Source organism: Alkalihalophilus pseudofirmus OF4 (assembly GCF_000005825.2).
Taxonomy (GTDB): Bacteria; Bacillota; Bacilli; order Bacillales; family Bacillaceae_D; genus Alkalihalophilus; species Alkalihalophilus pseudofirmus.
Genome location: NC_013791.2, coordinates 173,015 through 230,685, shown reverse-complemented (window position 1 = coordinate 230,685; position 57,671 = coordinate 173,015). Strand labels below are relative to the sequence as shown.

The 57,671-nt window shown below is 40.5% G+C and carries 51 protein-coding genes and 1 riboswitch (1 of these 52 cut by a window edge); of the genes, 9 read left to right on the top strand and 42 right to left on the bottom strand.

What is annotated here, in order from left to right; genetic code table 11:
• The 12 genes from BPOF4_RS01210 to BPOF4_RS01155 all read right to left on the bottom strand — a co-directional run.
• Window positions 1-353, bottom strand: the 5' end (the start) of a protein-coding gene (locus BPOF4_RS01210; RefSeq protein WP_012957236.1) for a S8 family peptidase. Its footprint begins 772 nt before the window's first position; the window shows 353 of its 1,125 coding nt (coding positions 1-353); the start codon lies at window positions 351-353; the stop codon falls past the left edge of the window.
• 248 nt (window positions 354-601) lie between these two features.
• Window positions 602-946, bottom strand: coding sequence for an ATP-binding protein (locus BPOF4_RS21890; protein WP_012957235.1), 345 nt, complete (start codon window positions 944-946; stop codon window positions 602-604).
• A 41-nt stretch (window positions 947-987) separates the two neighbouring features.
• Complete coding sequence (locus BPOF4_RS21885; RefSeq protein WP_012957234.1) at window positions 988-2,691, bottom strand: PAS domain S-box protein; 1,704 nt, start codon at window positions 2,689-2,691, stop codon at window positions 988-990.
• 148 nt (window positions 2,692-2,839) lie between these two features.
• Complete coding sequence (locus BPOF4_RS01195; protein WP_012957233.1) at window positions 2,840-4,195, bottom strand: aspartate aminotransferase family protein; 1,356 nt, start codon at window positions 4,193-4,195, stop codon at window positions 2,840-2,842.
• A gap of 32 nt (window positions 4,196-4,227) precedes the next feature.
• A complete protein-coding gene (locus BPOF4_RS01190; protein WP_012957232.1) occupies window positions 4,228-5,691 on the bottom strand; it encodes a CoA-acylating methylmalonate-semialdehyde dehydrogenase in 1,464 nt (487 codons plus the stop codon).
• A 179-nt stretch (window positions 5,692-5,870) separates the two neighbouring features.
• Entirely contained in the window at window positions 5,871-7,478 is a 1,608-nt protein-coding gene (locus BPOF4_RS01185) for a PucR family transcriptional regulator (protein WP_012957231.1), read from the bottom strand.
• A gap of 183 nt (window positions 7,479-7,661) precedes the next feature.
• Complete coding sequence (locus BPOF4_RS01180; protein WP_012957230.1) at window positions 7,662-7,898, bottom strand: hypothetical protein; 237 nt, start codon at window positions 7,896-7,898, stop codon at window positions 7,662-7,664.
• 14 nt (window positions 7,899-7,912) lie between these two features.
• Window positions 7,913-9,382: an NCS1 family transporter gene (locus BPOF4_RS01175; protein ID WP_012957229.1), complete on the bottom strand. Its 1,470-nt coding sequence runs from the start codon at window positions 9,380-9,382 to the stop codon at window positions 7,913-7,915.
• A 195-nt stretch (window positions 9,383-9,577) separates the two neighbouring features.
• Complete coding sequence (gene hydA, locus BPOF4_RS01170) at window positions 9,578-10,996, bottom strand: dihydropyrimidinase (protein ID WP_012957228.1); 1,419 nt, start codon at window positions 10,994-10,996, stop codon at window positions 9,578-9,580.
• A gap of 78 nt (window positions 10,997-11,074) precedes the next feature.
• A complete protein-coding gene (gene preA, locus BPOF4_RS01165) occupies window positions 11,075-12,361 on the bottom strand; it encodes an NAD-dependent dihydropyrimidine dehydrogenase subunit PreA (RefSeq protein ID WP_012957227.1) in 1,287 nt (428 codons plus the stop codon).
• A gap of 24 nt (window positions 12,362-12,385) precedes the next feature.
• Window positions 12,386-13,741, bottom strand: coding sequence for an NAD(P)-dependent oxidoreductase (locus tag BPOF4_RS01160; RefSeq protein WP_041822536.1), 1,356 nt, complete (start codon window positions 13,739-13,741; stop codon window positions 12,386-12,388).
• A 108-nt stretch (window positions 13,742-13,849) separates the two neighbouring features.
• Window positions 13,850-14,740, bottom strand: coding sequence for a nitrilase-related carbon-nitrogen hydrolase (locus BPOF4_RS01155; protein WP_012957225.1), 891 nt, complete (start codon window positions 14,738-14,740; stop codon window positions 13,850-13,852).
• Window positions 14,741-15,297: 557 nt separating this feature from the next.
• On the opposite strand from BPOF4_RS01155, the gene BPOF4_RS01150 reads away from it, so the two are divergent.
• Window positions 15,298-16,902, top strand: coding sequence for a glutathione ABC transporter substrate-binding protein (locus BPOF4_RS01150; protein ID WP_012957224.1), 1,605 nt, complete (start codon window positions 15,298-15,300; stop codon window positions 16,900-16,902).
• 259 nt (window positions 16,903-17,161) lie between these two features.
• On the opposite strand, the gene BPOF4_RS01145 is transcribed toward BPOF4_RS01150, so the two are convergent.
• The 8 genes from BPOF4_RS01145 to BPOF4_RS01110 all read right to left on the bottom strand — a co-directional run bounded on the left by BPOF4_RS01145 (window position 17,162) and on the right by BPOF4_RS01110 (window position 24,736).
• Window positions 17,162-17,992: a MetQ/NlpA family ABC transporter substrate-binding protein gene (locus BPOF4_RS01145; RefSeq protein ID WP_012957223.1), complete on the bottom strand. Its 831-nt coding sequence runs from the start codon at window positions 17,990-17,992 to the stop codon at window positions 17,162-17,164.
• 27 nt (window positions 17,993-18,019) lie between these two features.
• Window positions 18,020-18,685, bottom strand: a complete 666-nt coding sequence (locus BPOF4_RS01140; RefSeq protein WP_012957222.1) for a methionine ABC transporter permease — start codon at window positions 18,683-18,685, stop codon at window positions 18,020-18,022.
• Window positions 18,675-19,688 carry a methionine ABC transporter ATP-binding protein gene (locus BPOF4_RS01135; RefSeq protein WP_012957221.1) on the bottom strand — a complete coding sequence of 338 codons (1,014 nt, stop codon included), beginning with the start codon at window positions 19,686-19,688 and terminating at the stop codon, window positions 18,675-18,677. The genes BPOF4_RS01140 and BPOF4_RS01135 overlap by 11 nt, the downstream gene beginning before the upstream one ends.
• 142 nt (window positions 19,689-19,830) lie before the next feature.
• Window positions 19,831-19,939: riboswitch (SAM riboswitch) on the bottom strand.
• A gap of 73 nt (window positions 19,940-20,012) precedes the next feature.
• Window positions 20,013-20,753 carry an amino acid ABC transporter ATP-binding protein gene (locus BPOF4_RS01130; protein ID WP_012957220.1) on the bottom strand — a complete coding sequence of 247 codons (741 nt, stop codon included), beginning with the start codon at window positions 20,751-20,753 and terminating at the stop codon, window positions 20,013-20,015.
• Between the two features lie 13 nt (window positions 20,754-20,766).
• Window positions 20,767-21,468 (bottom strand): amino acid ABC transporter permease, encoded by a 702-nt coding sequence (locus BPOF4_RS01125; RefSeq protein WP_012957219.1) that lies wholly within the window; start codon window positions 21,466-21,468, stop codon window positions 20,767-20,769.
• A 72-nt stretch (window positions 21,469-21,540) separates the two neighbouring features.
• The gene (locus BPOF4_RS01120; RefSeq protein WP_012957218.1) at window positions 21,541-22,428 is read right to left on the bottom strand and encodes a transporter substrate-binding domain-containing protein; all 888 of its coding nucleotides are present in this window, start codon (window positions 22,426-22,428) and stop codon (window positions 21,541-21,543) included.
• Window positions 22,429-22,563: 135 nt separating this feature from the next.
• A complete protein-coding gene (locus tag BPOF4_RS01115) occupies window positions 22,564-23,265 on the bottom strand; it encodes a DsbA family oxidoreductase (protein ID WP_012957217.1) in 702 nt (233 codons plus the stop codon).
• A gap of 76 nt (window positions 23,266-23,341) precedes the next feature.
• On the bottom strand, window positions 23,342-24,736 hold the full coding sequence (locus BPOF4_RS01110; protein WP_238446476.1) for a purine-cytosine permease family protein: 1,395 nt from the start codon (window positions 24,734-24,736) through the stop codon (window positions 23,342-23,344).
• A 97-nt stretch (window positions 24,737-24,833) separates the two neighbouring features.
• Between BPOF4_RS01110 and BPOF4_RS01105 the strand changes: the two genes are divergently transcribed.
• Complete coding sequence (locus BPOF4_RS01105) at window positions 24,834-25,466, top strand: CBS domain-containing protein (RefSeq protein ID WP_012957215.1); 633 nt, start codon at window positions 24,834-24,836, stop codon at window positions 25,464-25,466.
• Window positions 25,467-25,507: 41 nt separating this feature from the next.
• Here BPOF4_RS01105 and BPOF4_RS01100 read toward each other — a convergent pair whose 3' ends face one another.
• Complete coding sequence (locus tag BPOF4_RS01100) at window positions 25,508-25,687, bottom strand: hypothetical protein (RefSeq protein ID WP_012957214.1); 180 nt, start codon at window positions 25,685-25,687, stop codon at window positions 25,508-25,510.
• Window positions 25,688-25,835: 148 nt separating this feature from the next.
• Here BPOF4_RS01100 and BPOF4_RS01095 point away from each other — a divergent pair, with 148 nt between their 5' ends.
• Window positions 25,836-27,032 (top strand): M20 family metallopeptidase, encoded by a 1,197-nt coding sequence (locus BPOF4_RS01095; RefSeq protein WP_012957213.1) that lies wholly within the window; start codon window positions 25,836-25,838, stop codon window positions 27,030-27,032.
• A 50-nt stretch (window positions 27,033-27,082) separates the two neighbouring features.
• Here BPOF4_RS01095 and BPOF4_RS01090 read toward each other — a convergent pair whose 3' ends face one another.
• The 8 genes from BPOF4_RS01090 to BPOF4_RS22575 form a co-directional block, all read right to left on the bottom strand.
• Entirely contained in the window at window positions 27,083-27,910 is an 828-nt protein-coding gene (locus BPOF4_RS01090; protein ID WP_012957212.1) for a sugar phosphate isomerase/epimerase family protein, read from the bottom strand.
• A 19-nt stretch (window positions 27,911-27,929) separates the two neighbouring features.
• Complete coding sequence (locus BPOF4_RS01085; RefSeq protein ID WP_012957211.1) at window positions 27,930-28,955, bottom strand: DUF6005 family protein; 1,026 nt, start codon at window positions 28,953-28,955, stop codon at window positions 27,930-27,932.
• Complete coding sequence (asbD, locus tag BPOF4_RS01080; RefSeq protein ID WP_012957210.1) at window positions 28,952-29,227, bottom strand: petrobactin biosynthesis protein AsbD; 276 nt, start codon at window positions 29,225-29,227, stop codon at window positions 28,952-28,954. The genes BPOF4_RS01085 and asbD overlap by 4 nt, the downstream gene beginning before the upstream one ends.
• Window positions 29,224-30,462, bottom strand: coding sequence for an AMP-binding protein (locus BPOF4_RS01075; protein ID WP_012957209.1), 1,239 nt, complete (start codon window positions 30,460-30,462; stop codon window positions 29,224-29,226). The genes asbD and BPOF4_RS01075 overlap by 4 nt, the downstream gene beginning before the upstream one ends.
• Window positions 30,449-32,212 carry an IucA/IucC family protein gene (locus BPOF4_RS01070; RefSeq protein WP_012957208.1) on the bottom strand — a complete coding sequence of 588 codons (1,764 nt, stop codon included), beginning with the start codon at window positions 32,210-32,212 and terminating at the stop codon, window positions 30,449-30,451. The genes BPOF4_RS01075 and BPOF4_RS01070 overlap by 14 nt, the downstream gene beginning before the upstream one ends.
• A complete protein-coding gene (locus BPOF4_RS01065; RefSeq protein ID WP_012957207.1) occupies window positions 32,184-33,995 on the bottom strand; it encodes an IucA/IucC family protein in 1,812 nt (603 codons plus the stop codon). Before BPOF4_RS01065 ends, BPOF4_RS01070 begins: the two co-directional genes overlap by 29 nt.
• Window positions 33,996-34,109: 114 nt before the next feature.
• Entirely contained in the window at window positions 34,110-35,105 is a 996-nt protein-coding gene (locus tag BPOF4_RS01060; RefSeq protein WP_012957206.1) for an ABC transporter substrate-binding protein, read from the bottom strand.
• 152 nt (window positions 35,106-35,257) lie between these two features.
• Window positions 35,258-36,019, bottom strand: coding sequence for a helix-turn-helix domain-containing protein (locus BPOF4_RS22575; protein ID WP_012957205.1), 762 nt, complete (start codon window positions 36,017-36,019; stop codon window positions 35,258-35,260).
• Between the two features lie 120 nt (window positions 36,020-36,139).
• Between BPOF4_RS22575 and BPOF4_RS01050 the strand changes: the two genes are divergently transcribed.
• Complete coding sequence (locus BPOF4_RS01050; protein WP_012957204.1) at window positions 36,140-37,177, top strand: FecCD family ABC transporter permease; 1,038 nt, start codon at window positions 36,140-36,142, stop codon at window positions 37,175-37,177.
• Window positions 37,177-38,208 (top strand): FecCD family ABC transporter permease, encoded by a 1,032-nt coding sequence (locus tag BPOF4_RS01045; protein ID WP_012957203.1) that lies wholly within the window; start codon window positions 37,177-37,179, stop codon window positions 38,206-38,208. The genes BPOF4_RS01050 and BPOF4_RS01045 overlap by 1 nt, the downstream gene beginning before the upstream one ends.
• A 57-nt stretch (window positions 38,209-38,265) precedes the next feature.
• Here the strand turns inward: BPOF4_RS01045 and BPOF4_RS01040 are convergent, their stop codons facing one another.
• The 3 genes from BPOF4_RS01040 to BPOF4_RS01025 form a co-directional block, all read right to left on the bottom strand.
• Window positions 38,266-38,598, bottom strand: coding sequence for an antibiotic biosynthesis monooxygenase family protein (locus tag BPOF4_RS01040; protein ID WP_012957202.1), 333 nt, complete (start codon window positions 38,596-38,598; stop codon window positions 38,266-38,268).
• Between the two features lie 360 nt (window positions 38,599-38,958).
• Window positions 38,959-39,585, bottom strand: coding sequence for a peroxiredoxin (locus BPOF4_RS01035; RefSeq protein WP_238446475.1), 627 nt, complete (start codon window positions 39,583-39,585; stop codon window positions 38,959-38,961).
• 93 nt (window positions 39,586-39,678) lie between these two features.
• On the bottom strand, window positions 39,679-40,983 hold the full coding sequence (locus BPOF4_RS01025; RefSeq protein WP_012957199.1) for a uracil/xanthine transporter: 1,305 nt from the start codon (window positions 40,981-40,983) through the stop codon (window positions 39,679-39,681).
• Between the two features lie 209 nt (window positions 40,984-41,192).
• On the opposite strand from BPOF4_RS01025, the gene BPOF4_RS01020 reads away from it, so the two are divergent.
• The gene (locus BPOF4_RS01020; protein WP_012957198.1) at window positions 41,193-41,696 is read left to right on the top strand and encodes a ferritin; all 504 of its coding nucleotides are present in this window, start codon (window positions 41,193-41,195) and stop codon (window positions 41,694-41,696) included.
• 53 nt (window positions 41,697-41,749) lie between these two features.
• Here the strand turns inward: BPOF4_RS01020 and BPOF4_RS01015 are convergent, their stop codons facing one another.
• A complete protein-coding gene (locus BPOF4_RS01015; RefSeq protein WP_012957197.1) occupies window positions 41,750-42,370 on the bottom strand; it encodes a peptidylprolyl isomerase in 621 nt (206 codons plus the stop codon).
• A 123-nt stretch (window positions 42,371-42,493) separates the two neighbouring features.
• On the opposite strand from BPOF4_RS01015, the gene BPOF4_RS22570 reads away from it, so the two are divergent.
• On the top strand, window positions 42,494-42,973 hold the full coding sequence (locus BPOF4_RS22570) for a hypothetical protein (protein WP_049779862.1): 480 nt from the start codon (window positions 42,494-42,496) through the stop codon (window positions 42,971-42,973).
• On the top strand, window positions 42,858-43,355 hold the full coding sequence (locus BPOF4_RS22565; protein WP_238446503.1) for an STAS domain-containing protein: 498 nt from the start codon (window positions 42,858-42,860) through the stop codon (window positions 43,353-43,355). The genes BPOF4_RS22570 and BPOF4_RS22565 overlap by 116 nt, the downstream gene beginning before the upstream one ends.
• A gap of 40 nt (window positions 43,356-43,395) precedes the next feature.
• Here BPOF4_RS22565 and BPOF4_RS21465 read toward each other — a convergent pair.
• The 5 genes from BPOF4_RS21465 to BPOF4_RS00980 all read right to left on the bottom strand — a co-directional run bounded on the left by BPOF4_RS21465 (window position 43,396) and on the right by BPOF4_RS00980 (window position 49,189).
• A protein-coding gene (locus tag BPOF4_RS21465) for an IS3 family transposase (RefSeq protein WP_235806211.1) occupies window positions 43,396-44,726 on the bottom strand; the annotation gives its coding sequence in 2 pieces (ribosomal slippage) (window positions 43,396-44,345 and window positions 44,345-44,726; 1,332 coding nt in all).
• Window positions 44,727-44,872: 146 nt separating this feature from the next.
• A complete protein-coding gene (locus tag BPOF4_RS00995; protein WP_012957194.1) occupies window positions 44,873-45,988 on the bottom strand; it encodes an NAD(P)/FAD-dependent oxidoreductase in 1,116 nt (371 codons plus the stop codon).
• Between the two features lie 125 nt (window positions 45,989-46,113).
• A complete protein-coding gene (locus tag BPOF4_RS00990; protein ID WP_012957193.1) occupies window positions 46,114-47,283 on the bottom strand; it encodes a sensor domain-containing diguanylate cyclase in 1,170 nt (389 codons plus the stop codon).
• A 138-nt stretch (window positions 47,284-47,421) separates the two neighbouring features.
• A complete protein-coding gene (locus tag BPOF4_RS00985; protein WP_012957192.1) occupies window positions 47,422-47,919 on the bottom strand; it encodes a L,D-transpeptidase family protein in 498 nt (165 codons plus the stop codon).
• Between the two features lie 70 nt (window positions 47,920-47,989).
• Window positions 47,990-49,189: a DHH family phosphoesterase gene (locus BPOF4_RS00980; RefSeq protein WP_012957191.1), complete on the bottom strand. Its 1,200-nt coding sequence runs from the start codon at window positions 49,187-49,189 to the stop codon at window positions 47,990-47,992.
• A gap of 318 nt (window positions 49,190-49,507) precedes the next feature.
• Here BPOF4_RS00980 and katG point away from each other — a divergent pair, with 318 nt between their 5' ends.
• A complete protein-coding gene (gene katG, locus BPOF4_RS00975; protein ID WP_012957190.1) occupies window positions 49,508-51,691 on the top strand; it encodes a catalase/peroxidase HPI in 2,184 nt (727 codons plus the stop codon).
• Between the two features lie 150 nt (window positions 51,692-51,841).
• On the opposite strand, the gene glmS is transcribed toward katG, so the two are convergent.
• From glmS to cdaA, 4 genes are all read right to left on the bottom strand, one after another.
• Entirely contained in the window at window positions 51,842-53,644 is a 1,803-nt protein-coding gene (gene glmS / locus BPOF4_RS00970; RefSeq protein WP_012957189.1) for a glutamine--fructose-6-phosphate transaminase (isomerizing), read from the bottom strand.
• 444 nt (window positions 53,645-54,088) lie between these two features.
• Window positions 54,089-55,438, bottom strand: a complete 1,350-nt coding sequence (glmM, locus tag BPOF4_RS00965) for a phosphoglucosamine mutase (RefSeq protein WP_012957188.1) — start codon at window positions 55,436-55,438, stop codon at window positions 54,089-54,091.
• Between the two features lie 26 nt (window positions 55,439-55,464).
• Window positions 55,465-56,709, bottom strand: a complete 1,245-nt coding sequence (locus BPOF4_RS00960; protein WP_012957187.1) for a CdaR family protein — start codon at window positions 56,707-56,709, stop codon at window positions 55,465-55,467.
• Complete coding sequence (cdaA, locus tag BPOF4_RS00955) at window positions 56,702-57,526, bottom strand: diadenylate cyclase CdaA (RefSeq protein ID WP_012957186.1); 825 nt, start codon at window positions 57,524-57,526, stop codon at window positions 56,702-56,704. Before cdaA ends, BPOF4_RS00960 begins: the two co-directional genes overlap by 8 nt.
• Window positions 57,527-57,671 lie beyond the last annotated feature (145 nt).

The following is a 57,671-nucleotide window of genomic DNA, read 5'->3' as shown; positions in this document are numbered from 1 at the left end:
TGAACAACATCCGAGTAAATATAAGGGATTCCCCAAGGAACTGTCTGTGCAATTTCAACTTCTTCGTTTTCCTCAATAAAATCAATATGAGGATTATTTTTCAATCCACTTACCGCTGCTTCTGGAAGCTCTGCATAGATAACTGGAAACTCTGTATATTCATGATGAATTTCTCCACCTGCATTTTGGATAAGTCCTTTTGCCTTGTCTGAGTTGAAACCAATTAAGTACTCTTGCTTCGCACCATTTGCACTAGCCGTACCTACTAGCATGATTAGAAACAAAATAGTTAAACTGCTGACCAATGCCGATTGCTTAACCTTCAACGCTGAGCGTATTTTTTGAAGATTCATAGGCGATCACCTCCTATGAATAATCTATCAAAATTCAAAAAAGTATGTATTTTCTGTGACAAGTTATTACAACCTATTTACTAGAATAATAGGAGGATTCTCGTCTATTATTCCACATTTAATAAATATAGTAATATAAATAGTTTTATATGAAAGGTTCAAAAAATAAACTGAGAATATAGAAAATGTGGAATTCCCCCCATAAAAAAAGGCATTTGAGGAACTTCTCAAATACCTTAATTGTATATTTAGTTATAGCGCGGCAAAATAATATCAATCAAAGTCCCTCTGTTGTATCCGCTGCGAATCCTAAAATCACCCTTATGTTCATGGATAATCTTTTGACTGATTGTTAACCCAAGCCCGATCCCCTTTTCTTTTGTTGTATAAAAAGGCGTTCCTAAATGAGCTAGGCGATCTTTTGGAATGCCTGGACCGTTATCAATAAATCTAAATCTAACCCTTTCCTCTCCATAGCAGCTTTCAACTTTAATTCGTATCTTGCCCTTTTGGGGCTTGATGGCTTCTATAGCGTTACGCAATAAATTGATGAATACTTGTTTTAACTGATTTTCTACTGCATAGATGGACATCTGCTCTGTCTCTACATAGATGACGTCGATTTCAATATTATTTAAATGGGCCTCAGGACCATAAACTCATTGATAATCTCTTCAATTCTATTTAATTCAGAAAAAATAATCTCCCAGTAATGATTATCTTTTTTCTCGACATTTTGTTCTTGATATAATTGAAGAAAACCTTTTATCGATGTTAATGGATTTCGGATCTCGTGAGCCACTCCTGCTGCAAGCTGTCCAACTACAGATAGCTTGTCTAACCTGCGAATCATTTTTTCATTTTCTTTCCGCTCGGTAATGTCACGGCTTTCTATTAAGATGTCTGATTGTTCTCCTTCATCAAACATCCTTAAAATGGATTCGATCCAAATGATGCTTCCATCCTTACGATACATACGGTACTCCATTCGTTGCTGTTCTTTTGTTTCCAAAACCCTTTGAAAGGTTTCATAAGTATGATCCCTGTCATTAGGATGGATTCTCAAGGTTGCTGTATCTCCTATCAGCTCACTTTCTTTATAGCCAAGCAGCCTTTCATGAGATGGCGAGATATACTTTCCAACCCCATTGCGGTCTATAATCGAAATAAGATCATAGGAATTATCAGCAATTAAGCGATAGCGTTTTTCACTTTCACGCAATGCTTCCTCCTGCCTTTTCTTTTCTGTTACATCATTTAACAGCACAAGATTCACCTTGTTATCTCTTATGCTTATTGACGTAACCATTGCCTCGATAATTTTATATTGTTGATCTAACGTTTTAATAGTGTATTCACTTTTACCTTGAACCGGTTCCTGGTGTACATCTGTAGAGCGTTTTTTTATTTCAGCATGATGCTCCATGTTAGCAAACGAATAGATGGATTTGCCTATTAATTTGGATTCATCATCCGTCCCCATTAAGGTAAGGGCCGCATGATTCACATATTGAACCGTCCCCTCTTGATGAACAAAAATCGGCAAAGGACAAAGGTCGACTAGCTTTCGATATCTCTCTTCGCTTTCCCGCAGCAGGGATTCAATCTTTTTTTGTTCAGACATATCACGAAAGACACTTAATGAACCAACAATTTCCCCGTCTACATCTGTCACGTAGGAATACGTAATGGAGACATCAAATAATTCTCCGCCTCTTCTTAATCTTTGAGTAGTAATATGGGAATAGCTCGAGCCCCTCAAAGACATTTCGTTAATTCTAGAGGATTCTTCAATTAAAGAGACAGGAAGAATATTAATTTCAAATACTTTTTTCCCTAACACTTCTTCACTTTTCCAGCCAAACATGTCCGTAAAAGCAATGTTTACAAATGTGATTGTTCCGTTAACATCACGAACTAATACCGCATCTTCCGTATTTGATAAGTAAGTGAGCAAGGAAGCATTATAGGAGCCGATTAAATTCTGCTTATTTTTCCCAACAATTAAAACGACCCATTCTTTTATCTCTTCTACATAAACAGGGCTGCAGCTTACCGTTAAAATCCCTTTATCTTCAAGAGAAAACGAAAAAGACACTTTTTTCAGAGTTTTAAATGCATTTTTACACGTGCGCTCAAACTCATTTTCCTTACATACAAAGCCATTCTTACCATGCATGAAAAATTCGGCTACCCATTTTTCTGCTGGCTGGTTGTATGCGGTTAGCAGGATCTCTTTATCTGTATTTCTGCAAATAAACACACTATCACTCGTTTGGTAAAACCACGAGAGAAAGAGTTCATCTTTTACTAGATCTTTTGGCTCCGGCACGATCATCACAACCATTCTCCATGAATCTGTCTATATTTTTATTATATAAGATAAATGTGCTGCCTGAACACAACAAATTATGGATATTAATACCAAATAAAGAAACGAGAGGTCTATCGAGTGACCTCTCGTTTCTTTTGTCCTTTTATTTAGGTTAATTTAATCCGTTTAATGCATCTTTAACCGTTTCAATAATAAAACGGATATCTTCTGTTTCGATGGATAATGGAGGCGAGAGCGTGAGAACATTATTGAATCCTGCTACAGTTGCTCCATTCTTCCCTACGATGAGGCCTTTATCTTTGCAGGTTCCAATCACCTGGTTGACTAATTGTACATCAAGAGGTTCTTTAGTACTCTTGTCTTTTACTAATTCAATACCAATTAGCAACCCTTTGCCTCTGACATCACCGACATATGGGTTAGTTTGCAGTAACGTTTGAAGATCCGCTCTCATCTGATTACCGAGCTCAGCTGAACGATCGAATAATTTTTCTTTATCCATAATCTCTAAATTCTTTAGAGCGAGTGCACATGACGCAGGACTGCCGCCAAACGTGTTTACGTGCCTTAGGTATTCGTACTCTTCTGTGCCTTTAAATGCTTCATAAATTTCTCGCTTCACCGCTGTTGCTGACAGCGGTAAATAGGCACTTGTGATTCCTTTAGCCATTGTAACAATATCCGGCTGCACCCCGTAATGCTGGAACCCAAACGGCTTTCCTGTGCGTCCGAAACCGCAGATGACTTCATCTGAGATAAGAAGGGCTCCGTGAGCTTCACAAGCCTCCTTCACACCTTTCATATAATTTTCAGGGGGAACTAATACTCCTCCGCCCGTGATAATTGGTTCCATAATAACAGCCGCTACGGTTTCACTTAATTCCCACGTCATTGCCTGCTCTATATCACTTACAGACGTTAAAGAACGCGGCTCAGCTGTTTCATTTTCAGGCCTTCTGTACATGTCAGGAGGAGGAACATGTATGAAACCAGGCGCTAACGGTTCATACTTATACTTGCGCTGTGCCTGGCCTGTTGCAGCTAGTGCCCCCATCGAGTTGCCGTGATAGGCGCGGTATCTAGAGATAAATTTATATCTCGAGCCTTCACCGCGCTGCTGATGATACTGTCTAGCAATTTTAAAAGCTACTTCATTTGCTTCTGAACCACTATTGGAAAAGAAAATGACATAATCATCGCCAAGCATTTCATTTAACTTTTCACCTAGTTTAATAGCGGGTTCATGACTCTGAGTTAATGGAAAATAAGCGAGTTCTTTTAATTGCTCATAAGCAGCTTCAGCAAGCTCTGTACGCCCGTAGCCGACATTTACACACCATAAACCAGCCATCCCATCTAGATACTGATTGCCATCACTATCTGTCACCCATGCTCCATTTGCTTTTTTCACTACCATCGTAGCGTTAGGGTTATAAGGCTTCATGGAATGCCAAAGGTACTTCTCATCAGCTGCTTTCATATCCAACTTTTGGTTCGTCTTCTCCAAGTGACCTCCCCCTTCCTATTTTAGTTCATCAATTAAAAGTCAAAACGTGACGTGATCATCTTCTTACGTGTGAAGAAGTTCACTCCATCTTTTCCGTTTACATGCAAATCACCATAGAATGAATCTTTCCAGCCTGAGAATGGGAAGAAGGCCATCGTTGCTGGTACCCCTACATTAATTCCGAGCATACCTGCATCTGCCTCTTCACGGAACTTTCTTACTGATGCCGCATCTTTGGAATAAAGAGTTGCCCCGTTTCCATAGCGGGATTTGCGGATATATTCAAGTCCTCCATCAAGATCTTCTGCACGAAGGAGACTTAAAACCGGTGCAAAAATTTCTTCTTTTGCAATTGTCATATCCGGCGTGACGTGATCAAAGATCGTCGGCCCTAAAAATGTTCCTTCTTTTATTTCATCCATTTCCTTACGTCCATCGCGGATTAAAGAGGCGCCTTCTTCTACCCCTTTATGGATATAGCCAAGCACTTTCTCACGATGAGAATCACGAATAACTGGTGTTAAAAGTACATCCTCTTCAAGGCCGCTTCCAATCGTCAACTCATCTGCTTTTTTCTTTAACAGGCTCACAAATTTATCATTATCGCCGACTACGACAACCGCACTACAAGCCATACAGCGTTGCCCTGCGCTTCCAAATGTCGAGCTGATAATATGCTGAGCTGCTTTTTCCATATCTGCATCAGGCATCACGATATGATGGTTTTTCGCTCCAGATAGAGCTTGAACACGTTTTCCTTCGGCTGCGGCACGCTGATAGACATACTTAGCAACCGGCTGTGACCCTACAAAAGAAATGGCTTTTACATCTTCATGATCTAGTAAACCATTTACGACATCATGAGCCCCGTGTACCACATTTAATACCCCTTTTGGCGCCCCAGCTTCTGTAAAAAGCTCTACTAATCTATTTGCGAGTAATGGCGTTCTCTCAGACGGCTTTAATACGAAAGTGTTACCACAAGCAATAGCCAGCGGGAACATCCATAATGGCACCATCATAGGGAAGTTAAATGGCGTGATACCTCCTACTACTCCTAGCGGGTAACGAAACATTTCTGAATCAATTTCTTCAGCGATTCCTGAGAGGGTTTCACCCATTATTAATGTTGGCGCCCCAGAGGCAAACTCTACACATTCGATCCCGCGCTGAACTTCTCCGTATGCCTCTTTAAATGCTTTCCCATTTTCTTGTACAATCAGCTTTGCAAGCTCTTCATGCTGATCAGTTAAAAGCGTATGGTATTTGAATAAGATTCTCGCTCTCTTTGGAACAGGAACGTTTTTCCATTTTTTGAATGCTTCATTAGCTGCCTTTACTGCTTGATCCACATCTTCTTTTGTCGAGATGGGTACAGAAGCAAGAATTTCACCTGTCGCTGGATTTGGCACCTCAAGAGTGTCTTTCCCATTTGATGCAACCCATTCACCATTAATATAGTTTTTAAGCTCAGTTGATTTTTTTAGTACAGCCATGCCTGTCTCCCCCTCAATCGTTTTAATTTTCACACTATTCGATCCATGCTTCTATTATCTGTTATAAGGCGCGAGGTTGCATTAGACATTGTGTCAAATAAGCACCATAAATTTTTCCACATAATGATCATCAGCCAAATAAAAAATACACCCCATTTAAGGAGTGCAAATAAAAGTGATTAAACTGTCCGCTTTTGCAGCTGTTCTTCAACATTTAAATAATCTTTTGCAAGAAGCATAAATTCAAGTGCCAGCCTTTTCTCCGCTTCCATAAAGTCAGATCCAAGAAGCTTTTCGAGCTTTTCAATCCGATGATATAACGTTTGGCGTACAATAAATAATCGTTTAGCTGTCTCTTGCTTAGACCCGCTGCATGTTAAATAGGCTTTTAGCGTTTCAAGCAATTGTCCATTATATCGCTTATCATATTCAATGACCGGCGCTAAGTAATCACTAACGATTTCATCAAGGTTTGCATGCTGGTGAATGACCGATAAGATACGGTATAAATGAAGGTCATCATAAAACATGCTCATCTCTTTATGATGTGCTCTATTAGTAAGCAGCAGCGCTTCCCTTGCTGTTTTGTAGCTAACATTTACATCCTCAAGCTGATAAATGTATTTTCCCACCCCAAATCTGTAGGAAGAAACACTTTTCCCACCTGTGCCTTCTTGTGCTCTAACTCGCTCAAACGCTTCTTTGGCTCGTTCTTTCCAATCATCACCAGCCCTTTTATTCCCTAAAATCAATACTAGGTCCTGCCTGACATCAATCGTAAATAAATGAAAGCCATACTGCTCAAAAACGGTACGGATCCATAATTTTAAATAGGTGCAATCGGTATCTGCACCATGCCTTGCCGGCTGGTATTTACACACACACACCACTGCCCCGTTAAGCTTTAAGCCTGGTTCAAGGGAAGCGAGATGTTCATCAATGACGGCCTCTCTATGTGAGCCTTCCAGCCAATCTAACATCCACTGTGACTCCTCGGCATTTTTTCTTTCTTCCACATACATCGTTCTAAGGAGCTGTTGAGCTAGGGCTGTTACGGTTCTGTCTAAAATTAAAAAATCATATTCCGTTAAATCACGGTCTTTTGAAATAATCATTACTTCTGCATATTGATTTCCTAGTAACATGACCGGTTGTTTTGCTACTTTGGACTGTTTATCCATAGCAGCCTCTTCTGCTAATTTATACAGCTGTTTCCTCCTTCCTTTAGGAGGTTCAGGATAGAATTTAAGGTCTTTCTCATTAAACCTTGCTACGACTTGTACATCTAAGTACATTTGACAAAATGTTAAAATCTCATCATATTCGCTTATTTCTAAGAGCTTCTTATTTAATTGCTGAGAGTAATGTTCAAGATCTGATATGACTTGGTATTGTTTATTGATAAGCGTTGAATGGATATCTTGTGTAATTTCTACGAAAGGAACTTCTTGATTAAATACAATGATAGGAAATTGGTGAGTATTTGCTATTTCAATAACATCTGGAGGGATCGTGGATGTATTTGTGCCGATTTCAATACATAGACCTGCAGCTTCGCAATCAATCAATTGTTTAACAAATTGCACAAATAAAGAGGGATCATCTTTAAAGCCGAGTCCTGTTGTTAAAATTAATTCATGACCTCTTAAAAGGTTTTTAATTTGTACGACTTCTACTACGTGGACCCACTTGACTAAACGATCAAGCCCTAAAGCCCCCGCCACCACTTCAATATGGTCAAAATGCTTCCGTTTCACAATCTCTTCAATTGATATATACGATTTCATTATCTAAATATCACCTCTTCTAAAGAGTAGAGAAATCAGTAAACATTACGTTATTAATCTAGGTTGTACTTACTTCTATAACTCGTCCACTATCTCCTGCCTCACTCTAAAAATGATATGTAAGAAAACCTCCCTAAATAAAAAAGCTGTACTAAGACGAGTGATCTCAGTACAGCTTGCTATTTAACCGGTTTTTTGAGCTTGCTTTAATAGGAGAACAGAAAAGTATTTTCTCGCATCCGCTGTCTTAATATGAAGACGTTCATATTGCTGCTGACCGCGGCTCATACTTTGGGCAGGCAGTTCAAACTCTACAAAAGCGCCGCTTAGATTTTCTGTAACTCCTTTAATTACATAGCCTTGCTGGATCAAATAATCGATTTCATCCCTCTCGGCCAAGTATTCTTGGTAGTCAGACATAAATGGTCCCCTCTCTATGCATTTTGTGCTGTTTTGGCTGTTTGTTCTTTCTCATCATCATCCTCTATAATCCAATCTCTTCCAACCGTGATCCCTAAATACTTCTCATCACTCGGATCGTTCAGCTCGGCCTGCTGATATTTTTCAAACCACCAGTACTTCGCAAGAACATAATACACGGCAGCTCCGACAACAAAACCAACAGCAAAAGAATACGTTTGAATGAAGTATGCTGCACCTCCGCCAAGAACCCAGGCAATTAGTCCAGCAAGATTCAGACCCTTCCAGTAGTGATATTGACCATCCTCTTTATAAAGATCAACTACATTTACACGGCGCTTACGAATGAAATAATAATCTGCTACTAATATTCCAACGATCGCCGATAAGATGCCTCCTACTATAAGGAGCGCCGGAATAATAATCCCAAATAAACTCCATGGCTGTACAAGCACGCCGATTAAACCGGCTACTACTACTCCTGTCCAGAATGGAAGCTTAGGGCCTCCGACATTTGAGAAAATCGTTGCTGCAGGAACAAGGTTTGCAGATATATTCGTAGACCATTGAGCAAAGACAATCATTAAGAGAAGGACACCAAGAACGATACCGCTTGCCGCTTCTTGAAGAGCGATTACCGGATCATAATTGGATACGGCGATGAAGGACACCGCACCAATCACTACCATAAACGTCTGGACAATTGGCAGTGTGATTAAGCTGCCCACAATTTGTCCTTTGTTGCGTTTAAACCAATTTCTCTCAAGTTTTGGCGCTTTAATAAATCTTGAAATAGATGGCATATCTGCCGCAAGCGTCCCCCAAAAGCCCATGTTACTCATGATAACAATGGCAAAAGCTGTAACAGCTGCTCCGCCTGTTACCGGACTTTCAATCCAGCTCCACACGTCACGCCCTGCAGCCAAAGCCTGGTCTGATAAGGTAGTGTACATCCATGCAGATATAATAATAATGATCGGTGCTGCAAGATCTGCAAAACGTTCTACTGCTTTAATTCCAAGGGCTGTATTGATGACCTGAATCGTAGCAAAGAATAAGAAACAAACAAACCAGTTATCAAAGCCGGTTAAAACAAACAAGATTCCATTCATGGCCGTTGCACCAAAGTAGGTGTTAATCCCAAACCAACATGAGGCCACAAATCCTCGTATAAGAGATGGAATATGAGTGCCTATCGTCCCAAAGGGTGCCCTCATGTAGACCGGAAATGATAATCCATGTTCCACACCGATATCACCGGTTAGTGTCATACATAGTCCAATAGCAATTGATCCTATGATGGTGGCTAAAATAACCATTCCAAGAGGCAAAGATTGAACACCTTCTCCACCAATTGCAAATGCTGCTAAGACAACCGCCATACCTACCCAGATAATAGCGAAACCTAATGTACTGATCTTTCGGTCGCCATGCGTTATCGGAAGCAGGTCAGGAGACTTTAAATAACTTGAGTTTTTCTTCATCACGTGATCCCCCTCTTATGTGCTAGTAACCTAGCAATCATACTTTTGTTAAACCGCGCCATTATCAGATAGGTTGATTTTATGATAAATGGACGATCATTTTAGAAAGGTTCATGCGTGACTGGCTTCCCTCTCCCAGCTTCTCTATAGCTTCTCTATATAGAATGCTTCTGGCGGCAGCTCGCTTTTCATTTGTTATTTAGATATCACTTCATCTGCATTAGCGGTCAGTGTTTGACCGTATTTAGCTCTCTTCACATATTTTCCGGTACCAGGAGATCCGACAAATTGCTTATCTCGAATAACAAACTCCCCTCTAGATAAGACAGAAACAGCTTCCCCTGTTACTTTCATTCCTTCAAAGGCATTATAATCGACCGCCATATGATGGGTATCAGCCGAAATTGTCCGCTCAACCGTTGGGTCAAACAAGACAAGATCCGCGTCCGCACCGATCGCAATCGTCCCCTTTTGTGGATAGAGACCAAATAACTTAGCAATACGAGTAGAAGTGATATCAACAAATTGATTTAACGAGATCCGCCCTTTTGTTACCCCCTCCGAATAGAGGATGCTTACACGGTCTTCAATAATCGGACCGCCATTCGGTATTTTTGTAAAATCACCTCTTCCTAGTTCCTTTTGTCCTTTAAAGTCAAACGAACATTGATCTGAGCCGAGCGTTTGTAAGTCCCCGTTTTTCAGAGCATTCCACAACACATCTTGGTGGTGCTTCTCTCTTAGTGGCGGTGACCACACATACTTCGCCCCTTCAAAATTAGGCTTCTCTAATGCCGTTTGATCGAGAACTAAATATTGTGGACATGTTTCGCCCCACACATCAAAGCCTTTACGTCTAGCTTCCGCGATTTTCTCGACAGCGTCGCTGCATGATACATGCACAACATACAGCTGCGAATCAGCAAGACCCGTTAATTGAGCAGCTCTGCCTGTTGCTTCTCCTTCTACTTCCGGTGGTCTGGTCAGCGCATGATAAATAGGATCTGTCTGCCCTTTTTCAATCGCTTGTTTCGTTAAATAATCAATTACATCCCCATTCTCAGCATGCACCATGACTAAACCGCCCAGCTCTTTTGCCGTAACAAGCGTTCTGAAAAGTGTTTCATCATCAGCTTGGAAGACATTTTTATAAGCCATGAAGACTTTGAATGAAGTGATTCCCTCATCAGAAATCACTCTCGGGATCTCTTGTAATACGTCATCATTTATTTCACCAATCATTAAATGGAAACCGTAATCAATCACTGCTTTGTCCTTGGATTTTGCGTGCCATTCATCAATGGAGGACTGCATTGGCTCTCCCTTTTTCGTCAAGCAAAAATCGATGACTGTCGTCGTTCCGCCGTAAGCTGCAGCAATTGTGCCAGATTCAAAGTCATCCTTTGAAACAGTGCCGCCAAACGGCATTTCTAAATGCGTGTGCGGATCAATTCCGCCCGGAAACACATAACATCCTTTAGCATCTACTGTTTCAGCCCCATTTGCCGAAAGATTTGAACCGATCGCTGCAATCTTCCCGTCTTCAATGAGAAGGTCGGCTTCATACGTTTCAGATGCCGTTACAACCGTGCCGTTTTTAATCAACTTCTTCATTCGTTAGTCCTCCTTTGACCTTCTTCACTTTTATTCGTTCACGTCTCTTGTGTGTGTCAACTCCACATGATTAGCCTGTTATTTTACGGTTGGGATACTGCAGTTACCCGCTGCCCCGATTGCTGCTTGACGTTCATTCCATGTCATGGCAGGCAGCTCAGTTTTCAGCTCAACCATATCAATGGCTCCATCAACTGGACACACGATCGAACATAGGTTGCAGCCTACGCAATCATCCTCGCGAACTTTTAAGATGTCGTTTCCTCGGTCATCCTTTAACATATCAATACATTGGTGAGAGGTATCCTCACAGGCAATGTGGCATTTATTACAATTGATACAAACATCATTATTAATTTGTGCAACGACTTTATAATTCAGATCAAGGTTGCCCCAATCCGAGTAATTGGTCACCGATTTTCCGACAATATCCATAACTGATTCAATACCTTTTTCATCAAGGTAATTATTCAGTCCATCTAACATATCCTCTACAATTCTAAAGCCGTGGTGCATCGCAGCTGTACATACTTGAACACCCGTTGCCCCCATCAGCATAAATTCCACTGCATTTTCCCAGTTGGAGACACCGCCCATCCCTGAGATCGGTACATTAACATGCGGGTTACGCGCACATTCAGCAACCATGTTCAGCGCAATCGGTTTTACTGCCGGACCGCAATAGCCGCCGTGCGCTCCCTTGCCGGCAACATGGGGAACTGTATTCCATGAATCAATATCAACTCCCGCCAAACTATTAATCGTATTAATCATACTAACCGCATCTGCCCCGCCTTGAACAGCTGCTTCTGCCGTTACAGTGATATCTGTAATATTTGGTGTGAGCTTAACAATAACAGGAGTTTGGGCAACTTCTTTTGCCCAATACGTCTGCTTTTCAACGAGTTCAGGAACCTGCCCCGATGCAGCACCCATCCCCCGCTCAGCCATCCCGTGCGGACAGCCGAAATTCAACTCAAGTCCATCTACTCCAACATCTTCTACTCGTTTGACAATCTCATGCCACGCCTCTTGCCTCGGCTCTACCATGAGTGAGGCAATAATCACATGATCCGGGAAACGTTTCTTTGTTTCATAGATTTCTTTTAAGTTTACTTCTAGCGGACGGTCTGTAATTAACTCGATATTGTTAAAGCCAGCAACCTTTTGCCCATTAAAACTTACGGCTGCAAAGCGTGAGGATACATTTAATATAGGGTCGCCAAGTGTCTTCCATACAGCTCCGCCCCACCCTGCTTCAAAGGCACGCTGCACTTGATAGCCTGAGTTTGTTGGCGGCGCGGATGCCAGCCAAAAAGGATTCGGGGATTTAATTCCTGCAAAGTCAATTCGTAAGTCAGCCATTCAACTACCTCCTCGTAATTTGGGTTAAGCCGATTCTTCCTGCATGTTTTTAGATAGTTTTTGATGCAGCGCATATGCTGTCTGTTTTCCTTGTTCTGCCGCTGTTACAACCATTGCTTCTCCTTGACCTTTACCGAAGATCACATCACCACATGCAAAGACCTTTTCGTTGGATGTCGTAAAGTCTTCCATATTTACCTTTACAACTCCGCCGTCATGCTCTAATCCAAACTGCTCGATTAGGTCAATATAGCGAGTCTGGCCGATTGCCTTAATCACCGCATCAACTTCTAACGTAAACTCAGACCCTTCTACAGGTACTGGTCTTCTTCGACCATCTTCACTCGGTTCACCCAGTTCCATTTTGATGCACTCGATCGCTTTCACTTTACCGTTCTCATCACCGATAATACGCTTAGGAGCAGTTAACCAGCGGAATTCGACTCCATCTTGCTTTGCAAATTCATATTCAAAATCATAAGCCGTCATTTCTGCCAGTGTTCTGCGGTAGAGGATTTTAACGTTTTCTGCGCCAAGACGAACAGAACATGTCGCACCATCCACCGCTGTGTTTCCAGCACCGATGACCACTACTTTTTTACCGATGTACTCTTCTGTCAGTTGGCCTGATTTCGTTGCTTTAACAAAGTCAATCGCATCATGAACACCATCTAGCTCTTCACCCTCTATTCCTAAATCCGGCACCTTAGACATTCCAATTGCAAGGACAACCGCATCATAATTGGCTACCAGCTCTGATACAGGAACATCTTCTCCAATTCGCGTATTCGTTTTAATCTTTACATCAAGACTCTTTACTTGATCTACTTCCCAGAATGACACGCGCTGTGGCAAGCGGAAAGAAACGATGCCATAGGTATTCAGCCCGCCCGCTTCTTTTTCAGCTTCATAAATCGTGACATCATACCCGATAAGAGCTAGTTCACGAGCAGCTGATAAGCCGGCAGGACCCCCTCCAACAATCGCAACCGTTTTTCCGTTCTTCTTTCCGGCTTTAAAGAGAACTTGTTCATTTTTCATTGCCCAATCAGTTGCATACCTTTGCAAATCGCCAATCATAATCGGCTTAGTAGAATGGTTTAGGACACAGGCCCCTTCACAGAGCTCTTCTGTTGGACATACACGTGAACAGCTTGCACCGACTGGGTTTGCCGTCATAATCGTTTTAGCAGATCCCAACATATTCCCAGAGGAGATTTTCTTAATGAATTTAGGAATATCTATACTTGTCGGACAAGCGGTAATACAGGGTGCGTCATAGCAAAATAAACAGCGGTTTGCTTCTTCAACTGCTTCTCTATTTGTTAGTCCAGGATGAGCCTCTTGAAACTGCTTTTCTAAGTCTTCTACCGTTAACATTAAACGTTGCTCACTCAATGAAAGACCTCCTTTAATATCTAAACTAGTTAAGATGGAAAGCGTTCTGCATGAGCTACGATCATATGCAGAACGCTTTTATGTTATTTTTTAAGGGAGAAGAGCCGTCATATCATCATATGTCTCTGGTCTGCGGTCTCTGTAAAACTGCCATGTATCGCGTACTTCTCGAATCATTTTCTTGTCCATTTCACCAATAATGACCTCATCTTGATCACGACTTGCAACAGCAACCATTTGTCCGCGAGGGTTTACTAGATAGGACTGTCCGTAGAACTCGCCCATATTCCATGGCGCTTCCATTCCGACACGGTTGATGGCACCTAAATAATAGCCATTTGCAACAGCATGAGCTGGCTGCTCTAGCTTCCATAAGTATTCAGATAAACCAGCAACAGTTGCTGATGGATTAAAGACAATCTCTGCCCCGTTCAAGCCTAGTAATCTAGCACCTTCTGGGAAATGACGGTCATAACAAATGTAGACCCCGACTTTTGCATAAGCTGTATCAAAGACTGGGTAACCCATATTCCCTGGCTTAAAGTAATACTTCTCCCAGAAACCGTACCCCTCTTCCCCGACACCTACATGAGGAATATGCTGTTTGCGGTATTTACCTAAATAAGAACCGTCCGCATCGATCACTGCAGCCGTATTATAGTAAGTAGCAATGCCTTCCCGCTCATAGATTGGAAGAACAATAACAATTTCAAGTTCCTTTGCTAAATCTTGAAACAACCGTGTAGTCGGGCCATTCGGAATTTCTTCTGCCGCCTCATACCATTTTGTTTTCTGTTCAGAACAGAAGTACGGGCCGTAGAATATTTCCTGCAGACATATAATTTGAGCACCCTTTGCTTTAGCTTCACGAATTAACTTAATATGCTTTTCAATGGCTTTCTCTTTATGAACCGCTACTGGCTCATCGCCGTGTACATCATTTGAGGCTTGAATTAGTCCAATTTTTACGTGATCTGACATCTTAATTCCCCCTAAGCAAAGTTAAGTTATTTCACAATAAGTAAAATGATCCACATCTAAATTATTAGAATAGTTTGACTTCAATATCAATTCTACGTGTGAGTCAGGACAAATACATCATACAAAGTGTTAAACCCTTGAATACTTTTGTTTATCATTTTGTAAAAAGCACATTTCCTTGAGCGTTATCCTACCACGCAGCTAGGCTGTTTTTCGTATTAATGTAAGGTTATCTCTCAATCTTTAAATATTTGTTGTCGTCTTCACTTATGAAACATTCCAGAAAGATCTTTTGAATCCCTTTTGTGTGGTAGAAGAATCCTTCAACATATATCTACTTGAATTGATAGTCATTACCATTTAATTGACATGTTTCCCGTGAAACATGTCGAAATTAATAGAGAGATCAGTTTTTGTGCGCTAATTTGTTAGAAAATTTATTATTTTGAAAATACTAAATTGACTTTATCTACATTATTAAGCTATAGTTTTCTTAGCAATTACTTGTAGGTTTAGTAGGTTATTGTCTATTTAATTCATCTGAGAGGAGATTAATCATGAAGAAACTATCAAAATTTTTGAAGTCTGCAGCCATTTTATCGGTACTAAGCGCAGGGCTAGTTGCTTGCAGCAGTGAACCATCTAATGACCCTTCTAGTGATGGAGGAGAAACAGGAGAAAGTACAGGAGGAGGCGATCTGAAAGTAGCCGTTATGTCAGACCCTGTCTCACTTGATCCTCATGGTGCCAACGAGAATGTGTCAAACTCTATTAACTCAACAATTTATGACCGACTCGTACATATGGAAACAGACCTTACCATTCAACCTGCTTTAGCAGAAAGCTTTGAGCAGATTGATGACACGACGTGGGAAGCTAAAATCCGTCAAGGTGTTACATTTCATGACGGTTCTGACTTAAATGCAGAGGTAGTTAAAGCGAACTTAGATCGTGTTCGAGATTCAGAAGTGGCCTCTCCTGTCTCTTTCTTATTTGGGATGATTACGGATGTCACAGTAGAAGATGAGTATACGGTACATATTGAAACGGAATTCCCATTCGCCTCTCTGCCTGCACATCTTGCTCACCCCGGCGGAAGCATTATCAGCCTAGAATCAATTGAAGCTTCATATGAGGCAATGGAAAACGGCGGACAGCCTTTCTCTACTGTCAATGAAGCACCAGCTGGTACAGGGTACTTTAAATTTGAAGAACGCAGCCCTGGACAATCTGTCACTTTAGTAAAAAATGAGGACTACTGGCATGAGGAAAAAGCGAAAGTTGACTCTGTCACCTTCACCGTTATCCCAGAAGACTTAACGCGTATTGCCGAGCTCGAAACTGGCGGCGTGGACATCATCTTCCCTGTAAACCCAAGTGATGTTTCACGAGTAGAAAATGGTGCTGAAACGTCTGTACAACAATCAAACTCAACGCGTATGGTTTACCTAGGATTCAATACTGAAGTAGAGCCATTTGACGATGTAAATGTAAGACGTGCTCTTCATATGGCTGTAGATAAGCAAGCATTAATTGATGGGGTGTTAGATGGCACTGGAGTCATTGCAGACGGACCAATTGCGCCGGATGTATTCGGATACAGTGATAATATTGACCGTATTGAGCATGACCCTGAACAAGCAAAAGAACTCTTAGCTGAAGCTGGTTTCCCTGATGGTTTCCAAACAACCATTTTGACTGACGATGATCGTGAACGCCAAGATCTTGCACAAGCTCTGCAATATCAACTTGCTGAAATTGGGGTAGACATTGAAATTGACACCTATGAATTCGGTACGTATTTAGAACGTGCAGGCCAAGGCCAATCTGAGCTGTTCTTAGGCAGCTGGGGTACCGTTACACTTGATGGCGACTACGGATTATATCCAGTCTTCCACTCAGCTAACAAAGGTCCTGCTGGCAACCGTTCATTTATTGATAACGAAGAAATTGACTCCTTATTACAACAAGCACGTGAGGCAACTGATGATCAGGAACGCCTAGATTTCTATGAGGCTGCGCAAAATGAACTAGCTGCAGAATCTCCATATGCCTACCTTTACTTCCCTGAAATTATCGCAGGTGTGCGTGATGATGTAGAAGGATTCTGGCAGTTCCCAAGTACAACTTTATTCTTACGTGATGTAGAATTGAATCGTTAAAGTGTAGAAAAGCTGACTTATGTTATTTCATAAGTCAGCTTTCTTATTGCTCGCTGTGTAAGGAGCATGACTCTTTTCCTTCATCATGCTCCCCATGTAATGGATAGTTCAACTTCTATTAATTAAACGTTTGTTTAAACTTATTGATCCCCGGTGTAAAGAGATATGCACCACTAACTTCAAATTGTATAGTACTCATCTTCACCTCTCTCTATAAACAAAAGAAGACGCTGATCACAGCGCCTTCTCTAAGTGACTTTTACTCCATCCACTCTGGTTTTCCAAAGCCTTCAAATTCACTATCAATCACTTCTTCAAATTCACTCGATTCAACAGCTTCTTTAATATCTTCAACAAATGACTGATCAAGATTTTCTGTGCTTACAACGACACGGTTTCTATACTCATCAGGCATAGTCTCAAGCTTTAGTGCATCAAGAAGGTCCATATTAGCTGAGAGTGCAAAGTTTCCTGGTACAGCTGATAAGTCTACAGAATCTACAGCTCGAGGCAGCTGGCCTGCTTCAATTGGCTGGAACACAATATTTTTAGGGTTTTCGATAACATCACGCTCTGAAATAACGAGTGGATTCACGTCTGGGTCGACCTTGATTAATCCCTCTTCTTCAAGAATTAAAAAGGCACGAGCAGCATTCGTTGGGTCATTTGGGATAGCAATTTGCGTACCTTCTTCAATTTCATCCAGAGAGTCATACTTATTAGAATAAATCCCCATTGGTGCAGTCGGCACAACAATCACTTCTGAAAGTTCCATATTATTTTCTTCAGCAAAGTTCTCCATATAAATTTTATGCTGGAATAAGTTCGCATCAATAGAACCGTTGTTTAATGCAATGTTTGGCTGTACATAATCACTAAATTCTACGACTTCTACTTCATACCCTTTTTCTTCTAACACAGGCTTAATCGCATTGCTTACCATATCACTGTATGGACCGGCAGTTGAGCCAAAGGTAATTTTTGATTTATCTTCTGCTGCAGCTGATGTTTCCTCAGTTTCCCCCGAACCACACGCTGCTAGTGCTCCTACTAATAATGCTGATAGTAATACCGTTTTTAATTTTTTCATCTTTTTTCTCCCCTGTTCTCTTATTTTTTATCTCTTATCTATTGTTTTTGCAATCAAGTCACCCGTGTATTGAATAACCTGGACGAGCACAATTAAAATAATTATTGTTGTAAACATTACAGCTTCATCATAACGGTAGTAGCCAAAGCGAATGGCTAAGTCACCAATCCCCCCGCCGCCGACAACACCGGCCATAGCAGAGTATCCGATAAGACTGATGGTTGTAATTGTTATTCCTTGTACGATTCCTGGTTTTGCTTCAGTTAATAAAATATCTTTAATAATCAGCCAAGGACTTGCTCCAACTGATATAGCCGCTTCAACTACCCCTTTATCAATTTTCCGCATCGATGATTCTACTAATCTTGCAAAGAAAGGAATCGCTGCTACTGATAAAGACACAGATGCTGCCACCGGCCCAATTGTACCGCCTACAATGGCTTGTGTTAATGGAATTAATGCGACTAGTAAGATGATAAATGGAATCGAGCGAATTAAGTTTACAATCAGTCCAAGGATGCTTTTGATCCATACATTTTCTAAAAATAACCCTTTATCCGTGACATATAGTAGAATTCCTACCGGAAGGCCGACAATAATAGCAATGGAAAGGGAGATTCCCACCATAATAACTGTTTGAATAAAAGCTTTATTTAATTCTGGCAGCAATTGAATAAATGTATCAATTGTCATTCGTGATCACCTCCACCCCGACCGCTTTTTCATCTAAGTAAGAGATGACCTTATGAACTTCTTCATGATCCCCTATCAGTTCCATAATGAATACCCCGAGCGGCACTTCTTTGATGTATTCAATTTTTCCATGCAATATATTTCCTTTTACATCAAACCCTTTTAATACATCAGAAACAACGGATTCGTGTGCCACATCACCTTGAAAATGAATCTTTATGATTGTGCCTTGGCATGTATTCATTAATGTTTGCGGGAGCTTAAACTGCATGACGCCATCGATAAATTCTTTTGTCAGCTTTTCTTTTGGCTTAGCAAACAGTTGATACACACTTCCAAGCTCGATGACCTTCCCGTTTTCCATCACAGCCATTCGGTCACATATCTCTTTTACCACATCCATCTCATGCGTGATGAGAACAATCGTAAGACCTAGCTTTTCGTTTATACTTTTTAACAGTTTTAAGATGGACTGGGTTGTGCTTGGATCAAGGGCAGAGGTTGCTTCATCACAAAGGAGAACCTTTGGATCATTTGCCAGCGCTCTTGCAATACCGACTCTCTGCTTTTGACCGCCGCTTAACTGGCTCGGGTAGTGCTGCGCTTTATCAGAAAGGCCGACTAAATCAAGTAATTCTAGAACTTTCTTTTCACTTTCAGCTTTTGATTTCCCAGCAGCCTTTAAGGCGAAAAAGACATTGTCAAATACCGTTTTAGATGATGCGAGATAAAAATGTTGAAAGATCATTCCTATTTTCTGTCTAGCCTCTCGCAACTTACTAGCTTTTAATGAGACTAGGTTCACCCCATCTACATAGATTTCTCCTGAGGTTGGCTTCTCCATTAGATTAAGGCAGCGTAGAAGCGAGCTCTTTCCTGCCCCGCTATACCCGACAATCCCGAAAATTTCTCCTTTTTCAATCTCAAGGCTGACATTATCCACACCTTTAATCAGGCCCTTTTTTGTTTTATATTCTTTGATGACATTCTTGACCGCTATCATGATTTCCACCTCAGAAACTAAGTAATCTTATTTGAAAACTCAACTTTATAAGTATGTTGGTTCTAGTTCTTATCCACTTCCGTAAAAACAAAAATAAAAACCTCTTCCTATTCAGAAAGAGGTTTGACAATTAAGATCGCACCTCTTATCTTTCAGAGCCATAGCTCTGCAGGATTTAGCACCGACTAAGTATGAAACTTAGAGGTTGCCGGACGTCATAGGGCCTGTCCCTCGGTCGCTCTTGATAAGAGTTTTAAACTATTCAAATTTTCTAAGTTATTTCATCATAATAAAGAATTAAAGAAATGTCAATAGTTTTCAGAGTTATTCGCCTAATAGCTGTAAGAATTCTCGCGTACGAGCTTCTTTTGGATGTTCAAGCAGCTCTCTTGCCTTACCTTCCTCCACTATGAACCCGCCATCCATAAAAAATACTTTATCAGCCACTCGTTTTGCAAAATTCATTTCGTGCGTTACGATTACCATCGTCTGTCCTTCTTTAGCCAGCTCTTCGATAACTCTGAGAACTTCACCTACGAGTTGCGGATCTAGTGCTGAAGTTGGCTCATCAAACAACATGACATCAGGATTCATCATTAGTGCTCTAGCTATAGCCACGCGCTGCTGCTGTCCTCCTGATAACGCATCTGGATACTTATCCTTATGTTCAAACATGCCTACTTTCTTTAAAAGCTTTTCCCCATCTGCAAGAACAGTACTCTTTCTAGCTTTCTTAACGGTTAAAGGAGCCTCTATGATATTTTCCATGACCGTTTTGTGCGGAAAGAGATGAAAGCCTTGAAAGACCATCCCGCTATAAGCGCGCAGCTCACTTATATCTTTTTTGGAAACATTCTTTGCTCCAAATTTTACTTTTTTCTCACCTATTGTGATCGTACCGCTGTTAGGCAGTTCTAACACATTTAAGCAGCGAAGAAGAGTTGTTTTACCGGAACCTGAAGGCCCTATTAAACAAACCACTTCCCCTTTTTCAACAGAAAAATCTATAGACTCTAAAACGGTATTGTCGTCAAACTTTTTATTAAGCTTAGATACATTAATCATTTTGAGTCCTCCTTTATCGCTTACTTAAGTAACGGTTATATCTCTTCTCTAATCTTTCTTGGAAATAACCGATAATAATACATACCACCCAATAAATAAGAGCGGCTGTTATATACATCGTCATACTATCAAACGTACGGCCAGCCACAAGTCTTGAGCTGTACAATAATTCTTGGACAGTAATAACCGACGCAAGAGAGGTACCTTTCACGATGTCCATAAAAATATTAAAAGTAGGCGGCAAGGCAATTCGTGTTGCCTGCGGGATAATGACCCTTCTTAATGTTTGAACATAACTCATTTGCAGTGAAGCAGCTGCCTCCCATTGACCGCGCGGAACGGACATGATGGCTGATCTAACCACTTCGGCATTGTAAGCAGCAAAGTTAAGACTGATTCCAACTATCCCCGCTACAATGGCACTCTTAAATTCAACCCCTAGTACCGGGATACCATAATAAAGGATAAAGATAAATACAAGTAAAGGCGTTCCCCTCATAAATGAAATATAAATTTTTGCCGGCCATCTGATAAACCAGTACTTTGACATCCGAGCAATTCCTAAGAGTAATCCTAAAATGAGGGCAAAAACCATACTAAATAGAGCGATAATCATCGTTACCTTTAAACCTTCTAGTAAAAAAGGAAGTGAATTCACCGCAAGTTCTGGGTCATATAAATACTCCCACTGAATTTGATTAAACCATTCAAGCATACTACCCCTCCTTTATTAAATTTCTCAAAAAAAGAAATACAAAGGAAGGTCCTTTGTATTTCGAATCCTGGCTTATTCTCCGTCTAGACCCACGACTTCTGCTTCATCAACAGGCTCAGAAACATCCTCACCAAGAAACTCCTCAGACAAACGCGCTACTGTACCGTCTTCAATTAACTCTTGTACAGCCTCATCTAGTTTCTCTTTAAGAGCAGTATTCCCTTTTAACACAGCCATTGCACTTTCTGTTGCATGATATTTCACTTGATCAGCCACTACTAGGCGGTCATCACCAAATTCATCAAGCGTACGTTGCAGGACTAAACGATCGTTTAGGTAGGCATCCGTATTTCCGTTCATAACATCACGTAAAATAGCCTCTGTTCCACCATCATAAGCTGTTCCATTTGCCCCAATATTATCAGCAAAAATTGCATAATTACTTGTTAGTGAGCCAAGTGCCACATCTACACCTTCTAAATCATTAGCGTCACTAAAACGATCAGCATCTTCAGCCCTTACTACAACCGATCCGTAAGAATATTTATGAGGAATGACAAAATCAAATGTTTCCTTACGTTCTTCAGTAATCGCAAAATCATGTGCCGCTACATCAATTTGACCATTTCGTAATGAAGGAAGAATCCCATCAAAGTCCATTGTATTAAATTCAATTTCAAGACCTAATTTATCTGCTACCTCTTTGACAAGCTCTACTTCAAAGCCTGTTAACTCATTGCTTTCGTTATAATACGTAATAGGGGCATATGTTCCAGATGTACCCACCACTAATTTGCCTGACTCTTCAACTTCCGTCCAAGAAGTATCTTCACTTTCACCAGTTGTTTCTTCGTTATCTGTCACTTCTTCATTATCCTGCTCTGAATCTTCCGTTGCGCCGCAAGCAGCCAATACCAATATTAAAATAAGTGCAGTCATCAATGATAATAATTTTTTCAATGCAATAAGCCTCCCTAAAACCAAGTAAATTAATCAGAATAGTAAACTTAAATTACCACGAAAATTTTCACCTGTCAATTACTAATAATCAAAATAAAAAAGCTCTGCATGAATACAAAGCTTCTGACACTTCACTTATACATTACAGCTGCCATCTGAACAATCATTATCACTAACTTCTTGCTCAGTAGAAATATCTACCGCAGCTTCTTCCTTTACTTTTTGTAATACATCTAAAAATACATGAGTTGGCTGCGCTCCTGACACAGCATACTTTCTCTCAAATACAAAGAAAGGAACTCCTTTGACTCCAAGTGTCATTCCCTCCTGCTGATCTTTCTCAACTGTATCCTTAAACCGATCACTTGATAGCAGTTCCTCTGCTTCTTCCTTATCTACCCCTGCTTCAGCTGCCAGTTTGCTTAAAATGTCGCGGTCACCTATGTGCAGGGAGTCAGTAAAGTAAGCCTTTAACAGTCTCTCCGTTACTTCAAGCCCCTTTCCTTGTTCATAAGCAAAATGTGCAAGCCTGTGGGCATCAGCTGTATTTGTACGAATGGATGTATCGAAGTTAAATACTAACCCTTCTTCTTTCGCTTGCATAGCCACTTGATCACTCATTTCTTTTGCTTTCTCTCTAGTCATTCCATATTTTTTGGCTAATACATCGTATAAATGATCTTCACTGTTACGCTCTGCATCTGGGTCTAGCTGATAGCTGCGAAAGATTAACTCTACTGCATTTCTATCATCAAATTGCTCCAAAGCCTTTTCTAATCGACGTTTGCCGATGTAGCAAAACGGACATACAAAATCCGACCACACTTCAATTTTCATTTTAATCCCCCTTGTCTATCTTAGTTAAATTATAGAATCACATTAAGAAAACAACAACTCAGACGCCTTGATCCATTTAGCTTACCCGTGTAATAGGGTGTCTCACTTCTTTTCTATGAATGTAGTGAGCCGTGAAGAGGTAGATAAGACCTGTCACTATAAATGTCATAAACCCCGGGGACCAGTGATCAGGTATGAGTATATAGATTCCAGCTCCAAGTGCAGATACAATCAATCCTGATTTATTATACCGGTAGCTGTTCTCTGCTAACTTTCTAAAATCTTCTTCTTCAAACGTTAACTTTTTCAAAGATAAAAAGTCAGCTACAATTACAGCTGATAGAGGAATAATAAACACTCCTAAATAAGAGATATATAACTGCGCTTCATTTACAAGAGCCGGAAAGGCACTTAATGTGACTGCACAAGCTCCAAACAACAAAGCACATCTCACCCTGCCAAGACTCGGGATACTGTTTAGTAAACTATATCCACCAGTATAGGCATTACTGATATTTATCATCACCATCGATGCAATGGAAGCCACTAAAATAAGAAATAAAAAAATTGGTGAGTCTGTCAATTGACTCGATACTACGTATGGATTAACCTCACCAGTTAAAGCTGCTGTATAGGCCCCAAGGACGGCAGTTAAAAAGAAGCCGCCAGTATTGCCGATAAATAATCCAGTAAATGCATGTTTTCCACTCTTTGCATAGCGAGCCATATCAGACGCTGCACTCACTCCAGATATATATTGAACGAAAGCGAGGCTTGCAAAGAACAACATCATCGTCACTGTTTCAAAAGAATAGGAGCGTTCAGCACCACTAATGAGAAAAGAAAAATTCTTGCCCTCTACTTCACTTGTTACAAGGATGTACAACATGACCAAACCACCAACAAAAAGAAAAGGCAAGAAATAGTTAGCTGCTCTTTTTACCGCATCAAACCCTATTAACGCTAATACAGCCATAATTGTAGCTGCAATCAGGGCGATGAGCAGAAAAGGTACATTTATATTAAAAGATCGCAGAATCAGTTCTTTTAGCAAATAAGCTCCTCCTATTGTTTGCACAGCAAACCAATACATAGAGGTAATCGTCCGTATAGGAGAGGCCACATAACGCGCTCCCTTATATCCGAGAATAGCTCGTATTGAATATTGGGCTGGAATGCCGTATTTTGCTCCTGGCAATGATAGAAAGGAGACAAATAAGAAAGCTAACGCTGCTCCTATTACTGTAGAGAAGACGGCTTGAATAAATGTGAGCCCCCCTGCTGTCACTGCTAAAGCAGGAACCAATACATTACCTGCATTAACTGAGACGGCCATTTGAATAAATGTATATTGTAATGCCTTGGTTGTTTGTAAGTCTCTAGGTACCGCCTCGAGTCCATATTGTTCAACCAATGGTTTCACTGATTTATATATAGTTTGGCTCTCTCGTTCCTGCCCCATGTTTCCCATTCCCTTCTCCCTCGAAAATTAATCTGAAAATTATGATATTATAACAACTCAAAACAAAGTATAATAGACATACATTATACAACCTGGGGGGATTTTTATGTTTATCCGCAACTGTCTGACTCCAAAGAATGAATTAACTTTACTTCAGTCTTCAATAACGATTAAAGAGGCTTTATCATTAATGCAAGGCTCTCACTACAGTTTACCAGTGGTGAATGAAGAAGGCTCCTACCTTGGTATTTTGAGCAAGAGATCTATTTTAGAGTATATGGAAACTCAAGATGATAGAATGACACTTACCAGCCTTTATGAGCATGAAATTTCTAACTGTATTGATGTCAGCGCAAATGACAGCGTTGATCTTCATGCAAGCCACTTTGAAGATTGTCTTCCCATTATTGTAAGATATCCGTTTGTTCCTGTATTAGATAACGGAACATTTGTGGGGATTGTTAAGCGTTCATTCATAGAGCGTACACTTGAAGATTGTTTCGGGGTAGGTGTTGATGGCACACGTATTCTGATCGGGGTTCATAATCAATCCGGCACCCTGCATACGATCACAAAAATTCTACATAAGTATGATATTAATATCATATCCGATATCGCATTTGAAGCGGATTCTTCCTATCTTCGCCGGATTCTAATAAAGATTGAAAAATCTCCTCACCTTGATAAAGTCACCTCAGAAATTGAAAAGCATGGATTTCGCATTTTAGAAATTGAATAAAACAAAAGCAGACTCAACTAATGAGTCTGCCTCTTTTATATTTAGCCTAATTTCGCTTCTTCAATAGGGGCTTTTCTTTTTTGCAGGCCTTCTTCTAAGCCTTTACGGTAGCCCTCTTTATAATAGGATTCAAGCATTTGCTTTATCTGCTCCCTCACCAATGGATCACGAATGGTCGCAACAAATGGATCCTCTAATTTATGATGCTTATGACTTTTCATGTCTCCTCACACCTTACAACAATTATTTGTGTACTCATACCCTCTTTTCAAAAAGTCTAAACACCTTTCTTAGAAAGATTTGCTTCTTTTTTTATTTCTATTAAACTGAAGCTAGGATAACTAAAAGGAAATATAAGGAGATGCGAATATGAATAAGGACACTCTAAACAAAGATACTCTTTTTGAAATTGTTGAAAAGCACAAAGATAACTGGACCCAAATCAGCCGATACATATGGGAGAACCCTGAGCTTGGAAACGAAGAATTTAAAGCAATGGAAGTTCTCACTGAAGAACTTCGCACCCATGGGTTTGAAGTAAAAACGAATATCGCTGATTTAGAAACGGCTTTCATCGCTAAATTCCGCTCGGAAAAACCAGGCCCGACACTTGGCTATTTTGCTGAATATGACGCTTTGCCTGAGATTGGACATGCTTGTGGACATAACCTTATAGGAATGATGGGCACCGGTGCAGCCATTGCTCTAAAAGAAGCGGTTGCAGAATTCGGAGGTGAAGTAATCGTATTTGGCACTCCAGCTGAAGAAACGAACGGAGCTAAAGTAATCTTTGCCGATAAAGGACTTCTAAACGACCTTGATGCTGCATTAATGGTTCACCCTTCGGGTGTTCATGAAAGAAGCGGCTCATCTATGGCAATGGAAGCTGTACAATTCGATTTTTACGGCAAGCCAGCGCATGCAGCAGCAAGCCCAGATCAGGGCGTAAATGCACTAGAGGGAGTTATACAAACGTTTAATTTAATTAATTCTCTCAGACAGCACTTGCCTGATGATGTGAGAATTCATGGCATTATCACAAACGGTGGAGACGTTGTAAACGTTGTGCCGGCAAGAGCACAAGCACAATTTTATGTACGCGCAAACGAAAAGCAGGTGCTAGAAGAAACATCAGCAAAGGTAAAGAGTTGTGTTGAAGCGGCAGCTCTTGCTACGGGATGTGAATTCAAGATTTCAAACCATGAACTTAGCTACGATAACCTTACGACGAATGAAACGTTATCTGAGCTTTATTGCGAGAATCTTATAGCTCTTGGTGTTGCACCAGAGGAAATTCTAAAAGACCAAGACCATGGCTCACTAGATATGGGAAATGTGAGCCAAGTGGCACCGTCTATTCACCCTTACATCAAGATGGAGAATTGTCCATATTCTGCCCATACAGAAGGATTCCGTGATGCCACTGGTGATTCTAGGGGATTTGAAGCGATGATTCTAGGTATTAAAACACTAGCTGCAACAGGTTATGATTTATTAACCAACCCAGCTTATGTAAAAGAAATTAAAGAAGAGTTTGATCGTACTGTGGCTAGAGAGGATAGATAATAAATAGAAGGAGGCTGCAACTGGCGGCCTCCTTCTCTCATTATATTTAATTACACTCCTACCCTCTGATTCACTTTCAGGAGTTGTCTTAGGTCGTTTGTCAGCACACTAAATACATCTTCTCCAAACCATTCAAGTGAGACCTCAACTTTCTCAAGAGAATCACTCAACAGCCTGAAAAACCTCTGATAATCGATACATCCTTCAAACAATGGAATCATTCCTTCCCGGGTTCCAGCTGCAGCATAAACATTTTCAGGTGCAAATACTCGTAAGTGATCTCTTGAGGTAATGTTTTTTAAGTGAACATGTTCGATATACGGTTCTAGCGCAATGAAGCCAGCAGCTGGATCCACGCCTGCCTCCCACATGTGAAGAGCATCGTAATTTATTCGCAGGGCTTGATGATCTACTTCCTCTATTAACTGCAACGTTGACTCAAGCGTATCAGCCAGCGTATTAGGGTGTGTTTCAATTAATAGGAGTTGATTATGCACTGCTAAACTTCTACAAACGGCTTGGAGCTGCTTTACAATATGACTCCTTTCCTCTGCAGTTACCTCTCCACTTGCTTTTTGTCCTGCAAAGGTTCGTAATTTATTTGTACCCCAAAGCTTTAGTAAATTAGCTCTCCTTTCTGTGGTTTCTATTAATTGTTCGACAGACTGATTAAGCGGCAGGTAATCACTGAGCATACTAATGGCCAGCCCTTTTTCAGCCATATTCTTCTTATGAAATGCTGCATCCTCTATTGCATTTTTAGCATGAACCGCCCATAATTCAATGCCGTTGAATCCTTGGTCACTCGCCCAAGTCGTAATCTCCTGTAATGAGTGCAAATGATGTCTAAACGTAATCGTACATAATGATACATTCATTATTAATGCCTCCGTTTCATCATGAAAGCGAAAGGATCTGGTGCCCTTCCTCTTCTAGCCTCTTTTTGTTCATATTATCTTGACCAACTTGGTTCTGCCTGTTGCTCCATTTCTCAAAATACTGCTTGAGTGCATGTTTTATGGCTGTCTCACGCTCATCTTGATGATCAAGCTGCATATGGATCGCTTCTTGATGTTTCTCGTCTCTAGTCATCGCTAACTTCATGGCACGATACTGAACCGTTGTATATCCTTTAACTAAACGTTCAATTTCATCACACCACATCTCAAACTCTTCCTCATCTAACTCCAGCTCGTTGAAAAAATAAGCAAATGCATGTTCATAGGCATATTTCCTGATAGCCAGGACCGGAATTTGTTTTAAACTATTACCTAATTCATGAAGTTCATTGCTGCGCTCCCCCTCTGTAAAGGCAGCCACGATAGAACGTATACCTTCAGTCATCGGGTTGCAATCAAGTTTCAAACATGTATTAAAATAAGCTTCAATCGTTTCATCTGTTGGCTTTACCAGCTCTCTTTCATCAAAATAATAGCCGCCGCCCACTGTAGGTTCCATAATCGCATTTAAAATTTTCTTTTTTAAAAGAGTGCCTTCCCATCGAAAGTCAGGGTCAAACATCATCCACTCTTCTGGATTGCTAGTGGTATCCAGCATGACGTAATGAGGAAAAGGGCGTTGGTGAAATTTATTTTCACGCTCTGGCAGCAACGATAAATCAAGCATGACCATGAGATGGCGTCCACTAGGCTTATCTTCCATAAGCTTAAGCATATTCTCTACATTCTCTTCCTTAGACAGTTCATCTTGATACCAGCGATTTAACTTGATTCCATATAGATGCTCATACCAAGTACAAAAAAAGTCATGATTTATAATTTCAGAGTGATAAGAAAGCACATAATCCTCTGTAATGTCAAAGTCCGCATCCCATACACCGAAGTAGAATGGCCGGTGATCTAATCCCTCATTTTTTTTAATAACTTCACACACACAGCTCACAAAACAATGTACTTTAATCACAACATATCACCTATACTACTTTGCTTTGTTACAGAAGAAATAAACTGTGCCAAGCTTGAGACTGTATAGAAATCATTAGGAGCCAGCTCATCGTCTGGCACCTCTATCCCATAATCGACTTCAAGGTGCAGGATAAGCTGTAAGATCATCACTGAATCCATGCATAGATCTTCATTTAATCTAGCTTCCTTATGAAAAGCATCTATAGCAGGCAAATTAAGATGTTTTTCTAAAATATCATATAAAAGTGTAATTGCCTTCTCTTCTGTCATGCATAAACCCCTCCAAGCTTTTTACGGCTCACTTTTCCATTCGCCATTCTATCAACTTTCTTTACTCGTACCCACTCAACAGGCACTTGATAAGGTGCTAGATTATGTTGACACCATTGTCTAAGATTGATGGGATCAATTTCTTCATCACTAGAATAAAGCGCACATACACGTTCACCAGCATAGTCGTCTCTTTTTTTAAATACGACTGTATCTTGTATTCCTTTATACGAACGAATGATATTTTCCACTTCATGCGGGTACACATTTAATCCAGCGACATTGATCATCTCATCGATTCGCTCAAGAAAATGAAGAGTCCCTTGCTCATCAAAATATCCTAAATCTTTTGTTTGAATTGTTTGTTTGTCTATTTTAATGACTATCTCTTCAGGGTTTTCTTTGCCTTGCCCGCTCGTCACATCTAGATGAGACAATACCTTCCCGATTGCATTTGCTTCTGATACATTTGCATTCACACTTACACATCCTGCTTCTGAGCAGCCGTATTGTTGCAGCACTCGTTGTGATTTTTTTTGAAGCAGCCGAAACCAAGCATCCGGTAAAAGTGTGCCAGAGGTCATAACAGCGTAAAAACGTTCCTCTATTGGCAGCAACCTTGACAAGGTATACAATAATGTCGGTGCAGCATAGAGGATATGTACAGGGTATTCTTTTAATTTTTTCACAATGTATTTTGGATTGGGATTCGTAATAATGACTGGCACAGACCCTCTTTTCATTGCTGCCAACACCCCGCTTATTAACCCGTACGAATGATTTACAGGGCATGCGACAATCGATGTTGTGACCATATTAATAGAGAGCTTGACATTATAATTCTCTAGTTCCCTATCAATAGAGGCCCAGGACCGTTCAATACACTTAGGCTCTCCCGTGGTCCCTGAACTCAATTGAATTAGAGAGCCGCTGTGATCATCTCCCTCTTTCTTTAATTGAATCGGACTTTCGATATCATGATGAATTAAATAATGTGATTTGGTATGTTCAGCCGTCCGAATTGCTGCCCCTAGTGGATTCTTTGCATGTATCGGCGCGACTGACCCACCTTTTTTCTTTATATAAAAGTACAACGCTAATAAGATAAATGCATCTTCATGACAGACAGCGATTCGATGACGATCGCACTCTTTTAAGTAATCAAGCTGGTCAAATACCTTAAATTGCTCGTCTAGGTCTTGGTGTGAATAATACGTATCGTTAACATAGAACATGTTCTGCCCTCCGTGTGTCTTGATTTATAGCAAGCGAGTTTGACACCAAATGCCTATGTTCGATCTGGCTTTCTCGATTTAGCTTCTTTTTTAATAATGATTCCGCCATGATATTCTCTCTTCTATAGTCGATATGGGCCGCTCTCTCTCTATTTTCCGGAAAACAACTTATATAGTCAGTTAGTTCTTTATCTACAAGCTCCCAGAACTGCTCTTCAGAAATGAAACCTTCCCTATCAAGCAGGAATGACAACTCAGAAAGGTTATACACAAACAACGTATCCATCACAAGTTCGCGTAGGGCTTCTACTTCTTGCATCCAATAATATTGATTGTCCTTTGCTCCGTTATATACTTCATCAAGCTGCGTAAAATCGGGCAAACCTTCCTTGCTTTTAAGAAAGGAATCGACATATTCAACGCTCTCGTGAAAATCTCTCAGTGCCACCCTGAGCGGCCAGCCCTCTTTATGAATCAATAGCATGTTTTGGCTATGCGCCTCAAGAGCGATGCCGTGGTTAACTAATAAATGCCAAACAGGAATAACTGCCGACTTAATTAATTGAGTAACCCATTTTTCTACTCCGTATTTTTTGATCCACTCGGAGATGAATAAATGACCATCTTTCTCTTTTAGCAATATTGCGTTAAAAGGAATAAATTCTTCATTACTCTTCAAATAGTTTGTTATGTTCTCCCGCCAGATAACAGCTAATTGACCAGACGAATCATTGCTTTGACAACCTTTTGGCTCAACTAATGCCCCTGCGTATTCTTTTAACATCACTACACCTTTATCTAGTAAATAGTCATCTGATAAAAGGACCTTATGCAGCCAATCAGATAGAGCCGGAGCTGTGCAAACAGAGTGCGGCACCAGCGTCCTGACAGAAGAGGTATGAACCATATTCATAGATAGCTTGATCATGGCTCTCTGTGGATTAGACCTATTCATGAGCGTTCGAACAGATTGTGTAGCTCTATATAAATCTCCAAATTCACCTAATTCAATGATGTCATGGCTTTCTAGGTAGTCCGCATATTGTTCCTTTATTGCGTCCCATTGCCAAGGATGGACAGGCAAAAAAGTATACTCATCAAGCTGCCCCCCTTTTTGGCATAAAGTCAAGACCAGGTCTCTCCATTGTTTTGTGCCTAACTCTTTCTGCCAGAAGCTTTGTTCTTCTTTAGGATAATTAAATTTCAGATCTTTCCTTTTCACGGCAAGCCATACTAATGAAAATTCTTGTTTGGCCTCCGGACCATACCTTTTGTGGTCTTCCACTGTAAATCCAGTTCTTGATTTAAAACACGGATGATACGGATGTCCTTCTATAATAGCTGAATCTAACTCAAGTCCATTTACCTGCCTTCTCGATAAAAGCTGGGGTAGGTGTTCTTCGTTCCAATCTGTTAAGTAAATCGTTTGCTCTAGTTCTTGTAGAAGAAAGTTACCTATCTCTGAAACTGTATTTAACTCTGCAACAAATTCAGCAATAACCGCTTGATGTACCTCCCCGCTTGAGGTTAGCTTGTAAACCAGTTCCTCCTCAATACGAATCCGACCAAATGCAGATATCTTTCCTGTACACCTAAACGTAGCTGACCTTCCCTTTATAAAAAAGTGACTAAGCGCTCTCGTAACCTTCTCTTCTTTATAAGGAAGCAGCTTCTCAAATAGAATCGCTTCAACTAGCTGCCTTCTCACTCTAAGAGCAGCTTTAGACTTTGGCACTTTCTCTACCTGCATAAGGGACCTCTCCTTTTTCTTTAGATATAAATGGATTATCAAGCGTTGCGTAAACAGCTTGTTCGAGAGCCGCGGTTAGTTCATCTACGTCATGAAATCTAGTGAGTAAATTTGCTTTAAAAGCCAGCTTTTCTCTCGTAAGAAGCATCTCTAGTAATCTCTTGCCAGCACCATGACATAAGGTATACATCTCTTTGAGTTGATCTTGAATATAGTCAAGTATTACATTCTCTTCTAGTAGACCATCTGCTCCGAAACGATAAACAATAGAAAACAAATGATTTATAAATAAATAATACGTAAACCGTTCTTCGATCAGCTTCTCTTCATAAAAGAGCTCAGGTGTTTTCTGTAAGGATTCCTCCATTTTCAAGAGTCGTTCTCTATATTGTGTGGATAGGTAATACCCCTGGTTATCGCGGTAATAAAAAGAAGCAGGGTAGCCGGCAGAAAGATCAATTAAGCTGTTTTGCTGGTGAGCTTCTAAGGCAATCCCATACGTATCATATAAATGGATGAGTGGTATGACCGTCTTCTCAAAATAGTTCTTAAACCAATCAAAACTAACATCTTCTTGACTTCTCCCCTCATCCATTGCCAGTTCCTCTATAAGCTGTTGGAGCATCGATTTCCTCCCAGGAAGTGCATCTTGAATAAGTGCTGCGATTGGAGTCACACCGGCTTCATTTCCATTTGTAAAAGGGTTTGATCTAATAATGACCTCAAACCCGCTCTCTTTCATTCCTGGAATATTTACAGTAAGAAATGCTGGGTCATGAATAAATTGAAAAGAAGGGTATTCTTTAAGCAAAGGGAGTTTCTTTAATAGCTTTGTCATATTGCGGCCTGCGTACAATTCATGTTTTTGGTTATTACGCAGTGAATTCGTTACCTTCACCGGTATGGAAAACTTAAACATCCAGTTACTTTTCTTGTTATACACTGTCCTAATGGATGAAGTAGCATAGAATTCCGGCCCCATTGCACCTGCTTCTTCAATTAAGCCTTTATCCATTAATGTTTTTACTTGAGGCTGAGTTATAAGCCATTGTGCTTGTAATGGATGGACTGGCAGCAAGGACCAACCAGGTGTCTGCTCTCTAATCTCTAACTCACGTAAAAGTAATTCTCCGCAAGATGCGTCGCCATCACTTTGATCAACAATGAGAGAATTGTTCACCTTAAAATAATGCAATTGAAAATGTCCATTCTTCTCTGGACTAAAGCGTTCATGCTGCCAGCTTGCGATCCCTTGTCTGCTTTTTGGAGTAGGATGAAGCCAGTGACCAAATACCAGCGACTGCTCAAAATCAATAAATTCTCGATTTCTAGGAGAGGCTGTTTCTTCTTTTTTTATTGCGTGGTCAATAAATTGAGCCATTGTTTGATAGCTATCTATTAGTCTAAGGAGTAATTCATCGAAATGAGAATCGCCTGCTCTTGATTCAGCATTTGCTCTCATATGTAATTCTCGGATGAGTGTAATCATTGCTTGCAGCTTCTCTTCTTGTACCCACTCACTACAATAGGGGGATTGCTTATATACGTTCCCGAAAGAATGAGTGCCTACAAGGGACTTATACGTTACTCCAATTGCATATGTAAGTGATTGATGGGGCAAAGATATAAAAAGGATATAGGGTTCATTCATTTGTTTTTTAACCTCTTGATCTTCTGCCTCCTCTAGCCTCACTACCTCTCTAACATTCATCTCACGTACATAGCAATTCAAGAATGCCTTAAATGAAGCTTGTTCTGCAATTAGCTTGGCTGTGCTTTGCATACTCTCATCCTTCCTGCTTCTATTTACCTAGTAATTGATACTCATTCTCAATTAGAATGAAGAAAAAAACGGGTTTCCCCGCTTTTCCTTCGTGAAATGAGATCTGTTTACTCACTACTCTCCTAATAAAAGGTTTTCAATTTCTTTTAAACCTTTTTGACGTTCAATTGGATCCCAAAATCCCCAAGTTGTTGTTAATGTATGCACATTATCTTCTTTAACAGCATTTAACCCATTCCATACCTCACCTTGAGTGACGTTGTCATAAAATTCACCGCTATTAAAGTATGTGACGTCAATAATATGATCTGGATTGTACTTCACTAAGCCCTCAATCGAGATATTTTCACCAAAGTCATCAGGAATGTTCTCTGCTGGCGTAAGCTTAAGATCATCAAACAATAAAGCATTGGTTGCATGATTGTTTCTCCCATAGACACGAATGTCTTGCTTGTTAATGGAAACAGCCATAAATGTTTCTTCACCAACCGCCTCACGAATACGCTCGCCAATATCTTCTGCCTCTGCTTCTAGCTCATCTATCACTTTTTGACCTTCTTCAAGTTTCCCTACAGCTTCAGTTACTTTTAAATGGTCATCTCTCCAGTCCCCGCCAACTTCTACTACGACAGTTGGGATCGAATCAGAAAGCTGCTCATATAACGGTTGATAACGGTCGCTGATAATAAGCAAATCAGGATCTAACTGAACAATTTCTTCTGGGTTAATCTCATCAGAATATGGAAGTGCCATTACGTTCTCTAACTCTTCTGTTAAATGCGGAGGAAACTCGTTGTCATACGCCATTACAGCATAAGGCTCGACTCCAACAGAAACTAATGAACCTTCCCATGACACATGTGATAATACTACTACCTTTTCTGGATTAGCCGGCACTTCTGTTTCACCATACAAATGTTCAACAGTGTAACTGCTAGGTGATTCATTCTCACTTGACTCTTCTGAACTATTCTCTTCTGTCTCTTCTACTGTTTCGGAATCTTCTTCTGCCGCAGCCCCAGTAGACTCTTCCGAACTATTACCGCATGCAGCTAATAAAGTCACTGCAATCAAGCATAACAAAGCCAATAGTGTCCATCTTCTTCTCATCTTTTTTCCCCCTGCACAATCAATAATGAAATTCATTATCAATGATAAGTATTATCAATTAAAAAGAACATGGTCATTTTTACCTTTATTCATGTACAAATGATTCCCTGTTTTTTTCCTTCCACTGACTATTTCTATATTTAATTAGTTGATCACGGCAATTCTTTTTTAAAGATAGATGGAGCTACTCCTTCTTTTTTCTTAAACAATTTACTAAAGTAAAATTCATCTTGAAATCCAGCAAGGTCTGCAACTTCTTTTAAAGTAATATCCTTTTTCTCTCTCATTAGCTCCTTTGCTTTTTTTATACGACAGCTGTTTATAAACTCTTTAGGAGAAGACCCCGTATGTCTTTTAAACGCTCTTGAAAATGATGCAGGCGTCATATTAGCCTTCTTTGCAAGCTCTGAAACAGTAAGAGGTTCCATATCAGGGTCAACTATATGATTAGTAATTTCTTCAATAATGATTTCCATTTTCCCAGGGTACGATGTATGCTCTTGCGTAATTAAATCTAGCAAGCTCCAGAAAAGAGTCTGTTGTTTGCAGTATTGATTAAACGAGTCCTTTGCAGCAGTAAACAGCTGTTTCCATAAAGGATCAACTTTCGTTTGTGATGCTTTATATAGTACAGGCGGTTCTATCAATCTCTTACGATCAATCCAAACGACAGCAAAAAAGAGGGTATTTACTTGGTTTAAAGCATAAATTCTATCTGTTTTATCAACCCATAAAATGTCTCCGTTCTGATAAATACTCTCCTTGCCTGTTTGCTCAGCCTGCACTCTCCCTGTCTCTATGTATAGCAATAACATCTCATTATCTTCTATCCCAACATCCAACAGCTCCTCACATTCCAGCGTTTGGAAGGAGGTGGATTTCAGCTGAAGAATACAATCATTACTTATAGTCATATCAAAACCCTCTCAAAAAATGAATTGACAAATTTACCAAATGAATAGTAGATTTATAATCAATCATAACGAAAATGATAATCATTTTCATTAATTATTTTATAAGAGGGATTAACAATCATGTCAATACTATCGAAAACAAGTAAAACAAGAAATTTTTTATCTAAAAATGGTCATCCCGGCCGCTGGATGATTGCAGGATTATGTGGCGTATTGTTTAGTCTCATACTATCAATCGGCCTCGGTGCAGTATGGATTCCCCCATCGGTCATCCTAGATTCACTCATATCCTTTACCCCTGACTTAATTGAGCATCAGCTTATTCACGAGGTTCGTATACCTAGAGCCTTAACTGCGGCCTTGGTTGGAGCCGCTTTAGCTGTGGCAGGAACACTTATGCAGGGGTTAACTCGAAACCCTCTTGCTGACCCTTCCATAATCGGGATCACTCAAGGGTCGGCTCTCTTTATTGCTATAGCATTAGCCTTTTTTACTAATCTATCATATTGGCTTCTTCTTGGCTGGTCATTTATGGGTGCAGCTCTTGGAGCCATTTTAGTCTTACTATTCTCTGTGGTATCAAAAGAACAGTTATCTCCTGTCACACTTACACTCGCCGGAGCAGCTCTTAGTATGTTATTTAGTTCTTTATCTACAGGCATTGCTCTTTACTATCAAGTCTCTCAAGATTTAAGTTTTTGGTTTGCTGGGGGATTATCGGGAGCAAAATGGATTCATGTGTACATACTTTTTCCTACAGTCGTTGCTGGTTTAGTAATAGCCTTTCTCATGAGCCGCTCTCTAACTACGCTTACAATGGGAAATGACATCGCTACAGGACTCGGGCATTCACTTCATCTAGTAAGGTGGCTGAGCCTAGCAGCGGTTGTTTTATTATCAGGAGCTGCGGTATCAATTGCTGGAGCTATTGGCTTTATCGGTTTAGTCGTGCCTCATATTGTTCGGTCTCTTGTAGGTGTTGATTACAGGTATATCCTTCCACTAAGTGCTATTCTAGGATCATTTTTATTAGTTGTTGCTGATATAGGGGCTAGGATGATTAACCCGCCTTTTGAAACACCTGTTGGCGCTATCACTGCTCTTATCGGTGTACCCTTTTTTCTATATTTAGCTCGTGTGAAAGGAAGAAGCATGTAATGGAATGGATCAATGCGTATCATCAATCAAAGAAAGCTCTGCTAATCATCATATTCTTGATTTTCGGGACCTTTATACTTAATCTCTCTACTGGCATTATGCCGCTTTCCTTATCTGAGATTATCCAGACATTCCTTGGAAATGGAACAGCTAATCAAGAACTTGTCCTCTATCAATTAAGGCTGCCGCGTATGGTTATTGCGTTATTAATTGGGGCAGGTCTTGCTGTTTCTGGTGCTATTTTACAAGGACTTTCCCGTAATGCATTAGCGGATCCAGGGATTTTAGGAATCAACGCCGGAGCAGGCCTTGCCGTTGTATTGTTTATCTTTGTTTTCAAACAGGCTGGCTCCACAGATGTTGTCTCTCCATTTGCACTGCCTGTCTTTGCGTTTATTGGTGCACTTACAGTCGCTTTGTTAATCTATTCATTGTCTTTTAAAGGTGGAGTAGATCCTGGCCGGCTGCTATTAATAGGGATCGGCTTTAATGCGTTATGCGGGGCACTTCTTATTATTATTCAACTGAAAATGGACCCAAGAGATTTTCAACAAGCAACCATTTGGTTAACAGGAAGTATTTGGGGCACCCAATGGCGCTATGTTAATGCCCTTCTTCCATGGATCATTGTTTTACTTCCCTTTGCATTTATCAAAGCGAAAACGATGAATCTGCTGCAACTTAGTGACCCTGTACCATATGCACTTGGAATGAATGTAGAGCGTGAAAGAAGAATATTGTTACTGCTTGCTGCGGCATTAGCTGGTGCTTGTGTGGCAGTTGGCGGGGGTATTTCTTTCTTAGGATTATTAGCACCTCACCTTGCAAGGCGTTTAACCGGACCAAACTTCTACAGCCTTCTGCCCGCCTCAGCGCTAATCGGCATGCTTATTCTGCTCTTTTCGGATTTTGTGGGTAAGAATCTGTTAGCTCCGGCTGATATTCCAGTTGGTATCGTCATTTCTGTGATTGGAGCGCCTTATCTAATTTATATGCTTCTTACTAAACGAGGTAATGGAGTTAAAGCCTAAAAAAAGCCCATCCGTTAATAAGTACGTACGTGCAAGTTCCTACGGATGGGCTTTGGTTTATTTTGAAACAGGTTCTCTATATTCTTTTGTTCCGATTACGTGATATACATCTTGCCCGCCCTCAAGAATAAATGCAGGCTTAGGCTTACCGCGATTGGCTCTATGGCCAGCAAGGTGCACTTCGCTTGTTTCCCAAGCTTTCCACGCTTCTTCTGACTCCCAACGAATTAAAACCATAACTTCTTCATTGCCTCTACGCTTCTTTTTTTGTAAAACTGTGAGATCTAAGAAACCAGGCTGCTCCTCAATGATCCCTTCCGTCGCAAATTTTTCTACCATTTTATCCGCGTATCCTTCTTCTACTACCAATGTTTTTACTTGAACAAACATGGAAAATCCCTCCTTATGGTGGTAATATTATTATAATTGATATAGATAATCATTTTCAATTAAAAGAGGTAAAAAAACTGTTTTTCTTAAATAAATAAAAACAACAGCTTTTGTTCGTTCTGTGAAGGTTAATCGGCGTAATTATCCTTAGAAGGTGTAGAATGCCTCCCCTCACTGACACGTACCAGATCTGAACTGACGCAATAAAAAAGAATCAGCGCAATTCAGCAGGCAATAAAATCAAATACTCAATGAACCCGCGCAATATGCTATCTAATCTATGCATAAACAGCTTGACCTCACGCAATTACGAGTTTGCTATGTCACTCACCTGGATGCGCATATCGTTCAAAACTTTTGCTAAACTTCGCCAATCAGGCCTTGGTCTGGTGTAATGGCTGCTTGCCCAGAAACCCAATTGGCTGGTATGCCTTGATCTGTCTGCTGATTATGCTGCAGGCCTTGGATTAAGCGTAGGATTTCAAAAGCGTTCCTCCCTACTTCAGGGGGATAGACGCTTCTTGCTTTTATGATTCCATCAGGGCTTATAATGACCGTGCCACGCATGGCATAGCCACCTTTTGAATCTAATACTCTATAGGCTCTTGAGATCGCTTGATTTCGATCACTAACAAGCGGATAGGTTACTCTTGCTGCATTTGGTGAGACTTTCGTAAATACTTTATGGGCATACACACTGTCTGTACTAATCCCAAGGACATCTGCTCCTAGGGCTTGAAGCTCAGGATAAAGAGCAGCGACCGCTGCTAATTCGGTTGGTCAAACGAAGGTGAAGTCACTCGAATAAAATAATAAAATTGTCCATTTCCCTCTATAATCGACAAGGTTTATTTTTTCAATGCGGTCGGTTGTCGAGTGATAAGCCTCAGCTGTAAACAACGGGGCCACATCGTTCGTTTGTGCACAAAAGGGAAGATCACATTGCTCTACATCATGTACTGTAAATTCATTGGATGGATGCCTCATCCGCTCACCTCCATTCATTTTACCATTCTATGCATATCAGAGCTTAGCCTATGCTGCTCTTTAGAAAAGTGTAAACAAAAAAAAGCCTCTATATTAAGAAGCTTTTTGCATCTCTTGATCTATACCCTCCCAGGAGATAAAACGTTCGAGACATATAGATAAGACAACACCCATAATCAGTCCATTTGAAATGATTGGTTGTATGAGATTGGGAATTCCGTTAAATGCTGTAGGCGAGATCGCCATTAAACTGACACCTAAGAGCAAAGGACCTGCCAGTCTGAAAATAGTATTAGAAGTAAAACGTTCTCCCCTTAAGCTGTTAAATGCAGTTCCAAACAATTGAAGATACGCTACAAAAAGAACGGCATTCCCAACTGAAATAGGAAGAGTAATCAAAAAGGCTGTAACTGGTGGGATCAGCCCTACTAAAGAGAGCATTCCTCCTGCCAGTAAAAAAGGTTCTTTCCGGTAAATTTGTGTACTTTCTAAAAAGCCGATCGATGAAGTGAATGGCGTATATGGTACAAGACCAAAGCCTGAAACGATAATCGAGAAAAAGCCGGTCCAAAAAAACGATCTGCGGTACTGCCCAGCATTAGGTGTATCCTTAAACAAATCTGCGGCTGCTTGGATAGAGGCAACCGTGTTCGTCAAATTTAACATTCCTGCAAAAAAAGCAACAGCGATAATCCCATACTCCAAATTAGGCGTTCCTAATGGATAAAGAGCAAAAGAGAGTCCATGCATGACCACAGGCTCTCCCTCGTTTGGAAACACCGCAGCATAAATGATCCAGCCTACTACGATTCCTATTAATATGGAAAAGTTGCTGATCATTTTTGACCCTTTTATTTTTAAAATACTTACAAATACAACGAGCACTAAGGAAAGGATGCTGACGGGAATATTGATTATTCCCTGTTCTGTAATGCCAAGCATTCCTTGAAAGAAAACAAAAATTAATTGAAAGGTCAGTAAAAATAAATAAACACTCATGACCATAGGAGTGAAGATCCGCTGGACATATTGAATCCAGTTTAATGCAACAAGAAGAATCGTTACTACCCCGGCTAAAAGAATGCCAGCTGCAAGCCCCCCGCCTATTTGCGTGTACGACATGCCCATAGCAGAAGCTGATAAACCAAGATTGAGCATGACTCCCCATAAAAGCCCTGAATGTCCTTCCATTAAAGGATACCTATGACCAAAAAGCCCTTGAATCATACATGCCAGTCCTGTAAAGATCAGTGAACTGCTAAGCATTAATGTAACGGTTTCAGAAGGGACTTGGAAGGCTTGTGCCACTGAAAGAGGGACAACGATCGTGTTGGCAAAAATAAAAAATAACCATTGAACAGACGATGTCAGTGTAAAAGCTGATACCCATTTCCTCATTTTAATCACCACGTTTTAATCACTACGAATTTTTATAGTCTACCTCTTAAGCATACATTTAGAGAGACGAAAAAAGAAGAGGTTTCATTACATAAAGGAAAATGATTCAGATTCATAAAAGAAGGGAAAGGAAATTAGTAATAAAGCTAGAATGAATGGTACAAGGTATTAGGCATACTACTTAATAAGAATTTTAAGGAGGGCTTTTAATGTTAAATGATAAACTTCTCGAAGCTTTAAATGAGCAAATGAACTTTGAATTTTATTCTGCTCACACGTATATGGCGATGGCAGCCTACTGTTCTGCTGAGGGGATAGACGGATTTGCTAACTTCTTTTTAGTCCAAGCAGAAGAAGAGAGATTTCACGCAATGAAGTTTTATAACTTTATTAATACTTTAGGAGAGCGAGCTGTCATTTCAGGATTTGAGGAACCTAATAACGAATTTCATTCCATCTTAGATGTGTTTGAAAAAGCGTTAACTCAAGAAAAAGTAGTCACAAAACGGATCTATCATCTCTCCGATTTAGCATGGGATGTAAGAGAGCATGCCACAATTAACTTTCTAAAATGGTTTATTGAAGAGCAGGTAGAAGAAGAAGATATGTTTGACAGCATTATTCAAAAACTAAAGCGTATTGATAATGACAGCAATGCGTTCTTCATGATGGATAATGAGTTTGCGAAACGAACATTTACACCTGGTGAATAGAAGAAAGCCCCGCAGCAATTGCGGGGCTTCACTATTTCACTTAATCAAATGATTTACTCATTAGTTTCAACTGTCATTTGCTTAATAACTTGCTCTTGTCCTTCAACCGGCATATCACCAGGCATTGTTTCTACTGATACAATGTCATCTACAACGTCCATTCCCTCTAGTACCTTACCAAATGAAGCATATTCACCATCTAGTGAAGGCGTATCAGCAACCATAATAAAGAACTGAGAACCTGCAGAATTAGGGTCTTGTGATCTTGCCATAGAAATGACACCACGTTCATGTTTTAAGTTATTTTCAAACCCATTACTAGAAAATTCACCCTCGATTGAATGTCCAGGTCCGCCTGTTCCATTTCCATCTGGGTCTCCGCCTTGAATCATGAACCCTGGAATGACTCGGTGAAACGTCAGACCATCATAAAAACCATCTTCTACAAGCGAAACAAAATTCTCGACAGTTTGTGGAGCTACTTCTGGGTAAAGTTCGATAACCACTTCGCCCCCTTCCTCCATTTCCATCGTAACGACCGGTCCTGCTTCATATCCAGTATCCGCACTTTCTTCCTCTTCATTATCAACTGTCTCGCTCTCATCTGCTTGTCCGCAAGCAGCCAGCAGCATGAGAAGCATAGCTAAAAGACTCCATTTAAATGCTTTTATCATGTTATGTACCCTCTTTCCTTTTAAGATCACCCCCATTATACTACAGTTAAATATTTCCTACACCTGTTTCAATGACGTATTTATGCTACATTAATATAAACAAACATGAAGGAGAATTTCGATATGCATCAGAAGAGAGAACTATATGATTTCCTAAAAGAACATTCTCATCAAATATCAGAGGATTGGTATGCATCCATCGATGAGCAGGACCCAGCCTCTATTTATGCTTCAAATAACCAAGCGGTGGTTAACGAATTACGAAGCAAAAATCACGAGTATGTCGAACAAATCATTCAATTATTTATTCATGATGAATGTGAATTTTATAACGCGTTTAAAGCCTGGTCAGAAGAACTTGCCAAAGATGTTAAGCATCTAGACACGCCTCTGCACTATGTCATACGCGAGTTCTTTTCTACAAAGAAAGTGCTCCTATCCTACATTAAAAAATATGCGCTTTTAAATAAAGATAAAGTAGATTTTGATGATATCTTCAGCTGGACTGAGATCGTCATTAAATTTGTTAATAGTCACGATCTTTATCGAGGCTTATCATCAAAATACAAACAAGCGCTTTCTTGCACAGGAAGAGGTTATTAATGAATTAAGCTCACCTTTAATTCCTCTTCAAAATCAAACTGCCCTCCTTCCATTAGTCGGGAAGATTGATTCTGCGCGCGGAAAAGTTATTTTAGAAAAGACCTTAAATCAATGTGCCGCAAAAGAAATTTCTACATTATTTGTTGATCTTTCTGGAGTGCTGACAATAGACGAGCTCGTTGCAGAACAGCTGTATCATTTAATCGAATCGCTGCGCTTAACTGGTGTGGAAACGATTCTTTCTGGAATCAGACCTGAAATTGCGCAAATATCGATAAAACTTGGCCTTCGTTTTAATCGTTTAACAACAGCCTCCTCACTCGCAAAAGCGTTATCTAGTACAACTAAATCTAACGATGATGAAGAAAGAACTCTCCTTTAAGAATAAAGTGTACCCTTTGTAAAGGACATTTTTAAAAAGCCTAGGCAGCCTTAATAAGATGATCTCTGTACTGAACAGGGGTCATCTTATTTCTATTCCACTGGTATCTATAGTGATTGTAGTAGGTCATATATCGTTTCATTTCTTTTTTTACTTCATCTAGAGTTGAACATTCTTTAATAGAGGCTTCATCCTTAAGGTGGCCAAAGAAAGATTCCTGAGGGGCGTTATCCCAACAGTTTCCTCGTCTTGACATCGACTGATGATATCCCATCTTCTTCACTAACTTTTGAAAAGCAGGACTTGTGTAATGAAATCCTTGATCCGAGTGAATGAAAGCATCCTTTGCTTTCTTGAAGTTTCTATTCTTCTTTAACTTTAAAAGAGTGTCTGTAGCTAAGTCCATCGTTAGGCGGTCTAACACATGATAAGCCAAAGCTTGTCCAGAGGTACCATCTATTATGGTTGATAAGTAAGCCTTTTGATTTTTACCGTAAAATAAATAGGTGATATCTGTTAAGAGGACTTTTCCTGGAATACCTTGCCTAAACTCCCGATTCAATAAGTTTGGCATTGTCCGATGTTCATGTGTAGCTTTCATCATTCGTCTATAAGGGTTGGCCTTCCTAATAGGACAAATAATGTTGTATTTCTTCATGATTCGTCGGATCCGCTTCAAATTGTAGACAACACTAAATTGACCCGCCAATGTCATTTTAATTTGACGTGCCCCTTTCTTACGACCTTTAAAATGGAAAGCTTTTAGGATGACCTTCTTCACTTTTTGATCGGCTTTATCTCGTTGTTTCCTGTGTTCCTGTGACTTTAATGAAAAGTAATTATAGTACCCGCTTCTTGAGACACCAGCTAATTCACAAAGATATTTAACCATATGTTTCAGTTGATACTTTTCAATCACAGTACGAATGAGGATATACTTCTGGCTAGGGGGAAGGACTATTTCTTCATCCCCCTTTCCGCGAACCGAATCTTTTTTAAAAGTTCGTTTTCCGCCTTTAGTAAGTTAATTTGAGCTTCTAAGCGAGCATTCTTCTCCTCCATGGAAAGCTCCTTTTCCTTTGTACGCCCTGAATTTTCAGCTCTCGTGTCACGTAGTCCCATTAACCCGTCTTGATTGTAAGCTTTTTGCCATCTTTTACTCGCTGATTTAATCCTTTCTGTTCCTAAAACTTCAACGTCAAATCCGCATACTTCAAATATGTCTCTGGCAAACCTCCCTTTCTCTTTTTCCGCTATAAATATGTGTTTAAATTCATCTGTATAAGTGATGCTTTTTGAACTAACAGATCTAACGTACTTATTAGATGATAATCGCTTAATCTCGTTTTTAGTAAAGTCCTTTTTACTCATTATGTACTCCCATCTCATGATGTATTTCTCTAGTAGTAATGTTATTTATTATACAAAAAAGTACCCTATAGGTAGACTTTTTTTAAGTGTCTACTCTATAGGGTACATTTTAGAAAAGGAAGAGTTCTTTTTATCTTTTACTTATTTTATTCAATCGCACCTTCTACATCATATAATTCAAGATCAATCTCTGTTGGAATCTCAAGTGAAAGCTTCGCTAGTTCACCACCCAAATAAGGTCCGACCGTTAATCCAGAAGCTCCTAATCCATTGGCAAGTAGAACGCCTTCCCAACTTGGAAGCGGGCCAATGATAGGGAGGAAATTTGGAGCAACCGGTCTAAAGCCTACCTTCGCCTCTAAAAACGTACTATCATTTAAATGAGGGGCAATGTGCAGTGCTTTATCAAAAATATCATGAAGCCCGCCAACTGTCGGCCGCATATCATAGCCCATCTCATCTTCATGAGTGGCCCCAGCCACGATCCTTCCGTCTTCAAAAGCCAGTAAATATTGATTATTAGGCGGCATCACAACAGGCCAGGATTCTGTATCCTCGTTTTGGACGTCCAAATGAACAATTTGAGCTTTTTGAGGTTCAATCTTTAAAGTAACTCCGATAGGCTTAAATAGCTCTTTTGCCCAAGCTCCAGCTGTTACAATGACTTGATCACTTAGACGCTCTTCACCACAGCAGCTCACTCCTATCACTCGGTTGTCTCTTGCGATTAGCTGCGCCTCTGCTTCCACAAATTCAGCCCCGTGCTTTTTGGCTGCCTCAATCAGTGAATCCCTAAGCGCACGTCCATTCACCCTAGCTCCTCCGCTTACATGTAACGCACTAAAGTCCTCTGACAACAGTGGAAAGAGGCTTTTCACCTTTTCTTTGGAAAGGCGGGTAATTTCCCCGATTTCCGGAGCATCTTCAAGCCTTTTGTTTGCTCTTTCTTCCATTTTGTCTAGCTTGCCCTCATCTGTATGTAAACTGATTGTCCCCACTTTTTTATAGCCTGTCTGTGTTTCCCCTAATTGTTCTAATTCGTTTATTAATGATGGATAGTATTTCGCGCCATTTTTGGCGAGCTGATACCATGCTTTATTTCTCCGCTGTGTAAGCCACGGACACACAATTCCCGCTGCTGCTTCTGTTGCTTGTCCTTTGTCCCTGCGGTCTATAATCGTCACTTTTGCACCCGACTTCGCTAGGTGATACGCGGCAGATGCACCAAGAATACCTGCTCCTACTACAATAACTGACTTCATCATCTAACACCTGACTCTCCTTCATTTATAGTAGTAGTGTACAAGAACCGCTCTTTTTCTACAAACGTCTAACATAGAAAGCCATCATACACCGATGATAAACGAAAAATAGAAAGCGAAACTGCTCAGCTGAACAGTTTCGCTTTTTGGAACGTGTGTTTAAATTTATCTAAGAGGCTAACTTTTTTGTATTCCATATCTGATAAATCCGGTGTGTAGAGTTTATATGAATTTTTACCGTTGAATTTGGCAAAGTACATCGCTTGATCCGCATGTTCAATTAATGTATCTTTATCCTCTCCATCGTCAGGATACATACTGACCCCAATACTAAGTGAGATATTCGCTTCCTTCTCATTAATTTTATACGGCATAGCAACCCGTTCTAATATTCTTTCAGCAATCGACTCAATTTCTTCTTTACATGTCTCTTCAAAAAGAACGATGAATTCATCTCCGCCAATACGAGAAATTAAATCCTCTTCTCGTATACTTTCATTTAACCTGCTTACAACTTCTTTTAATAACATATCTCCTGCATCATGACCCATTGTATCATTAACGATTTTAAAATCATCTAAATCAATAAACATTAAAGAGAATGTATGTTGATGCCTCTTCGATCTAGCTAGGGCTTTTTCGATATGACGATACAATGACTTTCGATTTGGCAGATCTGTTAACTCATCATAAAAAGCCATTTGCTTCAGCTCATTTTCAAGAGTTTTACGGCTTGTAATATCAAGCATCTGTCCGATGATTTTAGTCACTTCACCGTCATTATCTGCAATCGGTGTCGCAATCTGCATGATCCATTTACGCCCTTGTTCTGGGTGGACAATCTCGAACTCAACCTTTGAGGATTCTCCAGCTAGTAAGCGCTGTTCATGCTCTTCTACTTTCAATTGATAATCTGGCAGAATAGAAGCCTTCCAATCTTTTAACCGCTCGGGAGTATAATCAGGACCATACAATTCTTTCATACCTTCTGATACATACATTTCATTAGAAGAAAGAGAAAATTGAAAAATAGCCCCCTCTAATGAATCTAGCAACGTTTCATATTCTTCTTTTTTCTCTTGAAATTTTTCGTTTGCAGCTTCGAGAGTCTCTGTTTTTATTTCCAATTGCTCCATTTTCAAAGAGGCATCGTCTATAATCCCTCCAAGCCACCACACTACAGGGATGGACAAAAGTACTACGGTTGCCGTCCACGTATAGCTTAGCAGGGATAGAGTGATCAAAATAGTGATTACTGTAAAAATAAGCGCTGTCTTCCTGCCTATCATCTTCATATCGCATCATTTTCCTTTTAAATATAGGATACTTTCTTTCTTCATTATAAATAAAATTTGACATAGTTCTACATAATTATGATCAATCCTTTCTAATAAGTCTAATTACCTATAAGCCATAAAGTTAAACTTCTTTTTTTAAGGACGAATTCTTACTCTAGTCCCGTTCGGCACAATACTGCCAAGCTCTTCTACATCTTGGTTAAACATTCGAATACACCCTTTCGACACGGCATGGCCGATTGAGGATGGATCATTGGTCCCGTGAATGCCGTAACTTTTCTTAGATAAGGACAGCCAAAGGGTGCCAAACGGTCCGCCTGGGTTTGGCTCACGATTTACAATAATAAATTCGCCAACAGGAGTATCATAAAGCATGCGTCCTACTGCAATAGGGTACACCTTCTGCAGCTGTTCATTTTCATATAAAGAGAGGGTTCTATTAGAGATGGATACATCAATGAAATACGGTATTAACGCAGGGTCAGGAATTCCAGGAATAACAATCGGCTGGCCGACATAAATCATATTTGGATTGGGGATTTGATTGGCCGCAAGGATTGCTTGATATGGCGTGCGATAATCTTCAGAAATGGAAAACAACGTTTCTCCTGGGAGTACAATATGCTGATACATAAAAAACCTCCTGCCTAATAAGTATTACTACATCTTATGAGCAAGAGGTTCATATTTAGTTCTATTTAATTCAATGCTTCTGACTTTCTTTTTGTTTTTGCTTAATCACACGCTTTGCAAGATATTCTACAAACTGGTCATCAGGCAGAAGCCAAGCAGCATATTTACGCTTAATAAAACGCTCCGCTTTCTCAAACGAATTAAAACTGTCTACCACTTTATCCTTAGAATCAACAACCCACCGATTCTCTTTTGTTGGATAGATAAAGTATTGTATGTCATCAGGGCTGGCATATAAACTGCCATTTTGTGATTCCTTGTGATTCAAATAATTGCGGCTGGCATCCATTCGTAAGGGAGCAAGAGCAAAAGGCTTGGTCACAAACAATTGAAAGGCTTCGTTCGTTAATTGACATCCAGAGGCTTTTGCATGACCCCCGCCGTCAAACTTTTTAGCCACTTCAGAAACGTCGATATCATCATGAATCGTTCTAAAGCTGATCTTCCGGCCTCCTGCATTTAATATCGTAATATAATCAAGGTGCGGACTTTCCTTACCAAGTTCATTCCCTAGCTCTGAATGATACGACTCTGCATAAACAATGCCTGTACAATGTTTACCGACAAATGTCTGGACCATTTCACGTCGCTTCCGGCGTATATAACGCTCAATTTTTGTTTCTTCCATCGCTAGTAGTTTTCCTTCAAATTCATCAAAGGAGAACGCATTATTTTCTTTTAAACGGGTGACCATTCTCTCTTCAAATTCATCCATCGAGATCATAAAAAACAAATCATTTAAACGTTTAGCATCGACTGTCTCATTTTCATCCCATTCCCACGTATCCCATTGCCTGACAAGATCAACAAATTGATCAATTGCGGGTTTTGGCTCTAATAATTGCTGCTCACATAAATACTCATACAATAGAGAAGTTGCCGAGGTAAGCCGTCCGTCCTCATATTCTACTTCTACTTTCGCCCAGTCATACTCGTTAAAGTGAAGAGCTGTCTTATGATGATCAATTAGTACGGCATTCCCTCCTTTTTGTACATACTCCTCCACCCTCTTTGTATTCTCTTCATTTATAGACAAATCACTAATAATAAGCTGTTCTGTCTCTTTTTTCTCTTCAAAGAAACGTTCAATCTGCCTGTCTAGACTCTGAACAGAATTATAAAAAATCTTAACCTGATCACCAAAAGCAAGCTTTGCTACAATCCCGCATCCTATCCCATCTAAATCGTTGTGTGTGTATAATCGGTACATTCATAACCCTCCTCGCACCATTAGTATGTACGAGGCATCTAGAATTTATGGTGAATTTAAATAAAGAAACTGTAAATAATATGATAAGTATCCAGGAATTTTTGAACTTTTGTTAAACATGCAGGAATCCATAACCTGACTTTAGAATGAACTAGGTATAAGTCACTCGCTTCGATTGTTTTTTGGGACATCGATGCGTATTGCTTTTTATTCAGGTTATTATTTATTATAATTATAATGTAATAATCGATATTGTCTTTGCACTTTTAAGACAGATCGTTTTCTTCACATTCTTTACTACAGAAAGGGGAAATACGAATGGACACGCAAAACAATGAGAATGCAGGAAAGTGCCCTTTTACAGGCGAGAACGGCGACAAACCATCTAGAGGAACTAAAAACAAGGATTGGTGGCCAAATCAGCTTGACTTGAATGTGCTTCATCAACATGATACAAAGACAAACCCGCTTGGTGCGGACTTTAATTATGCAGAGGAATTCAAAAAGCTTGATTACGATGCCCTGAAAAAAGATCTTCTTAACCTCATGACAGACAGCCAGGATTGGTGGCCTGCAGATTACGGTCATTATGGTCCGTTCTTTATTCGTATGTCGTGGCATGCAGCTGGTACATATCGTACAGTGGATGGACGCGGCGGCGGCGGAAGCGGCTCGCAGCGCTTTGCTCCTCTTAACAGCTGGCCTGATAACGGAAACTTGGACAAAGCTCGCAGGCTTTTATGGCCGATTAAACAAAAGTATGGAAATAAGCTTTCTTGGGCAGACCTGCTCGTTTTCACAGGTAATGTAGCAATTGAATCAATGGGTGGAAAAACGATCGGTTTTGGCGGAGGTCGTGAAGACATCTGGCATCCAGAAGAAGATGTGAACTGGGGACCTGAAAATGAATGGCTCGGTAATAACCGCTATTCAGGTGAGCGTGATTTAGAAAATCCGCTTGCTGCTGTTCAAATGGGCTTGATCTATGTTAATCCAGAAGGGCCAGATGGAGAGCCTGACCCGCTTGGAAGTGCGCGCGATATTCGTGATACGTTTAAACGAATGGGAATGAATGATGAAGAAACGGTTGCACTGACTGCAGGCGGACATACATTCGGTAAAGCGCATGGCGCAGGTGACCCTTCTCATGTAACAGAAGAACCAGAGGGAGCTTTAATTGAACACCAAGGCTTCGGCTGGAAGAGCACACATGAAGTTGGCCATGGTGCTTTCACGATTACAAGTGGAATTGAAGGTGCCTGGACCCCTACTCCAACAAAATGGGATATGAGTTATTTTGATATGCTGTTTGGCTATGAGTGGGAGCTGACTAAGAGCCCTGCCGGAGCTTATCAATGGGCGCCGATTAATCCAGATGAAGATCATCTAGCACCTGAAGTTGATGATCCATCTAAAAAGGTTCCAACGATGATGACGACAGCAGACATGGCAATGCGTATGGATCCGGAATACGAGAAAATCTCTCGTCGCTTCCACAAGAATCCAGACGAGTTTGCTGATGCATTTGCTCGTGCTTGGTTTAAACTGCTTCATCGTGATATGGGGCCTCGTGACAGATATCTAGGTCCAGAAGTGCCAGAAGAAGAATTTATTTGGCAGGACCCTATTCCAAAAGTTGACTACGAGTTGTCTGCTGCAGAAATTAAAGAGCTTAAAGAGAAGATCTTAGCATCTGAACTAACTGTAAGCGAGCTTGTTAAAACGGCTTGGGCTTCAGCTTCAACCTTCCGTAATTCTGATAAACGCGGCGGTGCAAATGGTGCACGCATCCGACTTGCTCCGCAAAAAGATTGGGAAGCGAATGAGCCTGAAAAGCTTTCTAAAGTATTAAACGTTTATGAAGAGATTCAAAGCAGCCTAGATAAAAAAGTCAGCCTGGCTGATTTAATTGTACTAGGTGGTAGTGCGGCGGTTGAAAAAGCAGCAAAAGATGCCGGCTTTGATGTTGAGGTTCCGTTTACTCCAGGTCGTGGCGATGCAACGGAAGAGCAAACAGATGCGGAGAACTTTGAAGTGTTAGAGCCTGTATCAGATGGGTTCAGGAACTACCAGAAGAAAGAATACAGCATCAAGCCAGAGGAGTTTCTTGTTGATAAAGCACAGCTGCTTGATTTAACAGCTGCTGAGATGACGGTTTTAATTGGCGGGATGCGTGTATTAGGCGCGAACCACGGCGATACACAGCACGGAGTATTTACAGATCGTGTCGGTACGTTAACAAACGACTTCTTCGTTAACCTGCTTGATATGGGACTTGAGTGGAAGCCAGTAGATGGCGGTGTGTATGAAGGATATGACCGCAAATCAGGTGAACTCAAACGTACTGCTACAAGAGTAGACCTCGTATTTGGTTCTCACTCAATCCTGCGTGCCCTAGCTGAAGTATACGCACAAGATGACAGCCAAGAAAAATTTGTTCGTGACTTTATCACGGCATGGGTGAAAGTAATGGATGCAGATCGATTTGATGTGAAGAAATAAAATATCATTAAATAAAACACTTTATAGGCTTTCTGGTCTGAAAGTTCAGGCCAGAAGCCATGTAAGGTGTTTTTTTGCAGTCTCTTTTCCTACAATAAGAAACCCCTTTGGATTAAAACCAAAGGGGTGATCTGATTATTTATTCTTCTACTACTCTACAGTAACACTTTTCGCAAGGTTACGAGGTTTATCTACATCACAATCACGGTGAAGGGCTGCATAGTAAGAAATCAGCTGCATTGGAATAACGGCTGCAAGCGGCGTTAGATACTCGTGCACCGCTGGAAGTACAAATGCATCGCCTTCTTCTTCCATACCTTCCATACTGATAATGCATGCATTCGCACCACGTGCTGCTACTTCTTTTACATTCCCGCGGATGCTTAGGCTTACGTGCTTTTGAGTCGCTAGAGCAATAACCGGTGTGCCGTCTTCAATAAGGGCAATCGTACCATGCTTAAGCTCCCCGCCAGCAAAGCCTTCTGCTTGAATGTATGAGATTTCCTTCAGCTTCAGGGAGCCTTCTAATCCTACATAAAAGTCTACCGCACGGCCGATAAAGAAGCAGTTGCGAGTGATTGTTAAATAATCACGTGCAATTTGTTCGAACTGCTCTTTTTGGTTCGTAAGAGTCTCCATTGCATTTGCAACAATCGCAAGCTCTTGTAATGGATCAAAGTCAAGCTCGATTCCTTTTGCTTTTGCCGTATCAACAGCAAGCAATGTTAACACAGCCATTTGAGCTGTATAAGCTTTTGTTGATGCAACGGCAATTTCAGGTCCCGCATACGTGTGAAGCGTAAAGTCAGCTTCACGAGAAAGCGTTGAACCTGGTACGTTTGTAATCGTTAATGCCTTGTGGCCGCGTTTCTTCACGTCAACTAATACTCCGCGAAGGTCAGCTGTCTCACCACTTTGCGAGATGAAAATAAAGAGTGGGTTGTCTGATAGTAAAGGCATGTTGTACAAGAATTCACTTGCAATATGAACCTCTACCGGACGTTGTGCAATTTTTTCAATTAATTGCTTTCCAACAAGACCAGCGTTGTAGCTCGTTCCTGCTGCAATAATGTAAATACGATCTGAACCCTTCATAGCCGCACGAATGTCGTCATCAAGGCGTACAGAGCCGTCTTCGTTTTGATATTTTTGAATGATGTTACGGATAACAAATGGCTGCTCATCAATTTCTTTTAACATGAAGTGAGGATATGTTCCTTTTTCAATGTCACTTGCATCAAGCTCTGCTGTGTAAGGCTCACGTGTCATGACTGTGCCATCAAGAGTTTTGATTGTAATACTCTCACGTGTCACAATAACAATTTCCTCATCCATGATTTCAACAAACTGATTCGTTACTTGAAGCATAGCCATCGCATCAGATGCAATAACGTTTACTTCATCGCCAACTCCAATTAGCAACGGGCTCTTATTCTTCCCTACATATACAGTGTCAGTATCTTCGTTATCAAGAAGAGCAATCGCATACGAACCTTTTAATAAAGACAGCGTCTGACGGAAAGCATCTTCAATTGATTTTCCTTCAGCTGTAAACTTCTCTACTAATTGAACAATGATTTCTGTATCCGTATCACTTTTAAGTTCTACATTTGTTAGATGCTCACGCTTAAGCTGTTCATAATTCTCAATAACACCGTTGTGAACAAGCGTATAGCGTTCTGTTGTACTTTGATGCGGGTGAGCGTTTACCTTGCTCGGTACACCATGCGTTGCCCAACGTGTATGACCAATTCCTACCGTTCCGTCTACAGTTGTATCAACTACATCACGTAATGAAGCAATACGCCCTTTTTCTTTAAATACATGAACTCCATTACCATTTGCGACAGCAATACCAGCTGAGTCATAGCCTCGGTATTCAAGCTTTTCAAGTCCACGTAATAGGATTTCTTTTGCATCTTCTGTACCAATATATCCAACAATACCACACATAATAAATTACCTCCTGAAGTCAGGGGCAAGAAACCTAGAGGGCATACTTGCCCCCACTCTTTTCATTTTAATTATTGTGGCATGCTGTTTCTGATTTTGTGCAAAGAGTCACCCCTTTGTTTTTTACAGAAACTTAACGGCTGTCATGCTACAACCGGAGGGCATCCGCCGAACAATCGATAAACCCTCTCCTCGTCAACTACACAGATTTCCGTCCATGTGTAGTTCAGGCGCTTTTTATTTCTACCAAAATACCTCTACCCTCCTCGTTATAAATACAAACATTATCATACAAGATTGATGTATGAACGTCAATCATTGGTAAGATTTTTACACCTTATTTTAGAAGATTTTTAGAAGATTAGATGAAAGAGTGAGAGAACCTTGCAATACTAAAAAAATATGCATGAGAAGTGGATTTGGTTCACCTCTCATGCATAATCTTTACTCAGCCAAGCCCATTTCTGCTTCAACGACCTTAGCAATTTCTGTTACATATTGTTCACATTTTTCTTCTGTTTTAGCCTCTACCATCACGCGGACAAGCGGCTCCGTTCCTGATGGTCGTACAAGAACACGTCCTTCTCCTGCCATATCTGCCTCTACTGCTTCAATAGATGCACGAACCTTCTCATTATCCGTTACGGCATGCTTATCCGTCACACGAACATTTACAAGCGTTTGAGGGAATGTTTCCATCTCACTTGCCAGCTCAGACAGCTTCTTGCCCGTTACTTTCATGATATTAACCAGCTGAAGCGCTGATAACATCCCATCACCTGTTGTAATATGATCTAGGAAAATAATATGTCCGGATTGCTCACCACCTAAGTTGTAGCCTCCCTTTCTCATTTCCTCCATCACATAGCGATCACCAACACCAGTTTGCTTCGTATCAATACCAGCCTCTTCTAAGCCTTTGTAGAAGCCAAGGTTACTCATTACTGTTGATACGACGGTTCCGTGATTAAGCCAGCCTTGCTCCTTCATGAACTTCGCACAGATAAACATAATGTGATCCCCATCAACGATCTGCCCGTTTTCATCAATTGCAATCAGACGATCAGCATCTCCATCAAATGCCAGTCCTACTTGTGCTCCCTTTTCTACTACAAGCTCTGCAAGGTGTTCTGGGTGAGTGGAACCACAGTCTTCATTAATGTTTATACCGTTTGGCGAGGTACCCATTGTTGAAATATCCGCTTCAAGATCTGCGAATAAATGCGGTGCAAGAGACGATGCTGCCCCGTTTGCACAATCAAGCGCAATATGGATGCCAGAAAAATCGTCTTGAACTGTTTGCTTTAAGAACTGAATGTATTTCTGTCCGCCTTCAAAATAATCATTTACTTGACCGACAGCATCGCCCACAGGACGCGGCAGGGCATCTTCTGTCTGGTCAATAAGGTCTTCAATTTCTTTTTCTTGCTCATCTAACAATTTAAAGCCATCTGGACCAAAGAATTTGATGCCGTTATCAGGCACTGGATTGTGGGAAGCTGAAATCATTACACCCGCATCAGCGCTTAACGCCTTTGTCAAATAAGCAACCCCAGGAGTTGAAATAACACCTAAACGCATAACTTCTGCACCAATAGACAAGAGTCCGGCAACTAATGCGCTCTCAAGCATTTCACCTGAAATCCGCGTATCACGTCCAATGACCACACGCGGTTTATCTGTTTGCTTAGTTAAGACATAACCACCCATTCTCCCTAACTTAAATGCAAGCTCAGGCGTTAAATCCTTATTTGCAACTCCTCTTACACCATCTGTACCAAAATATTTACCCATGTTTTAACTCTCTCCTTCAGCTATCATCACTCAGATTCTGATTGGTCTGAGACGATTACCTCTACATTTGTTTTACTCACACTAAACCGAATATTTTGTGGGCCGTTAATTTGAATAGGAACGGAATGCTCCCCTTCACTTAAGCCGCTAACATCAATATAGACTTGAATATCATCTACAGAAAATTGGTCGAGATTCGTTTCTGCTCCGTGAGCAATAATAGACAGGGTATCATCCTCTCCTTCATTGAAACGGACATCTGTTTCGTCGCTCGCACCAATCATTTCAATCGATACATCTGACCATTGTCTAGATTCTTCTTCGGCTACATTCACAGTCACTTCCACCACTTCAGGATCAATCGTCTGCACTCCTGCTGGTACAGGAAGCTCCATTGTGAAAGTTTCGCTTTCTGTTATTTCATCAAGGTCAATCGTTAATCCTTCTAACACATTTATCGACTCGATCACATCAAAGGGACCGTAGATAACCGCTTCTTTTGGTTCAACGTTTACTGACTCGATACTTAAGCCTTCTTCAAGCTCGCCTTCGCGTGAGACTTTAATCGGCACACTTTTATTAGGGCTTGTGACAGGCACCCTTACATCAACAATACCTGGTTCTACATCTAAGTGAAGCTCATTTCCGCTGCTGTCATACAGTTTAACCGGTACGGCTTCCTCAAGCATTTTATCTGCGTCTGTCACATCTACATAAGCTTTAGCATCTGCTACTTCAGCAGCTACTTCCCTCGCTGCTGTCACTGTGACATTAACAGGAGAAACCATCGGCGTGCCTACTGAATAGCCTTCCTTTACCCCGTCAGTATTGACAAGCTCTACATCAACCGGGATAGACACGGTTTGCTTTTCTTGGAGCTCCACTCTAGCAAATTGAGGGACAATAGAAACGGATAAATCACCCGGAAACCCTCTATGTTGAATGCTTAGTGTATGTACTCCTTCTTGTCTCTCTGTAACATCTACAAAAACCTCATATGTCGGTCTCATCAGCTGAAAAAATGCGATTGCACTTTGAGAGCCGCTTAATTTCACCTGAACATGCTCTGTTTGATCGACAATTGCAAAATTCTCTTCATCATATAAAACAGAAACTTCCACTTCTTCAAGCGTTGAAGTTCTATCACTTAAGGATGGCAATATGCCAGGCTGGCTGGTCAAATCATCCATATTCACCATCGCAAATAACATCAAAGCAATAAAGAAGGAAATAATTTTTACAAACCAATGACTGTTAAATAGTTTATCCATTCTTCTTCCCTCCCCACTTCCAGCGAGAAGATGTTTGCTGCTTGCTTTCTGTTAACAGATTATTTTCTAGCAATAACCTTAATTGTTCTTCATCTAGATCTCTGTGCAATTCACTATTTTTAGTTAATGAAATCGCACCCGTTTCTTCAGAGACAATGATCGTTAGACAATCTGTAACCTCACTGACTCCAAGCGCTGCCCTATGACGCGTCCCAAGTTCTTTTGAGATAAATGGATTCTCAGATAAAGGAAGATAACAACCTGCAGCCAATATCTTATCTCCTTTAATAATAACAGCCCCGTCATGCAGAGGAGTATTCGGGATAAAGGTGTTGATCAATAGCTCTGATGTTAAGTGAGCGTCCATTGAAATACCTGTTTCCACATAATCAGACATCCCCGTCTCTCGTTCAACAGACATTAACGCTCCAATGCGACGTTTCCCCATATAAACAGAAGCCTTTACGATGCCTTCAATTGATTTTTTCGTAGAATCATCTTCTGGTGGTGTTCTGCTTGAGAAAAAGCGTCCTCGGCCCAGTTGTTCAAGCGCACGTCTCAACTCCGGCTGGAAGATGATAATAATCGCTAACAAACCATAAGTTAAGGTTTGAGACATGAGGAATTCAAGCGTTCTAAGGCCAAAAAATCTACTTATAAACCATACAACGAGGATAACGGTTATCCCTTTAACAAGCTGTACTGCTCGTGTGCCGCGTATGATCATAATGAGCTTGTACACAACGTATGTGACAAGTAAAATATCTACAACCTGCCCAATATAATTGAGCCACGTATAATCCTCGAATGGGAACATGGCACTTTCCTCCAAACCATTAGCATTCAACTACTACTTTCATTGTTTACCCGTAATCTATACATAATTTTGTAGGTATTAGTCATTTTACACAACTTTTATTCATTCAAAACGAATTGTCTTCAATATAAGCAATAACTCATTG

Excerpts from the sequence above, each read along its gene's own strand:
- BPOF4_RS21890 (WP_012957235.1), bottom strand. The coding sequence starts at position 946 with ATGTCCATCTATGCAGTAGAAAATCAGTTAAAACAAGTATTCATCAAT.
- BPOF4_RS21885 (WP_012957234.1), bottom strand. The coding sequence starts at position 2,691 with ATGATCGTGCCGGAGCCAAAAGATCTAGTAAAAGATGAACTCTTTCTC.
- BPOF4_RS01190 (WP_012957232.1), bottom strand. The coding sequence starts at position 5,691 with ATGGCTGTACTAAAAAAATCAACTGAGCTTAAAAACTATATTAATGGT.
- BPOF4_RS01185 (WP_012957231.1), bottom strand. The coding sequence starts at position 7,478 with ATGAAATCGTATATATCAATTGAAGAGATTGTGAAACGGAAGCATTTT.
- BPOF4_RS01180 (WP_012957230.1), bottom strand. The coding sequence starts at position 7,898 with ATGTCTGACTACCAAGAATACTTGGCCGAGAGGGATGAAATCGATTAT.
- BPOF4_RS01175 (WP_012957229.1), bottom strand. The coding sequence starts at position 9,382 with ATGAAGAAAAACTCAAGTTATTTAAAGTCTCCTGACCTGCTTCCGATA.
- hydA (WP_012957228.1), bottom strand. The coding sequence starts at position 10,996 with ATGAAGAAGTTGATTAAAAACGGCACGGTTGTAACGGCATCTGAAACG.
- preA (WP_012957227.1), bottom strand. The coding sequence starts at position 12,361 with ATGGCTGACTTACGAATTGACTTTGCAGGAATTAAATCCCCGAATCCT.
- BPOF4_RS01160 (WP_041822536.1), bottom strand. The coding sequence starts at position 13,741 with ATGTTAACGGTAGAAGACTTAGAAAAGCAGTTTCAAGAGGCTCATCCT.
- BPOF4_RS01155 (WP_012957225.1), bottom strand. The coding sequence starts at position 14,740 with ATGTCAGATCACGTAAAAATTGGACTAATTCAAGCCTCAAATGATGTA.
- BPOF4_RS01150 (WP_012957224.1), top strand. The coding sequence starts at position 15,298 with ATGAAGAAACTATCAAAATTTTTGAAGTCTGCAGCCATTTTATCGGTA.
- BPOF4_RS01145 (WP_012957223.1), bottom strand. The coding sequence starts at position 17,992 with ATGAAAAAATTAAAAACGGTATTACTATCAGCATTATTAGTAGGAGCA.
- BPOF4_RS01140 (WP_012957222.1), bottom strand. The coding sequence starts at position 18,685 with ATGACAATTGATACATTTATTCAATTGCTGCCAGAATTAAATAAAGCT.
- BPOF4_RS01135 (WP_012957221.1), bottom strand. The coding sequence starts at position 19,688 with ATGATAGCGGTCAAGAATGTCATCAAAGAATATAAAACAAAAAAGGGC.
- BPOF4_RS01130 (WP_012957220.1), bottom strand. The coding sequence starts at position 20,753 with ATGATTAATGTATCTAAGCTTAATAAAAAGTTTGACGACAATACCGTT.
- BPOF4_RS01125 (WP_012957219.1), bottom strand. The coding sequence starts at position 21,468 with ATGCTTGAATGGTTTAATCAAATTCAGTGGGAGTATTTATATGACCCA.
- BPOF4_RS01115 (WP_012957217.1), bottom strand. The coding sequence starts at position 23,265 with ATGAAAATTGAAGTGTGGTCGGATTTTGTATGTCCGTTTTGCTACATC.
- BPOF4_RS01110 (WP_238446476.1), bottom strand. The coding sequence starts at position 24,736 with ATGGGAAACATGGGGCAGGAACGAGAGAGCCAAACTATATATAAATCA.
- BPOF4_RS01105 (WP_012957215.1), top strand. The coding sequence starts at position 24,834 with ATGTTTATCCGCAACTGTCTGACTCCAAAGAATGAATTAACTTTACTT.
- BPOF4_RS01100 (WP_012957214.1), bottom strand. The coding sequence starts at position 25,687 with ATGAAAAGTCATAAGCATCATAAATTAGAGGATCCATTTGTTGCGACC.
- BPOF4_RS01095 (WP_012957213.1), top strand. The coding sequence starts at position 25,836 with ATGAATAAGGACACTCTAAACAAAGATACTCTTTTTGAAATTGTTGAA.
- BPOF4_RS01090 (WP_012957212.1), bottom strand. The coding sequence starts at position 27,910 with ATGAATGTATCATTATGTACGATTACGTTTAGACATCATTTGCACTCA.
- asbD (WP_012957210.1), bottom strand. The coding sequence starts at position 29,227 with ATGACAGAAGAGAAGGCAATTACACTTTTATATGATATTTTAGAAAAA.
- BPOF4_RS01075 (WP_012957209.1), bottom strand. The coding sequence starts at position 30,462 with ATGTTCTATGTTAACGATACGTATTATTCACACCAAGACCTAGACGAG.
- BPOF4_RS01070 (WP_012957208.1), bottom strand. The coding sequence starts at position 32,212 with ATGCAGGTAGAGAAAGTGCCAAAGTCTAAAGCTGCTCTTAGAGTGAGA.
- BPOF4_RS01065 (WP_012957207.1), bottom strand. The coding sequence starts at position 33,995 with ATGCAAAGCACAGCCAAGCTAATTGCAGAACAAGCTTCATTTAAGGCA.
- BPOF4_RS01060 (WP_012957206.1), bottom strand. The coding sequence starts at position 35,105 with ATGAGAAGAAGATGGACACTATTGGCTTTGTTATGCTTGATTGCAGTG.
- BPOF4_RS22575 (WP_012957205.1), bottom strand. The coding sequence starts at position 36,019 with ATGACTATAAGTAATGATTGTATTCTTCAGCTGAAATCCACCTCCTTC.
- BPOF4_RS01050 (WP_012957204.1), top strand. The coding sequence starts at position 36,140 with ATGTCAATACTATCGAAAACAAGTAAAACAAGAAATTTTTTATCTAAA.
- BPOF4_RS01045 (WP_012957203.1), top strand. The coding sequence starts at position 37,177 with ATGGAATGGATCAATGCGTATCATCAATCAAAGAAAGCTCTGCTAATC.
- BPOF4_RS01040 (WP_012957202.1), bottom strand. The coding sequence starts at position 38,598 with ATGTTTGTTCAAGTAAAAACATTGGTAGTAGAAGAAGGATACGCGGAT.
- BPOF4_RS01025 (WP_012957199.1), bottom strand. The coding sequence starts at position 40,983 with ATGAGGAAATGGGTATCAGCTTTTACACTGACATCGTCTGTTCAATGG.
- BPOF4_RS01020 (WP_012957198.1), top strand. The coding sequence starts at position 41,193 with ATGTTAAATGATAAACTTCTCGAAGCTTTAAATGAGCAAATGAACTTT.
- BPOF4_RS01015 (WP_012957197.1), bottom strand. The coding sequence starts at position 42,370 with ATGATAAAAGCATTTAAATGGAGTCTTTTAGCTATGCTTCTCATGCTG.
- BPOF4_RS22570 (WP_049779862.1), top strand. The coding sequence starts at position 42,494 with ATGCATCAGAAGAGAGAACTATATGATTTCCTAAAAGAACATTCTCAT.
- BPOF4_RS22565 (WP_238446503.1), top strand. The coding sequence starts at position 42,858 with ATGATATCTTCAGCTGGACTGAGATCGTCATTAAATTTGTTAATAGTC.
- BPOF4_RS00995 (WP_012957194.1), bottom strand. The coding sequence starts at position 45,988 with ATGAAGTCAGTTATTGTAGTAGGAGCAGGTATTCTTGGTGCATCTGCC.
- BPOF4_RS00990 (WP_012957193.1), bottom strand. The coding sequence starts at position 47,283 with ATGAAGATGATAGGCAGGAAGACAGCGCTTATTTTTACAGTAATCACT.
- BPOF4_RS00985 (WP_012957192.1), bottom strand. The coding sequence starts at position 47,919 with ATGTATCAGCATATTGTACTCCCAGGAGAAACGTTGTTTTCCATTTCT.
- BPOF4_RS00980 (WP_012957191.1), bottom strand. The coding sequence starts at position 49,189 with ATGTACCGATTATACACACACAACGATTTAGATGGGATAGGATGCGGG.
- katG (WP_012957190.1), top strand. The coding sequence starts at position 49,508 with ATGGACACGCAAAACAATGAGAATGCAGGAAAGTGCCCTTTTACAGGC.
- glmS (WP_012957189.1), bottom strand. The coding sequence starts at position 53,644 with ATGTGTGGTATTGTTGGATATATTGGTACAGAAGATGCAAAAGAAATC.
- glmM (WP_012957188.1), bottom strand. The coding sequence starts at position 55,438 with ATGGGTAAATATTTTGGTACAGATGGTGTAAGAGGAGTTGCAAATAAG.
- BPOF4_RS00960 (WP_012957187.1), bottom strand. The coding sequence starts at position 56,709 with ATGGATAAACTATTTAACAGTCATTGGTTTGTAAAAATTATTTCCTTC.
- cdaA (WP_012957186.1), bottom strand. The coding sequence starts at position 57,526 with ATGTTCCCATTCGAGGATTATACGTGGCTCAATTATATTGGGCAGGTT.